Raw genomic sequence first — 45,389 nt, forward strand, 5'->3', positions numbered from 1 at the left:
TGGAAATGGATTTGCTTCACTCATATTACAAAAAATGATTCAAGACTTTACGAAAGAAAGCCGAACACTTTGTTTATTTTATAACAATCCAGTTGCTGGACGAATTTATAAACGACTAGGATTTAAAGACATTGGAATGTGGACGATGTATCGATAATAAGAAGTAACTCTATAAGAGGAAATAGTCGTAACTTAGTAATACAAGCAAATTACAAAATAACTCACACCGTTATTATGAAGATGGAGAAACTACTTGTAAAGCCGTGCCCCTAACTAAAACATGTCATGTATTCAAGCTAAATTTAGACAGATAAACGCCCCAGTTGTTGCATCTACTCCAGCAATTGGGGCGTTTATCCTCAAATTCTTTCCACTATATTTATGAAACATTTATCACACTTATGTCGCTATTATCTTTACGTACAAATGCTCTTCTAAATATTACTGCGTCTTATTATACTTTGCTTTAAAATCAATATATTCCTGTTTCGCATCTTTGTTATTACCTTGGTGACTATCAAAAGATGTATGTATTTGTGATATGTATTTTACTAACTTGCCTTCATCATTTCTTTTCTTATAATTTATTACAATACTTACTTCCAATATCTGCTTTGAACCATTTTTAGAATCAATATGCAATGCGATTGATCCACCATCATATTCATCATATTGTATTTTCAACTTATCATTAATGATACTCTGAAACTCTAATTCAGTTAGTTTGTATCCAACAGTACTAGGCTGATCAAACTTTTTTATATCATCCCCGGGCTTCATCTTTAGTTTCCCTATCCCTTTTAAACGATCTACAATTAAGTTCACATATGAAACATCCAGATTCGATTCCGGACTTTGTACCTGTCCATTTTTATACATAATATTGGTACGATAAACAACTTCTTCTTTATTATCTTTGCTGTCTACTGCTGAAGTAACCTCTTGTGTTGTATTTCCATATAAACTTTTATCTTTCGTATTATATATCCCTTCCGAAGTTTGATAGATTGTTTTTCTATGCTCTCCATCTTCCTTTTGCTCATATGTACTATATATACCTCTTTGTTCCACATACGCATATCCATCATCACTCGCAGACATAACCTTTTTCATGTCACCTTCATCCAATGCCTTTACTAATCTCTCATACTCTATCTTCGTCTCCCCAAAACCACATCCACTTAATAAACTTGATACTATTGACAGAACTATCATCATCTTAGATTTCTTCTTTAACTTCATACTGACACCCCGTTGATTTCCCTAGGCATTTTTAAGTTCATTATGTTCCTTTTTGGAAATTAATACATTTCACCTTTACTTACTGCTATTTATTTACTCATACAGATTATATTGAAGATGCTTTAATTTTTAATAGCATTAATTTATATACAATCCTTAATTGTTTATATATTCTATTCGAATTTTCAGAAACCAAAACTTATTTTATTTCTTTAGTTTTCTTTTTTCCTTCTCTTCATAAAGCTTTAGTCTTTTCTGACGTTCCCTTTCATGTTCCTCCCACGAAATATAAAATGATGGAAATTTAAATCTACAATAGGCTAATAATTGGAACTCTGCTGCACCTATGGCTACCGCGTACATGATGAACGTAAATATAAAGTAACCAAACATTATGCTCAATGAGTAATTATTTTGTATATAAATTAAAACAAGAAGAATTAGTACATAAATTACCACACCAAACATTATATTTTTCTTTGCCTTATTAAAAAATGAAGTAGATCTTTCTCCCATACTAAATGCACCTTTACTTGCTTGTTTAAGAGTATCAACTGTTGTTACACCATGAACAAGTATTGCTCCTAATACTAGTAAACCTACATAAATAAGCGTAATAAAATTAATAGAATAATTACTCATCCCTGGAAGAACAAATGCCGTAAGACCTATAGTACCTAACTGAAACGCATATAATAATATCACCAATGTCTGGAGTTTTTGAAATTTAAAACGTACCTTAGGGATCAGATATATAATAAAAAAGATTACTTGTAGGCTATATAACAACAATTCCATTCTGACTATTACTGTGTCAAAAAGAGTCGGATAGTAATCCCAGCCAAATCTAATTAATGCTCCAAAAATAAAAAGCATCAATAACGAACTATAAAGCATTCCACCAAACATAAACAACATAGCTCCTTCAGGGCTTAAACGATGTCTACATGTAATTCTAAATTCATCTAAATCTTCTTCTTTTATGTTCCACATTTGTTAACTCCACCTTTCCCCGAACTATAGTATATTACCAAAATAAAGATGCAATTTTCTTAGTCACTGATTTTATACCTTTTTATTTTCATCGCAACTCTTAACAATCTCTTTTGTTGTACTGCGCCTTGTATTTTAAATATTCCTGTCTCGCATCTTGGTTATTATCCTGTTTTCTATTAAAATACGTTATTATTTGGAACATATTTTCTATTAATTTTCCATCCTCATTCTTTTCTTTAAAATCTATATCTATCCTCATTTGCAAAATTTGTTTTGGATTATTTGGGGCATCCAGGTACAATACGATTGTTGCTCCATCAAATTCATCGTATTGTATCTTTAATTTATTATTAATAATATTTTTAAATTCAGATTCAGTTAGTCGATATCCCACTGAATTAGGCTGATCAAACTTTTTCATATCATCTTCAGGCTTCATTTTTAGTTTCCCTATCCCATTTAAACGATCTACAATTAAGTTTACGTATGAAACATCTAGATTTGAATCCGAACTTTTCACCTGTCCATTTTCATACTTAACATGAGTACTATAAATAGTTTCTTTTTTATAATTCTCATTTGTCCTTTTTCCCTTGTCTTTTTCTATATCAGTCGTAACTGTTTGTATCGCCTCTCCATATAAACTTTTATCTTTTGTATTATATACACCTTCCGTAGTTTGACGAATTGTCTTACTATGCTCTCCATCTTCTTTTTGCTCAAACGTACTATAAATACCTCTTTGTTCCACAAAAGCATACCCATCATCACTTGCAGACATAACCTTTTTCATGTCACCTTCATCCAATGCCTTAATAAATGGCTCATACTCTACCTTTTCTTCAAAAAAACTGCATGCTTGTAGTAGGCTGATTGTTATTATGATAGTAATCATTTTAGAAACCTTTTTTATGTTCATTTCATCATCACACTACCCACTCTACATTTTCGATCAGATAACCTTCTAATCACTTTAATCACCTTACATAATTAAATTTTCTTTTAGAAGTTAAAATACTCTCTTGTAAATAATTACTTTTCTATCATCAAAACGTACAATACGCACTTTCTTTATGCCTTACGTTTCGTTTTACCTTTTTTATTTTTCTTTCGATATCTTGGAGTCTCTCTTTTATGTTGCTCCCACGTTTTATTAAATGATGGAAATTTAAATCTGCAATATGCTAATAGCTGAAATTCAGCTGCTCCTATGGCTATCGTATACATTAAAACAGTTCCTATTACATATCCAATAAAAGTATCAAACGCATAATCATTATGAAAATAAATCAAAATAAGAATGATTAATGCGTATATTGAAGCAACTTTCATCATAGTTCCTTTTGTTTTACTAAAAAAGGATACGGATCTTTCATCCATACTAAACGCACCTTCACTTGCCAATTTAAATGTATCTATTGTTGTTACAATATGAAAAATTACTGCTCCTAAATATAGCAAACATACATAATTCAACGTAATACGATCCATTGAATTATTAGCTATTTCAGAAACAACTAAAACTGTAAGTAATATAGTAGCCATTTGAAGTGCGTATAATAATACGACAAGTGTTTGTAGCTTTTGGAAATAAATATAAAATGAAAAAAATTACTTGCAGAGCATATAACAACACTTCCAGCTTAACAATTCCTATATTAAGGAGAACCATACAGTAATCCCAATCACCTGATACAATAATAGAAAAGACGGCTATTGAACTATAAAGTATTCCTCCAAACATAAATCCTGTAGCACCCTCAGGACTTAAACGATCATTACATGTCATCCTAAACTTATCTAAATCTTCTTCTTTTATATTCCACATCCTGACGTTTCACCTCTATACAGCTTAAATAATTTTCATTCAATAACATCCCATTACATTCCTAACTTTTTAAATACATTCATCTTTGCGTAACTATATTCAGATAATATTATCTCTACATTAATTACCGTACATAATCAGAATGCTTTTGATAGTTCAAATAGCCTTCTTTCTCCTCAAAAGCTCTAAATATTCTTCTCTCTTTCACTTAAGCATATCCCTCATACTCCCTGAAACTCCACTCACTTAGTAAAAACGTTACTGTCATCACAATTGTATCGAGATAATATAGCTCTTTAATTTTATCTTCAGAAAGGTGATAACCTCCCATCGACAATATGCTAGGAGGTTATTACAGTTATTTAAAATTTGTTTTTTATTTTAATGGATTCGATTTTTGCAAATAATAATGTTGTTTAATTTGAGGAGCAAACATTAAAAACCTACTGCTTAATAACTCGTAATTAAGTCTTCACCCTCATATCTAGGGTCTTTCTCAACTTTACCATCTTTTGTTTTGATGACTTTTAGTCTACCTAACCACTCTGCTCCGTTATATGTCTCTTCACTTACCCATACATTATGCTTTTTACCATCTACCTCAACTACTAATGTGGGGTGTGTAAACATGAATTCCTTCTCTACATGCCTACCTACAATTTCTGCATGTAATGATGTACCTTCTTCAACTAGTTTACTATTTTGATACCCTTCGATAATAGGTAATCCAATAAATACAAAGAATATCAGTCCAAATACGATTACTTTCTTCTTTGTACTCCATTTATTCTTTTCTTTCAATTCCTTCTGTCTCGCTTCTCTTTCTTCGCGTTCATCCAAACTCTCATTTAAAGCATCTTCCCATGCCTTAACTTCCGCTTCGATTTCTGCTTCAGCTCTTGCTAGTTTTTCTAGTTGTTCATCGGTTGCTACCATCTCATATGAGTTATCTCCAACCAAACGAATTTCAGTACCATTTTCTTTTACTTTTCGCAAGTCTTTTTCTGTACAATTAAACTCTCGAATGATTTCCCCTTGTGTGTTTACCAATCTAACGTAAATGTTTTTTTTCTCCTTCTTCTTAAACATCTGAACTCCCCCTTATTTGTTTCCTATCATAGATAACCCTATTGCAATTAAGAGAAAGAAAACGATAATAAGGAAAGTCTTCCCTTTGCTTACTTGTGTTGTACAACCTTCCAAGACAGCCCATATAAGAATTGGAAAAAGAAGAATACCTAGGAGAATATCGACCAACTTGTTGCTACTCTTCTTTAGCGGTTTTTCTTCTACTATCGATTTTATCTGAACAGATTCTTTTCTTATTTGTTTCGGTTTCTTTTTCTTGCGTCTATGATTCACCCAACATACTCCTTTTAGAATAACTTTTTCCTAACTATAAAAATACCGAAATATCCCCATTTTCATCGTACAGTATAAAATGATTTATTTCTTCACAGATAGATTTTCACCATAAAAAACAGTCTATGACTATTATTTACAAATATTATTTCAGCTTTTGCTCTTTTTCTCTTATTCTTTTTCTATTCGCTATAGATTCTTGGCGCTCTTTTTCATATTGTTCCCACGTAATATTAGATATTTAGATTCTTATTCAATCAAAAATAGACTTTCCTCTTTCCATTTTGGAAGAGGAAAGTCTATTTATTTCCAAATATATTATAGCCTTTGTTTTATTAATAATTGTTACTTATTATTTTCAGCCTTGTTCTTTATCGTTTTTACAAATTCATTTCGCCATATTTTAAAATTATGAGCAAAATTTCCTTCAATAGAATTTTTATACCCTTCAAATTTCACTTCTGATATATCAAAGTCATTGAATAATTTATATGTCTCTCCCGTCAAACCTACTGGGTGTAATACCCCACCATAGTCATAGAAAGTGTCTTCATCGAGAAGTATTCCTCTTGTAGTAATTACATACTCTACATCTTTTTCTTCCTCAGTACTCAACCTCACTACACTTCCTAAAGGCAAAACTTTCTCCATATAATCTTTCATATTAATTCACCGATCCTTTTAACACGATAATTTTCTCTTCTATTTTTTGTCGCCTTTTTTCTAATTGGCGGATACGATCAATAAAAGCATCACGTGTTTTACCTTGCAAACTATTATCAATACTATTTTCTAATCTTCTAATATCTCCGGTCAAAGATACAGCTGCTTTTTCAAGTTGCATAACAACATTAATAATTTGATCTCGCCCACCACTGTCCGGAAATGTACTATGAACCCTCGACATTATCATATGTAAATCCATCCTCATACCCCCTTCCTTAACATTTATCAATAATAAGAAACTGAAGCTAACTCTTCATCTTTTGCTATCATAGAAATTACCGCATCTGTTACATCTTGACTTAACTCTTTTAAATCATTTGAAAGTTCGTTCACATCTCTAGAAATCTCTACTAATAATGAACGATTTAACCCTCTACTACCATCATTCATAAAATAGTTTAATAATGATTGGCGATGGCTTCTTACATAATCTCCAGCAATTGAAGCAATATTTGTATCAATTTCAAAGTCACCTTTAAATACATCTAAAATATCTTGAACAAGAGAAGATGCTACTTCTTTTGCAATTGCTATAATTTCATCACGGGATAAATAAAGAATGATGCATCCTACTAAAAAATCTACAGCTGCGTTAAATACTGATTCTAACACTTCAAGTACCTTTTCCTTACATTTTGCTAATTTATTCTCTATCCAATCCACAGCCGCATTCACCTGATTTCTAACTTCTTGTATAACTTCCTTACTAAATTTCAAAGCTTTTTTTCCTGTTTCTACACCTATACTTGCTATTTTTGTTGCTAGAGCACTAGTATCTCCCACTACTGTTATTGCAACTAGAATTGCACTGACTGGGGTTCCATTTACCACTAAATCCACTACAACTTCTTCTGTTGTACTTAATGTTTTTTTTCCAGTGATTCCTTTATATAGGTCCCCAGCAGATTCTGATATTTCTAAAAAACCAAATTTCCAATCAAATCCTGTTTCGCTAACCTTTTTCAATTTATCTATTGCTACATTCCCATTCCTAGAATAAAATTTTGGATCATATAAAAAAGAATGCCCTTCCCCATTTTCCATTTTATAAACCTGTCCAGGTATTACAAAATCTGCGGCCTTAATGGCGCCATACAAAGGATCATATTCATTTATAAGACTGCGGCAATTTTTCATATTGGTCCCGTATCCGTACTTAACCACATCTTTATTTAAAACAGGCGCAGGATTTAAAGCTAATACGTTTATATTATCTTCTTGATGTCTTAATGCAACTGTATTCGCTGCTCCGCCACCTAAGGAGTGCCCTAGTAAAGTTATCTTCTTTCCTTTATTCTTCGCCTTGACTTTTTCATAAAATTTTTCTGCTTGACTATACTGAAATTCCGCTAATGACCCCAATATAGGTGAATTAGTTAAATTATGTAGCCCAATTGCTCCATCGGTTGCTAAATCGCCTACCTGATTCGGTTGAGTTCCAACGTATACTATGAAAATCTCATCCGTATCTTTACTTCGTAAGGCATATGCTCCAAACCCTGATGTTGGATGGTTATCATCATCAGCTATAAGCTCAGCATTAAAATTTTTCTCTAATTCCCTCTGATTTGTCTTTTCATTTGAATTACTATATATTTTCTCTTTCCCATTATATTGATAAATATCTCTACCAGCTAACCTCAGCTTACCTACATCGCTATCTATTTTAAAGTCCTCTTCATTTTTCATTTCTCTCCCCACATTAAACTCCTCCTAATATAAATTATTGCTGATTTATATACTCCTTTTCATAATCTATATATTCTTTTTTGGAATTTTGATTATTTTCTTCCCTAGCATGATAATATGTCGAAATTTCTTGATTTCGCTTTATAATTTTATTCTCTTGTTTTTCTTCATAATTTACCGAAATAGTAATTTCCATTATTCTCATATTATTTTCTTTTGCATCATTAGGTGTATTAAATTCAATCATTAATACTGCAGAATCAAATTTATCATATTTTAAATTTAACTTATCATTAATTATGCTTTTAAACTGTAATTCCGTTAAATTATAGCTTATTATGCTCGGTTCACTAAATCTTTTTTTATCCTCACTTGGCTTCAATTTACTCAGTCCGTTTAACCCTCCAAATATTAATTTTACATATGAAATATCTATGCCTTGATTCTGGGGTATTAAACGGGATTTTTCATTTTTTAAAATTGTACTATAAACAGTTTCTTTTTTGTAATTTTGATTGTCACCAACGTTTTTGTCATTTTTTATATCAGTAGCAACCTTTTGAGTTGTTTCCCCATATAAATCTTTATCTTTCACATTATATACTCCATGAGTTGTTTGATATATTATCCTACTATGTTCACCGTCTTCTTTTTCTTCATAAGTACTATCGCTAACCTCTTCTTTCACATACGCATACCCATCATCACTAGCAGACATAACAGTCTTCATATCCCCTTCATCCAACGCCTTTACTAATCTCTCATACTCTATCTTTGTCTCTCCAAAACCACACCCACTTAATAAACTTGCCACTATTGACACGACTATCATCACCTTAGCTTTCTTCTTTAATTTCATACTGTCACCTCGTTAGTTACTCTAGGCATTTTTAGTTTCATTATGTTCCCTTTTTGATAGTAATACACTTCATCTTTACCTAATGGTGCTTCGTTGCTTATATATTTTATGTTGAAGATACTTTGATCATTTAATGGCATTGCGATAATTGCTGCTGTTAGCTTACTTCTCATTTTCATAGGTAGAGCTTCACGATTTCGGTCCATGTAGTCGTGGTGACCTGCTAATACAAAGTAAATGCCCACTGTACGAGATAGATCAATTAAAGTTGCTGCATCTTCCATTTCTAAATAAACAAATTTACTAAACTCTTCAACATTTGTCATGATAATGAGTTGTTTTGTGAATGCAGGAATTTCTCTACCTTCTTGTCTTGCTTGTGCTAATTCAAGAGCTCGTTCACGAATTACTTCCATCCAATACTTCGCATGCATATTGATTTCATTTTCGTCTACAATGTAGTGCGTCACATTATCTTTATATTGAACGAAACTATACTCTGCTGTATCCACTAACGTCACACTTTCAAAATAATCTTTATTCAATTGAGATAGGATGCTAGATACAATTTGTTTTCTCATACTATCATCTACACTATAAATCATTAAATGATCATTCCCTGCAATATCATGAGCTACAACTTCTACGTTTGCAAAATCAAGCCCCATTGGAATTCTTGCTGCTTGTAGGGCTTTTGTAACGTCTTTATTTTTACGATAAGTAGCAATATCAATAATTTCTGGCATCATTGGAATTGCCTTCGGACGTTCTCCATCCCATTCTCGGTCCATATCATTTGCTTCTTGTTGTAATAATTGAATTTGCTGTAATTCATCTTCTGCTTTCGTAGGTAATGCAACCTGGAATAATGTAGGAGATTCTAGTTTTATTAACGCTCTTCCTGCTGTTTCTTCCACTTTTATATCAGATCTCCCTACAATACTAGCTACTTCACTTTGATCAATCATATATAGGCAAGTTTGAATTTTAATATTATTGTACAATTGAATTCTAAGTGCATTTTGTCGCCCTGCACTAATTAAGGTATGAATTCCTAAACTTGCACCATCTCGGACAATTTGCATAATTAGCATTTCAAAGCTTTCATAGAACTTCGCTTCTTTTACTGCATCATAATTGTCGATCGCAATAATAATATGTGGTATTTCTTTCCCACTTGCCTTTTCATACATTTCAATATTTGCAACGTCATATTCACTTAATAATCGTTTACGATTTTTCATTTCTTGAGTTAATCTTTCAACAAACTTTAAACATTTTTCAGATTCATCAATCGTAATCGTATCCGCTACATGAGGTAATCCTTTTAAAGGTAGAAGACCATTTGTTCCAAGGTCCACTAAATACACATGCAAATGCTCCGGACTATGCTGACGAGCTACATCCATAATGACTGATTGTAAGAATGTTGATTTTCCGTAGCCTGGACTTGAGAAGACCGCTACGTGTCCGTCTTTACTAATATCTAATGTTAATGGTGTTTGTGATTGTAATTCAGGCTGATCTAGTAGACCAATTGTTGCTTGTAATGGTTTCTTTTCTTTTGTCCATGCTTCTTTGAACTGAATAGCGTGTAAGTCTTGTAAATATACGCTTTCTGGAAGTGGTGGTAACCACGGTCTAGCTAACGCTTCAATTTCATTTATTTCTGCGTAATCGTGAATGTAGTCAATAACAGCATCCAGTTCAGATGGTACGCTTATTACTTCTTTACTGCTACCAAGTCCACTTAAGTCTTCACTTAATATTTCATATTGTCCTAGATCATTTATTGCATAGATTGTTGCGTCTAAATGTTCTTTATCCTCTTTGTTTTCTACATAGTCTGCTCCGCTCCAAGCTGATTGGAATAGTTCATAAATTTCATTATTCCCAACTTGTAAATAAGCACGTCCTGGTAATGTAATTTCAGCAGCATCCGGTGTTTTTAAAATTTCATTACTATCTGACGTATTTTGAACCTTTAATGCTAGTTTGAATTTCGAGTTACTCCAAATTTGATCATCTACAACACCACTCGGTTTTTGCGTAGCTAATATTAAATGGATCCCGAGTGAACGACCGATACGCGCTGTTGAAACTAACTCTTTCATAAATTCTGGTTGTTCTGACTTCAATTCCGCGAATTCATCACTAATTAAAAATAGATGCGGCATCGGCTCACTTACTAAGCCTTCTTTATACAGTTTTTGATACTGATTAATATGGTTTACATCATTTTCACCAAATAATCGTTGTCTTTTCTGTAATTCAGCTTTAATTGATGCGAGCGCTCTCATACTTTGTGCTCCATCTAAGTTCGTAATTGTTCCTAATAAATGCGGTAAGTTTTTGAATAAATTCGCCATTCCGCCACCTTTATAGTCAATTAGTAAAAAGGCTACTTCGTAAGGATGGAAATTGACTGCTAGAGATAAAATATACGATTGTATAATTTCCGATTTACCTGAACCTGTTGTACCTGCTATTAATCCGTGTGGTCCGTGTGCTTTTTCGTGTAAGTTTAAGTTTACGATATCTTCTTTACCACGTAATCCAAGTGGTACAGCTAAAGATTTATGCGCTGCATTTTTCTCCCAACGACTTGTGATATTCAGTTCTTTTACTTTTTCAACGCCGTACATTTCTAAAAATGTTACGCTTTCTGGAATACTATTTTTTAAGTTTTGCAAATGATTTAATGGTGCTAATGCCCGTGAAATATCTTCTAAATTGAACCCTTTCGGTACGTGATTTAGTTTAAATTGACGGTTAACAAGCTCTCCTTGCTCTAAGATGATGTTCCCTTGTTTTGCATCTCTTATATCTATTACCGTTTTCACATGCTCCGGTAAACTTTGCATAACATCTTGTACAAATACAAGTGATACACCTAATTGACTCGGATCATCATTAAAGAATTCCATAACAACATGGTCTAATATTAGTTTTTCATCTGTAATGAGAACGACATAGTGCGGTGCAAAGTACATTTTTTCATTAGTAGAACTTTTTTCATCTAGTTTTAATTTTCGTTCTTTCAATATTTGATACAAACTATTTAACACTTGATCACGGCTACGATCATGGTATACAAATCCACGTACATTTATATCGCGAACACTTCCATGAGGTAACCAGCGCATCCAATCCCATTTTTCTTTTTCTTCTTCCGGAAAAATAGTAATAAACTGCAAGTCATAATAACTATGGAATAAAGCCGTTTGTGCAACTAATAATTGTAATTGCTCTAACACTAAAGAGCGTTGGCCAATATAACCGACTGGTCCATTCATTAAATCTGTTACAACTGGTACATCTTCCAATGATAGATAACGCTGTCTTAGTTCACGTGCTATATCGATTAATTCATCTTTCGTTTGACTAAATTCTTCTTCATTAAATTGAATTTCAAAACTCGTATTAGCTTGTCCTGTTCCAACGCTAAATGTTAAGAAATCATGATGTAACATTGTTTTTTCATAAATTCTAGGATTTACTTGAACTGCCATATTACGTATTACTTCTACATTTGGATTGTGATAATGTAATGCGTGACGCTGTTTTTCACTTTCTGCATGTAAATCTTTCGTTTTTTGTTTTATATACTCTCTATAGCTTTTATCTCGTTCAACAATGTCGACTTTATATTGCTTCAAATTTTTAATATACGATGTGACAGAAACAATGATTGTTACTAATGTCATCGCAATCGATGCGATAATAAACATTCCATATTTCATGAAAATAGCAAGTAATACAGTTACGACAATCATGACAAGTGAAGGTGCAATGATTCTTGCTAAATGCTCCGTTGGTTTTGATGGCATACTTGAAGGCTTTGCAATTGTCATTTTCTCTTCTGGTTCACGGTAAATAATACGTGGTGAACGATGATAGTCTGGATAACCACTTTGATAATTCGTTTCTGATTCTACTAAAATAGGTAACGCAGATTTCACTTTATCTTCTGAAGAAAGTACTTGAATGTCTTCACTACCAATCTCCAATAAAATACCATCAAAATATAATACGTCTCCTGATTCCAACATAACGCTATCTTTTAACTTCGTATAATTATGAAATACATCCCCGCCATACACGTTCACTTTAAAAGAATCGTACAACGTTTCGCGAGATAGCATTAAATCTACACTAGTCCCGGTAATAGAAATATCATCGTAATCGTTTTGACTCACTGTAAGAGAATGTTTCGTTCCAATATCAAACACTTTAGTTGTGCCAACAATAGATATAAAGATTTTCAAGCTCACATCTCTTGTTTTCCCAATCTCAATTTCCTTATTGAATTCTATTAATTGATCCTGTACCATCCAAGCATTTACTTCATTATTCCACTTTAACTCTACTTCTTGTTCTAAACTTGGATTCGTAATATCATTTGTCCACTCTTTTCCAATCGACACTATTGATTGCTCATTTGGATGTAATGTGCACTTATATATTTTGTCTCCATAAGTCAATACTAATAGTTGCTCCATCCGCGTTCACTGCTCCTTTTCAACTGTCTCATCAAGTGCTTACTCTTTTTTCTCTGTGTCCGACAAATTTTTATCGTTTGATGAATTGCCATATTTCTTTTTATATTCATCTAATTGTTGCTCATATGTTTTTAACTTTTGATCACGTTCTTCCCCTGATAAATCCGGATTATTTTTCAGTGATTCAATTTGTTTAACAAGGCCGTACATAATAAGCTGAGGATCATCAAGTGTCTTAGCTAAATCTAATGATTTATCAAAATTACCTTTTCCGTTATACATCCAATACAGCAAATACTTTTCATCACTTTTCAAACTAATGTTTTTCATAATCGATTTCTTTTGAGCTTCACCTAGTTTTTCAGCTGTAATGTATGCAAATGCTAACTCATATTTAGATGCAATCGGTAATGATTCAAACTCCTCTTCATTCAATTGCGTAATGACTTTGTCATAATCAGTTGCTATGAAACTTGCATTTGCTTCTAACAATTTATTTTGATAAGGAAATTTTATAAAAGTGAAATATATTAAAGGAGCAGCTAAAATAACTGTCGCCGCTATGAAGGAAAAAGCTAAGTATTTAAATGATTTATAGCTTTTTTTAGGTACTAACTGCATATTTTTTTCTGTTTTTGTTTGTTCCTTCTCAAAGCTGTCATCAAGAAACTGCAGTAATGCATCTAAGCTTTCCATTTGAGCAACGGTCTGTTCAAATGTTGTTTCTTTTGCATCTTTTAGTAACCCAGCATACAAATCATCAAAGTTATGTTTTTGGGAGAATAAAGCAATAATTAGACACTTATATTGTGTTAAAAATTGCTCTTCTAATAACGGGGTTGGCGGAACAATATCTCGAATTCCTCTATGTATAATACTTGGTATTAAATTAGCATTAAAAACTATATTGTCTGGATGTAAAAAGAACGTGATTCGTTTATTTAAATATTTACGAAACTGCGCAACATTCCGAAGTAGTCTTAATTTCTCATTTCTTCCAAAACGTCTAAGATCGTCCCACTTATATAATTTTTTATCTACTTGATATAGAAACGTAAACATATCATCCGTTTCTTCTATTGTTAATGGTACAAATTCAGATGATTCGCCCGTAATTATATCGAATTGACGGAAGTCTTTTATACGTGTTTGAGATTTGGTCATCTCCAATTTCCAATTTTCTTTTTCTATTTGAAATTGATAGTTCATTGCATCAATTTGAATTATTTTTTCCGTCATGTTTATCCTCTTCTCCTTTTCTTTATAACCCGTAATAACTTATTTTCAAATAACTAAAAGTAAAAAATATTCTTTATAAAACTTGCAAAATATCTCCATCTGTTATTTGGTGATCAATTAAACGATCATTATCTGTTAAAACAATTGACTTATTTTTCACTTTAATTACAAAATGTGAACCTTCATGATTATCAATCTTTAGCGTATCTAATAAGTTTTTTAATAAATATTTAATAGATTGATGATTCGGAATACGCAAATCATATGTATTTCCATTCCATTTACTAAAATCTACTGTCACATTGATATGTGTTTGTATTGCCATCGCTTTACCTCCAACTTTTACGAAGAACCGTATAAATACCGATGCAAATAAGTAGAATGCCGCCGCCAAATAATAATATTATTGTTATACTAATTGGCTCTTCATTCATTGTTTCATTACTCGCTACTTCATCTGCACTTTTTCTGACAATGTATTCACTGCTAAACAAACTATTTTTCGTATCTTTAACACTATTATTCTCTTTTGGTTTTGTAAAAAGAGAATCTCGCAAAGCTTCCATATCTTTTTGTTCTTTCTTTTTCTTTTTCTCAATTTCTTCTTCTATATCTTTGTTAAATAACTCAATCGATGCTTTATCTAATTCTGTTTCCTTATGTTCCTTTTTATTTTTTTCTTGGTCGCTTTCTTCAAGTCGATCCACTTTAAACTTAATCTTCCCATCATCACCAAGATAACTGTCAGCCGCGCTCCTTATCGGTAGCGCGACAAACAGTAAAAGGATAGAGAGAAATGATAACTTAGCCACTATGCTCCATTGTTTGATCATTTACTTCTTTTTCCTCCCATTTCTTATGCCATACAAATAGATTACTAACCAATCCAATAATGGCAATTACAAACAATACGACAAAAATAACTTTCCCAGTATCTTTACCACTAATAAAATCATTTAGAAAACTTTCTATATACTGAAGCGGTGAGAATTGACGTATCTTTCCGACAGACGACATTTGATCTACTTTACTTCCAACTGCCTCAGTTAAAAATAGGTACATGCTTAAAAATACTAATAGTATAAACATTCCTACCATTTTTATTTGTCGTAATAAGTAGGTTGAGACTAATACAAACGCCATCATAATAAATGTGATGAACGCAATCCATAGTAAACTTTGATCCTGACCGAACTTTAAAAGACGCCCAGAAATGATACCTATACTAATCCCTTCCACAATTGATATACCGAAAGCTACTACTGTAGTTGGTACATTCATATCAATTAATGAGAATTTCTCTTCAAAATGATCTGATTGCATTCGTTTCTTTTCTTGATTCGCAATTGCGTATGCTGTAAATAATGCAACAATGAAACAAGTTAATACAATTAAGTATGGTGTAAAAGCATTTCCTGCTACAATTACTCCATCATTTTGCTTTTGAACTGGACTAGCTAAAAAGTCATATAGCATCTCATTTTGACGATCTCCAATACGGCTATTCGCTAAAATTTTCGTAAAGTTTTTGGAGAATGATTTATCATCTTCCATTTTCTTCGTAAAGTCATTTAATAATAAATCAGCTTTTGAAACAATTGTCGTTCCGCTGTCTTGAATTTCTTTTGCTTGTCCATTAATTTGATCAAATGTTTTATATACATCGTCTGAAGTTGCTAAACTATGCTTCGAACTTTCGACCAATGACTGACTTTGCATCATTAATGATTTAATACCAGAATCTAACGATAAAATAGCTGTTTGCTCACCAGCATGATTTGTTGTTAATACTTGCTGCTCTTCAACTAGCTTTAAGCTATTCTCACGCCATTTCGCTAAACCTTTTAAATACTCTCCTAAATTTTCATTCATACTAGTTGCTTGTTGCGTCGTTCCATTTAATTTCTCCGCTAGTAGCATAGAATTTTGATCCGCACTAGTAATAGATTGTTGATAAGAGTTTATTTTTTGTTTTAAACCTGACATATCTTGCTTTATTTCTGTAGTAATACTTGATGAAACAAGATTTGAAATTAAATCAATTAAACTTTGTTTATTTAATACGTAGTACAAAGATTGATCCGTCGCAATTGCATCTAAACCTCCCTCTTCTAACTTAGGACCTACATCTTTCGTTCTTAAATCAATCCCATAATACATTTCGTAAAGGCTCATTAAACCTTGATAACTTTCGACTGTATCTACTGCTTCTTTTATTAATACACTAGATATATTTTTTGTTAATACTTCTGCTTTTTGATGTACTACTTGATTCGTTGTACTTTCAGTAACTTTACCGTTATCTGTTCCCGTTTCGCCTCCTGGATTTCCTCCGGTCCCGTTGTCTGTTCCCGTTCCGCCTCCTGGGTTTCCTCCGGTTCCGTTGTCTGTTCCCGTTCCGCCTCCTGGGTTTCCTCCGGTTCCGTTATCTTTCCCCGTTCCGCCTCCTGGGTTTCCTCCAGTTCCGTTATCTTTCCCTGTTGTGTTTTCCATTTTTTTAATAATAGGGTTTTTAGCACTGTGTACTAACGGCATTATGCCATACTGTGATTTATGAACCACATTTTCCACCTTGCTATTTTCCGTTTGTGTTCCTTTATCTTCTTTGTTAGGTTTTTCTTTTTCAGGACTAGTTTCTTTTTTATGAGTCCCACTCAATTCCCACTGCCACATTACAGGAGAGAAAACATCTATATTGATGTTTGGATCTTTTAACTTCACATGCAGATCAATCTTTATATCCCCTTCATTACGAGGAGCTATTGTAATTTCTCCTGCTTCGCTTTGAAGAAAATCACTTGTACGATCCTCACCATCAATATGTAAGAATCCTGTACTTCCATCTAGTTTAAATTCTTCTGGAATCTTTATCTTCAAAATTTGCGGAGATTCCATTTTAATTACTTTCGCAGTATCACTAAATGTAATTCCCTCTGTATAAAGTCTATCCTTTACTTCTTTAATAGCGTTTCCTAAAGATATTTTATTTACAGGATCATAATAAAAATTATTTTCTTTATTATATTTTTTTGTAAATTGAATTACATTTTGCAGTTGTAATTTCGTTGCATCTGGTAAATCACTTTGACCGATTTCTTCCATGTTTAAACTAGGTAATTTCGCAATTAAATTCTCGATTTGTTTCTTTATTCGAGCATCTGGTTGTTTCATTAATGTATTTATGAAGATTTCTTGCTTTCCATCATTCGACATAGATTGCTTTAACTTCTTAATTACCGTCTCTTGAATATCACTTTCTAACTTTCCTGCAAGTTCTGTATCATATTCAGATACTTGTTTTTTTACATCTGCTAAATATTTTTGAATCGCTGCAGCATCAGTTAAAATATTTGGTTCTTTCTCTGAAAACGTAAATTGATTTGAAATACTTTTATTAGCTGATTCCAATGCACTTAATTGCTTTAAAGCATCGCCTGTATTCATATCATTCATATATTGATTGAATTGATTTGTGAAATTATTCGCTAACAAATTGTTATCAGTTTGCATTTTTTGAAAGTTATTAAAACCATCTAAGTACGTACTGTTAGATTTATTCCCTTCATCTAACGCTTGACCGAAACCTTTTAAAACATCCTGAAATCCTTTGAAACTATTAACAGAAACACCTGTATAATCTTGTACTGTTTTAAATTGATTTGTGTAATTTGCTAACGGACTATGTATATCTTTTTTATACATAGTTGTTTGAACGTTTCCTTTTTCAATTATTTTACCTATATTATCTTGTGCACCTTGTAGCTTACCGATAATACTCGCAAAATAAACGTCGATTATTTGCTTATTGAAATCTTCTAAAATAACAGAAGCTGTATTTTCTGCCTCAGCTTTCAAATCCTTATTCCCAGTTGCATTTACTTTGTAGTTTAACGTTAATTTCTCTGGAATCTCTGAATCAATCGCAACTGCTTTCCTAGAAAAATCATTTGGAATAACAATCATCATATTGTAATTATTATTTTTCAATCCATTTTCCGCTACCCCGCGACTAACTACGTACCATTCTTGTTTCGTATTTTTATTTACATTTTTAACAAATTGATCTCCAAACGCTATTTTATTGCCCTCAAATACAGTGCCCTGATCTTCATTTACCAACGCAACTGTCATTTTTGGTGTAGTATTCTCATTAGCTTTCTTAACATTTTGATTTAATGCTAAATAGGAGACCCCTGTCGATAGTACAAGAGCTAAAATAATAAACAACAAGATGCTCCATTTGAACTTTTTCACTACTTATCACTCCTGCGACTGCGAGTCTATCTAATGAAAGACTTCGTATCTTACTCTAGTTTTAAAGTAATTTAGCCATACAACGTATGGTTGCATGGCTAAATTATATATTTCTTTTTATCTGTCTTATTGTAGACCGAAATTACGAGAAAGATCTTCGTCATGTCTAGCAACAGCTTCTGCAGTTTTATTAAGCTGCATATTAATTTCTTGTAATAGCTGTGCGAAGTTTTGTACTTTTGGCTTTAATTGATTGAACTGTTGGTCAAAACCTTCGAAAGCACGACCTTCCCATTCTCCTCTTAATTCATTTTGTAAGTTTTGTAGTTGACGTAAAATGTCCTCAATTTGATTTGCACCTTGTCCATATCGAGTCGCTTTCGATTTAAGCTCCTCTGGTGACATACGAATTTGTCCTGCCATTATTAAATCCCCCTTAAAATTAAAAAATAGTAAAATTAACCAATAATCAATTCTACAAATTGATTATATCAATAATTTAAAGATTTCTAAACAAAAAAATGATATTTTTCCAAAATTTCTCTTTTACTATAATAACGATATATTGTATAATAATAATTTATTTGTTTTTTAAGCACACTCTATAAATCTACTATAAAATAAAGGCAAACCATCTATTTTATACTTATTCGCTTTAAATTCCAGCGATAAAGTAGCCACTAAATCATTATTTTCTCTTCTCTCATTCAGACTATTCTACTCACTTCAAAGTCATAATTACCTGCCTTTCAACAAACCCAAACTCTTCGTACATCTCTTTTGCAAAATTCCCAGCAAATACATTCAACCGAATTTCTGAATACTTCTCCTTTAATTCCTTAATACCAGCTTCCATCAGTTCTCGCGATAATCCTCTCCCGCGATATTCTGGGAAAACGTACAATTCATATATAAATCCAAGTTTTTCACGAGAAAAATAGTCTGTATTTTCCCCTATTAATATCCATCCCATTACTTTATTTTTTTCTTTAATAATTAAATAGCATGCTCCTTTTTCTACAATCGGCTTTGTAATCTCAATTGCTTTCTCGGTACTTAATTGACAATTCCCTCTCGTCCCTTCAAAAAGCGATTGAGCCGAATATTTTAATATTTCATTGGTATCTTCTTGATTCGCCTTAACAATCATTTTTCACAACTCCCCTTGAATAATAGGCATTACTATCGCTTGTTCAAGATTCTCCGCTTCCATAACAATTGCTGTTAATCCGTGTTCTGTACTTGTTTCATGGAGCTCTCCCTTTTCCCAAAACACAGCTTGTCCCGCCTCTATCTTTATCTTTTCTTTATTTACCCCACATACATATCCAGCTCCTTCCACAATAAGAAGCAGTTGAGATACAACTGCTTCATGATTACCGATGATTCCATTCTCGTGTAAATGCATAGCACCGATATGTATATTCCCTCGATGGTTTAATATTTTCGACATGATGAAATTAGATTGAAATACTGTTAGGTGCTTTCCTACTTTTTCACTAAAATCAAAAATTTTCATTACTAGTCCTCCTTATACGTATAAAACCATCCTTACTGTCTGCATCATATGTCCTTCAAAGTCTTCTTCAAATTGCTCTAATTCAGCAAAACCTTTCGCTTCATAAAAGCGTTTTCCTTTTTCATTTGCAGCTTCTACATGTATGTACAACTTCCGTATCCCATTTAATGCTTTAATTCCTTTTTGTAATAAAGCACTTCCGATCCCTTTTCCTTGCTGATCTGGCAACAAATAAATCGCACCTAATTCCGCTTCGTTTTGTAGTCTAACAGGTGAAAAGTTCGCAAACCCTATTACTTCACCCTCTTCTTCCGCAACGAATAAATGTGTATTTTTAAGACGATATTTCATTTTTTCATCAGAATATGCCTCGTCTAAAAAACTATCTTGAATTTCTCTCGGAATAATGCCTTCATATGTATCATGCCAAGCTATTTTTGCTACTGATTGTACAGCATGAATGTCTTCTTGCTTCATTTCTCTAATTATATATGTCATCTCGATGTCTCCATTCTCTTTAAATTATATTCTGCTAATATACTAGAAGAAACGGCAAAACCATTTTCATAATTCACCTTAATTAATTTTAATTTCTCAATTGAAGCTGTTGCAAAATCAAACTTTCCATAAATATATTCCATTACACTTAAAAACTGCTTTGTATGTAATCTATTTGCAATTGTACAATGCGGAACCCATTTTTCCGGTACGTAATATGAATTTGGGTTGTCATGAAAAGTTTTAAAATAATCATGATAAGAATAATGAAGTTTTAACAATTCATCGGTAACGGTCGGCGCTAGAAAGACCGTTCCATTAGTAGGAAAAATTCCAACAGAAGGAAAAGTTACTGCGTCCATATTTTCTTGAATAGCTACAAACTCCCCTAGTTTCTCAGTATACAAATGAACATCTAACTCATTATAATCCGCAATCGTTATATGAGGTTCTACTCCAGCTAGTTGATTTGTTCCAATTACATTTGTTAATTCATTTTGCAGTTCTGTAATTTTATTAGTAAACACACGATCAAATGTAGCAATAATAGCGTACAATCTTTCTCACCCCTTCGTTACACATAGCGCTTCCCATTCTTCACGAATCATGCCCATTCGAATAGAATCATAGTATGTTCCGTTATAATAACGACACTTTCGCATTCTACCTTCTAAGCTCATTCCTATTTTCTCCGCTACTTTCATCATTCGTTCATTACCAGACCAAGTCGTGAGCCCTACTCTACCAATTTCCATCTTTTCAAATAATAAATCTTGATATAACGTTAACGCTTCTGTACCGTAGCCACCATTCCAGTAAGTTGGATTATAAATAACAATTCCCATCTCCAACCAACGCGTCGGTTTATGCTCCCAATAAAATCCGACCGTCCCTATAATTTGACCGTTATTTTCTATAATTAAATTTGACAGTGGTTCTTCTTGCAAACGAGTTTGCATCTTTTCCTTATAGGATGAGTATTCTTGCATTGAAAACGGAAAATACGGTGCATCCCATTTTTTCCATTCTGGATTTTCTTCTTTAAACACGAGATTCCATAATGTTTTTATATCTGATTCTTCAATTGTACGAATTGTTACTTTATCCCCTTTTACTATTACGCTATTCATAATTTCCTCCTACACTCCTCTTTATTTCATATATAATTATAATATTTTTTCTGAAAAATCAAAACAAATATCATTTATTATATTGTATAATTTTGTTATAAGGTACGAATTATTCATGTAGAAAGCTGGTGATTCAATGAATAAACGATTTAGTATTGCTTTATTTCTTACTATTGTTACGACAAATATTATTCTCTATTTCTTCTTACCATTAAGTATTGTTACGAAATGGGACTTTAATGGAACGCCTACATCAACAATGGATAAAAGCACTTTTGTAATCGTAAATATAATTATATGTTCCTTCTTATTCTTTGTATTTTTAGCTTTATCTAAAGCAGCGAGTAACCAAAAATTTCTCCATTGGATCGGCAACACAATGTTACTATTCTTATTTTTTGTCGATATTGTCATCGCCCTCATCGCTCTTGGCTTTTCACTTCCTCTTGATCATTTCATATTTTTAGCATTAGGGCTTTTATTTATATTAATAGGTTATTTCAGTTCCAAAATTGATACGACTAAATCAACCGTTTCATTAGAATGGAATGATAAGCACCTTGAAAAAAGAGCTTCAAATATTAGTAGTATTTCAATGATGATAGCAGGTATTTTTTTAGCGATACTCCCTTTTATCGTTTCTGCTCCCTATAGAGGTTATGGCATACTAGCAATTCTTTTAGGAATGACGCTTATCATTCTGCCGAGTACGATTTATTTACTTATTAAAGACAGCAAGCAATCTACTCCTTTAAAAAAATAGGAGGTTATATCCCTCCTATTTCAGCTTAATGTTTTATTTTTCACTTTTTCTATCTCAACTAAAATCCCTTTCTCTATCCAACCCTCTACGCCATCTTTTTTAATTAAATCATATCCTGAACAGCTATCATCAATGAGAGAAACGATATCTCCCTTCCTAACGCTTATTTGCGCACAAGAAATATCGGTTTTCACTGTATATTCACCTGACTTAAGTTGTTTCATATATTCATTTTTTACAGTGAGCACATTATTCGTTTCCTTTTGTTTACATACGGTGTAATCTTGCATCTTCTCGATAGGCTCTATGTAATAATACGGATATGTCACTCCGCCCTGCATTTCTGAATTCGCATTAAAATCCGCTATTACTTCGTACTCTGGAAAATAGTCTACATATGTATAAGAAAACGTATCGCCCGTTTGTTTCCTCTGAATAATAAATACGTTTAATTGCCCTGCTTCTTTAATTGCATTTCCTCCATCAATTGCAATAATTTTTTTCTCCTTATCAATAACTGGATTATTAGACGGTGCTTCTTCAGAATAGTTCACGACAGGCCAATGACCGACTATTACATACTTATTTGCTTTATGTGATTGATTGAAAAACTCCGGCATTGCTATCGCATTTTTGCGCTCAGTTTCTTTCCAATCTACTCTATCTTCTAGACCGGCATGCACAAAAATATAATCTTCTGTTTCAATCGCTGTTGGCAACTCTGTTAGCCAATATAGTTCTTGTGAAAATTCACTTAACAATGCTTCTTTCACTTCACGAATTGAAGTGCCCTCATGAACTGAAAAACCCAATTGCTCTAGCCATTCATTAAAAATTGAATGCTTCCTCGTACATAAATAATTAATAAGACCAGGATTTTCATTTAGAAGAGCATCAACTAAAACTTCACAATTCCCTTCAACAACGTGAACCTTTGAATTGTTCTTTACAAGATTCATAACGTAGTTTACTACGCCTACGCTATCTCGTCCTTTCTCGCAAAGATCTCCATTAATAATTAAATAATCTTCATCTTTAAAGTTAACTTTATGTAGTGCTTCTTTTAAAAGATTTAATTCTCCATGAATATCCGATATGACGATAACTCTAGCATCATTAGGGATTGATAGTTTTTTTATTTTTTTCAAGTATAAGCGCTCCAATCATTCTCTTTATTAAATTAAAACAATTCGACAAAATACACTATATAACCTTTTCAAATACATATACCATAACTTACAACCTATTTACGGTTTAATAATAACTTAAAAAATAAGAAGGAGCTGTTCCCAACTTTTGCGGGACAACTTCTTCTTATTTTTTATAATTCTTTATGAAAAGAATAACTCACCTTATCATACCCTTCTCTTTCATAAAAACGATGAGCATCAATTCTTGAAAATGCTGACGTGAGGACGATAGACTCACATTCGTTTTCCTTTCCCCAGTTCTCTATATACGAAAGTAATACTTTCCCATGTCCTTTTGAACGATGTGCTTCTGCTGTTACAAGGTCATATACGAAAACGTGTTTCTTATTATAAAAGTTCGTACAAATCGCTACACCTGCAAGGCTAACAACTTCACCATTCTCATTACGCAGCGAAAATAGTTTATAATTTTCTTCTTTCATATTTCGAAATAAAGAGCTTGTTTCCTCTTTTGAAAGTTTCGTTCTTAATTGCTGTAAAACAGGTAATACTTCATGTAATTGCTCTTCTGTTACTACTTCTTTAACATTCATTTTTAACTCTCCCTTAACTATTTAAATAATTTTCTAAATGTTATATCATTATTATAGAAAGTAACTGCCCTTTACTTAAGTGGCAGTTTAAGTGTTTTTTATAAGGCCAGTTTTAAAGGAGAGTTTTATATGGATTTTACTATCCCATTGCAATTACAAAGTAACACACCTATTTACTTGCAAATTTACGAATATATAAAAGCTGAAATTATACAAGGGACTATTTCTGTTGGCACACGTCTACCCTCACACAGAAATTTAGCATCACAACTTAATATTAGCCGCATTACTGTTGAATCAGCTTATCAACAATTATTAGCTGAAGGTTATGTAGAAAGTAAACCGAAACGTGGTATTTTTGTAGCAAATTTCGATATTGACGTTATCCCAAATAAAAAGCGAAATGCAGCAAAGAAGACGAGCAATTTGATAGACGAAAAATTTGAATATGATTGTAGCCAAGGACTTATTGATCAAAATGCATTTCCGATTACAAATTGGAAACGAGCATTACAAGAATCCATACTTACATACGAAAATGCACTATTTGCCAAAGAAGACCCTCAAGGTGAATTCGCTCTTCGAGAGCATATATCAACATATTTATATCATTCTCGCGGTGTCCATTCTTCACCTGATCAAATTGTGATTGGCGCCGGAACGCAGCCACTTCTCTGGCTACTACTTCAACTGCTTGGCCCTACAAAAGAATACGGCATTGAAAACCCTGGATTTCACCGTATACACGCAATCATTAAAAGCTGTGATAGACAAATTCATCCCATACCATTGGATGAAAAAGGTATTGATATTTCTAGTTTATACAATACAAATTCCAATGTCGCATACGTTACACCATCACACCAATTTCCACTCGGGATTATTATGCCTTTATCTAGAAGATTAGAATTGTTAAAGTGGGCTAATGATTGCAGCGGATACATTATTGAAGATGACTATGACGGAGAGTTTCGCTACGCTGGTAAGCCGATTCCTTCTTTACAAAGTCTTGATTCAAATGAACGCGTTATTTATATGGGAACTTTCTCAAAATCTTTTTTACCTTCTTTACGAATGGGATATGTTGTTTTACCACCACACCTTTTAAAAACGTATCAAGAACTGCATGGAATTTTCAAACAAACAGTCGCTACAATACAACAACTTGCTTTTGCTAACTTTATACAAAGCGGGAATTGGGAACGTCACCTTAATCGGAGTCGTACACTATATAAAAGAAAACATCATGCGTTAGTAAAATCCATTATGAAAGAAATGGGGGCTAATGTTCAAATTCTTGGCGAACAGTCCGGACTTCATATTGTTTTATGTGTCCATAACAGTATGAATGAAAATAAACTGATTGAATCCGCTAAAAAACAAAGCGTTAAATTATACCCACTTTCTCCATATGATTTCGTGAATGATTTACGTAAGGAATCATACGTATTACTCGGCTTTGGTAGTATTCCAGAAAATAAAATTGAAACGTTGGCTACATTATTAAAAGACGCTTGGTTTCCTAGTTGCAAGGAAACTTTTTAACAGTGGATTTAATTTGTAACATGTTAACAATTCAACAAAATAAAAAAGAAGGCTGTTCCAAAATAACTTTTTGGACAGCCTTCTTCTAGTTATTCACCTGACCTAGCTTTCCTTCCCGGACGTTTCACACCAGTCGTTTCTGTTGAATAGGAAGCTTCGATTATAGCGGCTGGATCTACAGAGAGAACGAGATCTTTCATTTTCGGATAAATGAATCGGTTTGTAATGCAATAAATGATTCTCTTATGCTCCCCTAAAAAACCACCTTCTCCATGTAGATACGTAACAGATAGTTGCAATTCTTTCATAAGTAAATCGCCTATTTCTTTATTCTTACCAGAAATAATCATAACGCTCTTACCTTGATTAATACCATCTAATATAAAATCAATCATCTTCGTAACAATATAGAAAATTGCTAATGAGAACATCGCTTGTTCGATTGAAAATAAAATGGCAACAAAGATGAAAATAACTGCATTTACTGCAAGTAAAAATGTACTAATCGGTACATTAAAGTGTTTATTCATCCAAACTGCTAACATTTCCGAACCGTCAATTGCTCCACCCATTTTAACAACAATCCCAACACCAATTCCAAACAGTACTCCACCATAAAGTACAATTAATAACTCAGAAGTCGTAATTGCTGGAAATGGTTTTAAATAAATTAATCCGAGTGTTGTAACTACATTCGCATAAGATGTACGGATAAAAAATTTCTTTCCCATTACTTTTGCAGTAAATAATAAAATTGGGATATTAATTCCTAAGAACACACCATAAAGCGGCAATCCTGCGACTTTATTTGCCATAATAGCAATAGCCGTTACCCCGCCATCTACTAATCCATTAGGTGCTAAAATAAGCTCTAATGAACCTGCTACTATAATTGAGCCAATTGTTAATAATACGTATTCAAATACTTTCTTCATTCATTACCCCCAAAACTTATATATTTTCTTAGTATTATTTTAACGTAATTTTACTACTAATTCAAAGGTATCGATTTATATACACAAAAGTTTCTCCTTTATCGCTATTTTTATGTAACACATGTAACGCGTAATACTAAAAACACACTTACAAATTAAAAGTAAGTGTGTTTTTAACATCTATTTAATCTTTACGTACGGCTTCATTTTTAATTTGAATATTTCCTCAACTGCCCTTTGATATCCACCGGCATTTCTAAGCGACTCTCCCACTTTACGACTATTCTCCTTAAACGTCACATCATCCATTACTTTCTTTACAGTCTCACGTAACAATTCAGAAGTTAACTCGTTGCGATTAAGTCTTATTCCTGCCCCTACTTCAGTCAATCGTTTTGCAACGAATGGCTGATCTCCTGTTACCGGAATTACAACTAATGGAACACCGTAATATAACGCTTCACTAGAACTATTCATACCACCATGTGTCACGAATACATCAGCATGCTGTAAAACTTCTAATTGCGGGACATAATTATACAACTTAAAGTTTTTCGGGATATTTTCAAATTGACTTATATTTATCTTCTTACCAACGACTAATACGACTGTCGCATCAACATCTTTAAACGCTTCAAAACATTTTTCATACAAAGCAGGTTGTTCATTAAAAACTGTTCCCATAGAAATGAAAATCACTTTTTCATTTTTTAAATCTTCGGTAGGAAAACTCCCCACTTCTTTTCGAGTAGCAATTGATGGACCTACAAATTTATACGATTCATCAAATACCTCTGAACGTGGCTGATATTCTTTTGAAGTATATACAATCGTAATATCACCAGGATGGTTCATAATATCATACATACTATTACATTTCATTCCATACTGCTTATTCCATCTTTCCATTCCCGCTAAACAAGATTGATATAATGGATCCATTTCATCTACTTGTCTCGCTTCTTGCTCATCATGAAAATTAATGTACTGATTAACAGCAAACGTTGTACAGGATGAAACGCTTGGTAATTGTAAAATATTCGCTATAATACGTCCTACTGGAAAATGATTATCATATATTAAATAATCATATTTTTCCTCATTTGTTTCTTCTACAATTTGAGTAACAATACGCTCTGATGCTTCAATCATATGAGATAGCATCGTCAAAGGGCTCCCACCTTCATTTACTCGTTCCATAATATTAATTTGAGAGAGAAAATTCTCAAACACTCGGAATTCCGCACCTGTTGCTTCAACCTTCTTTCTATAATCTTCAATACAATAAGAAACAACTGTTTCCCCTCGCTGAATTAACTCACTTACAACAGCTAAAGTCGGATTAATATGACCTTCCCCAGGAAAATTTATTACGAGTACATTTGCCATAACATTCTCTCCTATCCAATTAATATAATAAAATTAACAATTAATTATATTAATTAATTTAAGTCTATTATAAATGAATGCATTCTACTTCTTCATGCTTTTCTCTTCATTTTATTATTGAGAAATATTTTCTATAGTCTACATTATTGTGATTCACAATCTTATAAATGAATGCTTAATTTTACTTTTACTCTTCATAGATTTAAAGATACGAGTCTTACATTCAAGTATTACCACCATTATTTTTAGACAATTCATACAAAAATAGAGAAATATAATATTTTTAATGAATTTTCACTATAAATGTAAGTATGCTTTCAATCTTTTTATCTTTATCCTCATAACACATCATCTGTTATATAATGAATTTATGGAATTTACAGAAAAATGAGTCTTTTCATGTTACAACAACTATTCAATTCACCTATTCTATCCGTTCAAGCCTTGCACCCAGGTTATGAAGATCATGCAAGTGATGTTTTTCTCGTTCAAACAGAAGATACAGAAGTTATCGTTCGTGCTTCTAAAATGAATGAAGAACCAAATAATGATTTTTGGTGGGGATGTAAAAATCTATTTGGAATTGATCCAAGGAACGTCCATCATTTAGAAACTGTACATACATTGCTGCAAGAACATACGAATCTTCCTATCCCAACAATATTAGAAAAACATGTTTTAAATAGCCGTGAATTTGTGGTGGTCGAAAAGTTAGTAGGTAACACAGTTCAATCTTTTATCGAGCAACCAGATTCTATTTTATTCAGCCTAGGAAAAGGACTTGCAGAAATACATAAATTTAAAGCCGATTTCATAGGAAATCCGTCAGGCACGTTCCAAGTTCCACTAGATGAATTCCAATCACATATTTTAAACGTGAGTAAAGAGCTTGCGAATATGTTTTATTCCGATAATGAAAGCATAAAAAATGCATTCCCTACCTTTGAATCACAACTTTCTTCCCTGTCCGTACCAAAGGAATCTACACTCGTCTTAATTGATATGGATCCTACTCAATTTTTATCTGACGGTACAACTATTACGGGTTTAGTAGATAGTGAAGCTTACGCTGTTGCTCCGCGAGAACTTGATTTTATCGGACTAGAATATGTACTTACCGAAAAAGAAGCACATGCCTTTAAAAGTGGTTACGAAACAATTATGTCTATTCCTCAATTAGAAGAATATAGACAGCCTTATCGTTATTTATACCGACTGTTATCTGTGCAAGGTAATGTGGAATTAAAGAAATGGTTAAGTCACCCATCCTATTTTTAAATACAAATGAGAGGGAGTATACAATGGATATTCAGAAAAAGCGTTATGTAACAGAAAGTGAAATACAGCAAATGAAGGATTTGGCTTATATTTGTGGGCAACAAGACAATCTTGATTACTCTTCAGATTTACATATCAACTTTTTAAAAAATCGAAATGAAGATTATATAAACGATTTTCTTCTTTATAACGGTACTCAATTAATTGGCGCTTTAAATATGTATGATTTCGAAAGACCAACAAAGCTTGAACTAATAGGCTTTGTACATCCTCATTTTAGAAAACAACGTTTCGGAACTATCCTTTTACAAACTGCAATGAAAGAAATACAAAATAGAGAGACAGATGAAGCTCTTCTTATTATTAATGGGGATTCTATTTCTGGGAATGAATTTGTAAAACATATGAAGTTACCATATTTATATAGTGAATATAGTATGGAGTTCAAAACAAACGAAATTCAAAAAACAACAGATAATAATATACAGCTTACTCTTGCACCTTCAGAATCACTTCTTGATCTTATTGAAATTTCTAGTAAAGCTTTTGGTGATTCAGTAGAAAATACGGCTACATGGTTACAAAAAATGATGAATTCATCTTCCCATCAAGTTTACAGTACCCTTATTGCTGAAAAAGTGATAGGAACAATTACAGTTTCTAAACAAGAGCAATCTACTACACTATCAGGATTCGCCGTTCATCCTTCTTATCAAGGTAAAGGATACGGAAAAGATATTCTTTGTAATATAGTACATACCCTTATTACAGAAGGAGTTTCAACAATTGAATTAGACGTCGAAACGAAAAATATCCACGCTTTAAAACTATATACACAATGTGGTTTTGAAATTAAAACGAGGCATGACTATTATAATTTAATGAATTTTTAGGTGAATACATATGTTAACAAAACAATTTATTCTAATTATGATATTTTAGCAGACATCTATAATAAACATTGGGGACATTTTGTTGAATACTCCCATCCAGCCTCGTTTTACAAGATGCTCTTCCCTACTCTCGTATATTAGATCTTTGTTGCGGGACTGGTCATCTCTGCCGGTGATAGTTTAATTTAGTTGAACTAAAAAGTGTGTTTCACAAAGTTTACTCCGTATTACATAACGAGGGTATATTCGCATTTGATATGAATAAAAAAATAAAAAAACTGAATCGAAATGATTCAGTTTTTTCTTAATATATTTACAACTGCAGTTGTTTCGTCATTTTCTTTATAGACACGCGGAATTCTTCTATCTAGCATACATGTAACTTCATAGTTTATTGTACCTAACATATCCGCTATTTCTTCTACTGCGATATTTTCTTCACCTTGTTTACCGTAGAATACTACTTCGTCTCCTACTTGTACTGGCATCGCTTTTGAAACATCCAACATTAACTGATCCATACAAACACGGCCAATAACAGGTACTCGAACCCCATTAATTAACGCATAGCCTTTATTAGATAATTGACGATTATAACCATCAGCATAACCAATTGGTACAGTCGCAATCCATTCTTCACCAGTTGTTACATACGTATTCCCATAACTTACACCACGATTCTTCTTCGCATGTTTAATATGAGCTACTTTTGATTTTAACGACAACGCAGGCTGTAAAGAAACGACTGAATGATCCACTTCTTTTGATGGATACATACCGTACACTCCTATTCCAACGCGTACCATATTTTGAAATGTGTTACTTAATTCCATTGATCCCGCACTATTTGAACTATGAATATATGGTATTTGAATTCCTAATTCTTTCGCTGTATTAACAGCTTTTTCAAATAAACTTGTTTGCATATTCGTATATGATTTATCGATTTCATCTGCCGTAGAGTAATGCGTAAACATCCCTACTACCTCTACATACTCCATACGGTTTAATTCTTCTAAAAATGGTTTAACTTCTTCTTCTTGTAAACCGATACGACTCATTCCTGTATCAATTTTCACTTGAATTTGTACTTTCTTTTGAAGACGGTTTGCAATTTCATTTATACCATGTAAATCTTCTACTCTATAAACAGTCATCATAACGTCATATTGAATTACATCTTCTACAGCCGCTACTGGTGTGTATCCTAAAATTAAAATTGGTACAGTAATTCCTGCTTCTCTTAATTCTATTGCTTCATCTACAAATGCAACTGCAAGTTGATGTATTCCCGCTTCAATTGCAGCTTTGGCAACTTCAACTGCCCCATGGCCATACCCATTCGCTTTTACAGCAGCCATCATCTTAATTTCTTCATCATTTACATGTTTTTTAAATTCTTTTACATTATGTTTTACAGCATTTAAGTCAATTTCTACAATTGTATCTCTTCCATATTTCAAACTCATTGGTCTAACTCCTAACTCAATAATTGCATTCCATTCTATTTCACGTTTCATATGACCTTTTACAATATAATACTTTTCATTATGCTAGTCAAACTACTAGAATTTTCGGAATTTTGAGTATGATATAATATCCTCAAGAAACTATTATATACGGAGACGAGGAGAATTACAATGTTTGTTCAATCTGCATTGCATCAACTAAAAGTTGCTATTGATACTTCTATTTATATGCTTAACCAATATAGTGAAAACGATTTAAAAATACAACCGATTCACTCAAAACGATCATTATTTGAAATGTGTGCACATCTTTCTCTTATTTGTCATGCTGATTTACTCATTTTAAATGGTATTTCAGAAAAAGAATTACATACCTTTTATATAGAACATACACCCGTAACAGTTGCTCACATGCAACAAACGATGATTGAAGGATACAACCTTCTCTCTAAAACATTTCTTTCCTACTCCCAAATAGAATTAGCAAAAGTTATGACTGCCTATTGGGGGATTTCTTATTCGCGCTTTGAATGGTTACTTGAAATCGTTGCACACTTTTATCATCATCGTGGACAAATTCATATTTTATTATGCGAGCATATGAAAGATCCTCGCATTCCTTTATTTGAGTGATTTTCCACTCATTCATTAATTAGCTACAAAACCAATAAAAAGTATCATTCCTAATAAAATAAATGTTTGAGCATAACCTCCTATTTTCATAAGATAAATAGAAATGATAGGTCCTATACTAGTACCTAAAAATAAAATAAAAGTATATTCCCCTTGCTTTCCCTCCTAATTGACCTCCAAGAGAAACTAAAGACGGAACGGATATAGCAATACCTATTACAAAACAGACACTCATCATTACAAGTAGAGATAGATCCGAAACAAAGCCCATTGAACTTAGACTAAAAATAACAATCAACAATCCTCCTTGAAGAACTTTCCTTACTTCAAACCTCTTTGTTAAAAGACCTGCAAGTGGTGACAGCAACATACCAAACAGCCTTGCTAAGCGAAAATAAAGGATTTGTTCTGCAGTTAAATTGTAAGTAGGAGAGCTCAAATAATTCCCTAAAACAGTATACATATTAACAAAAGCCATTATTAAAACAGGATTTTTCACACTGACTAACTATTAGTTTTAAATAATTCGCAACTTCTTTAAGGCATAAGAAATTCCGCCTTCACTCGCCTTCGTTGTAACGAAATCAGCCCTTCTCTTCAACTCCTCTCCACCATTTCCCATCGCAACTCCTAATCCTACATACTGCAACATCTCAATATCATTTCCACCATCGCCAAAAGCAATGGCTTCTAATTTACTAATGTTTAAATGTTCCAATACTTTTTGAATTGCAGTTAGCTTCGATACTTTACTATCTTCCAATACATTTATAACGTAACCATGAAAACGCTCAAACGTAAGTGCTGGATATCTTTCAATGAATTTTTGAGCTTCTGTATCATCAGCATACAGACATATGCAATACATCTCATCTGATAAGTTTCTAACTTTGTCAGGATACCGCTCTAAATTTAAAGTTTCATTTAACGCTCGCATGACACGTTCATCTTTGGAAGCAATATTATTCATTGCAAATTCTTCTGTAAAGTAAGAAACACTGTGACCATGTAATTCAGCAAAATTTGAAATATCATGAACGATTTCGCTTGAAAGTACTGATTTATGTATAACTTCTTTCCCACATTTTATATGTGCACCATTTGCTGAAATAAACGTATTTATACCTAGTTCCTTAAATTGTGAGCATAAACTATACGGTCTTCCAGTTGTAACAACTACGTGAATTCCTTTATCTATTAACCTTCGTATCGCTTCTTTTGTACTTTCGTGCATGCTTCTATCAATCTCACTTAATAACGTACCGTCAACATCGAAAAATACAACTTTGTACATAAGTCTTTACATCCCGTCCAAATGATTCGTATCATTAATGAAATGCACCGTTTTTTGTTCACCCTCAATTTCAATTAAACTTATTCCCGTATCTCCCATTTTGAAATAGTAGTCCATTGAAATTGGCATTTTGAAAAATGCACGTAATAGACTATTAATTACGCCTCCATGGGCAACAATTGCAATTCGATCATATGTATTCTCTATCATAATTTTAGAAAAGATTCCTTCTATTCTCATTCGAAACTCAATAAATGATTCTCCGTTTTCAAAACGGTCATGAAGAAACTTTGGCTCTGGATATTTCTTTGCTTCTTCAAATGATAAGCCTGCTTGCACTCCATTATTAAACTCCATTAATTCCTCTTCTAATTGAATTGGACAACCAATTGCTTCTGCTAATATTTCACCCGTTTCACGAGCGCGTTTTAATGTGCTTGCCCAAATGAAATCTGGCGCAAAATCTTTTTTCACTTTCTGTACAAGTCTTTGTACTTGTTGTCTCCCTTTGTCAGTTAACTCAAAATCAGCTCGACCTTCATGCACATGTAAAATATCAGCTTCTGATTCTCCGTGGCGTATTAGTAGTATTTGCATGTTTCTCTCTCCCTTTATTTAACATTCATAAAATTCCATTATATCACATTTTAAGATTCCAAAATAAAAAAGGAACGGTCTCCCGTCCCTCATCCATTCACTTTTTCCGCATCATTCCAATAATATTTACTAAACGCTTCTGTTAACACATCAATTGTGTTATATAATTCATCTAACGTATTATCAACACCACCAACTTCAATTAACATCGCATTTTTCGATAAATCTTGATTATAAACGCCATTTCCATCTTTTTTATACTTGGGAAAAATCCCTCTACTTAATCCGTAGTAGTTTTCATCTAAATAACTATTGATCGCTCTTGCAATTTTTTCATTTTCAGCACGGCCTTCATTTTCCATCCCAATTATAAAATATAATCTTGCATACGATTTTCCGTTAATTACTTTTGTTGTTACTTTCTTACGCTGATCGTCACGGTGTATATCAATTGGAAACGCAATTTTATTATTTTGTGCTAATGCTTCTTTTACATATTCATGAGACGCTTTATATGATTGCGGCCATTTCCATTTTTTACTCGCTAATAAATCACCCATATTCGTTTTATCGTGAACTACCGGAATTCCTTGTCCTTCAAGTTGCTCTTTCATACGTTTCCCTAGTAAGGACACATTTACATCTGGACTTGATGGATCCGTAGCCCCTGGTAATAATGGAAAGAAGGATTCCCAGCTATGTGTATGATAAATATATACTGCACTTTCACCTTTTTTCGCTCCGTTCTTTTTCTGAACCGGATTATTCTTTTCCGCTTCTGTAACTTTATCTTTTGCTACTTCCCGTTCTTTCGTTACTTCTTCAATCGGTACACTAGATTCATTTGGGATATTCGTCAAGTTTGTCCCTTCCCCAGCTACGATAATATTAGAATAATACTTTGACATACCAGGTACTTCTTTACCGACGAATGTTCTTAAATCTTTAATTTTCAAATCTGTCGCAATAGAGAACATTAAATTTCCAACTGACTCTCTTTTATTCTTCTTAAAATAATCAAATCCGTAATAGCGATTCTCACTTTCTATCATTTGAACAAAACCTTGCATCGATACTTTTCCAAACCATTGATTTGCATAATTCGATTTCATTGTATGTAAAAATGACGTCAAAATCGACGCTATCATAATTACTATTAGCGCATATAAAAGGAGTAACGAAATCAGTTTCTTCCCATGTATTCGAGTTGCATACTTTTTCACTGCATCACCTTCTTTATACATGGATATGTACAAGCTTTTCGGAATATACGCAAAAAAAAGAGCAATGGTATCCCATTTCTCTTCCTCACTTTTATTGTTCTTTTCCTGTATCATTTGAAGGTAGTTTCTTCACTTGTTTTTCTTTAAATATTTCTCCAATTGCCCCAAGAGTACCAAGTGTTTCAATTGCATTAGACGGAATAAAGACTTTATTTGCTGGTCCTTTTGCAACTTCAGCTAATGATTCAAATGATTTGTAAGCAAGTATACGCTCATCCAAATTCGCTTCACGAAGCAATTCAATACGATTTTGTTCTGCTTTTGCGATTTCTTCAATTGCCCTTGCTTCCCCTTGCGCTTCTAATTCTTTTGCTTCTTTTATACCTTCAGCTTCGCGAATACGCGCTTCTTTATCCCCTTCAGCCATCAAGATTTTACTTTGCTTTTCCCCTTCAGCACGAAGGACTTTATCTTGTTTTGCTGCTTCAGCTTCTAAAATAATCGCACGTTTATTACGCTCAGCCTTCATTTGTTTTTCCATTGATGCTTGCACATCTTTTGGCGGGTTAATATCAACAACTTCGACACGTTCAATACGTACGCCCCATTTTTCTGTTGCTTCATCAAGCGCTAAGCGGATTTCTGTTGAAATTTTTTCACGACCAGATAACGTTTCATCCAGTTCCATTTTACCGATAATTTGACGCATCGTTGCTGAAGTAATATTACGAACACCATATTCATAGTTTGAAATACCATATGTCGCAAGTTCTGGTTCAACAATTTGATAGAAAATAATAGTATCAATTTCTACTTGAACATTATCTTTCGTAATTACCTTTTGCGGTGGTACATTCGTTTGTTGAATACGTAAGTCATGATATACACGAACACGATCTACAATTGGTATTAAAATATTTAACCCTGGGTGCATGATACGTTGAAACTTACCAAATCTTTCAACAACCCCAACTTTTTGCTGAGGAATAATTTTAATTGTTAATGCGATAAATGTAACTACAATTAGTGCGAATATAATCGTTAACGTTAATGCTACCATATTTATTCACTCTCCTTTTTCACTTGTAATATAGTACTATGCCTCTTTATAACAACGACTTTTTCTCCAGCATCAATTGAAGAATCTGCAATAGCTGTCCAAGTATCTCCATCCACTTTCACAATACCATTCGCTTCATCTGTAATCGCTTGCATAACAATCCCTTTTTTACCAACAAGCATATCTACTGTATCAGTAAAACCTTTTGCTTCTCGAAAGTTTTTTGAAATTCTTTTCGTAAAGAATGTCAAAGTTAAACTTACAATTGCACCAACAGTAACTTGTAACAGTAGTGCATCAGGAGCAAACAAAGCAATAAGACCTCCGACAACAGCTCCAATTCCAAGCCAAAGCATGTAAAATGTAATCGACAACATTTCTGCGATAAATAAAATACCAGCTATTATAAACCAAATTACCCAAGCAGCCATATGCAACCCTCACTTTCTTTCTCATTTTCTATATGTATATGAAGAAAAGAATGGTTTATCCGCCCTTTCTTACACTTGGGCGTTTGCTACAAGCTATTGTACATACTCACTGTTACAATGATCATTAATATAATACTATATCAATATATTCTTCATTATACATGAAAATCCCTTTCAAAAAGTGACAAAAAATTAAATTCTTTAAAAATTTTAATTTTTAAATTACAATTATTCTAATTACTAAATACTATTTTTTATAGAGGTGATAATCTTATTGAGAAACCTGTCACTAATCTACTATTTAGGTTCCAAAATATGCATTACTCTCGCTGACATCGTATATGTAATGATTATTACAACTCATATTTATATAGCAACTAAATCAGCTACTATTACTGCTCTTTTTCCATTATTACAAGTTATCACAAATCTAATTGCTAACATCTCTGCACCACTTATAATAAATCGTTTTCCATCTTATACGCTGTTATATACGCTCCAATGGCTGAAAACAGTCTTTTTACTATTATTAATGATTTTGTTCCCGGTCTTATCCACAAACATTATAGCTCTATTAACTTTTATTTTTGTCATTTCATTATGTAGTGGGTGGAGTGCTCCATTATTATACAGTATTCTTCCGCGCCTTACACCGAAAGAAAAATTAGTAAAAGTAAATAGTATCTTTTCCTTTTCAACACAAATTGTGCAAGCCGTTGCTTATTCATTTACGAGTATTGTCGTTCTTCTCATTGGCGCTACTTCTACACTCATGATTAATAACATTTTAATGATTTTCGGATGCATTGCATTACATTTTTCATTACGTTCCATACATACTGAAAGAATAGCAGATTCTCCCTCTTCCAAAAGTACTGTTTTATTGGAAGGTTGGAAACTCCTATTTCAAAATCCTTCTCTCCGTACCGTTACATATATGGACTTAATCGAAACTTTCGCAGGGACAATATGGATTGGTGCTATTACGATGGCATACGTTACGACTATCCTTCATAAGGGCGAAGAATGGTGGGGATATATTAATACAAGTTATTATGTTGGCACGTTAATCGGTGGTCTATTAGCCTGGAAAATGAGTTCCTATATTCAAAACAATTTAATACGATCTATGTCGATTGGCTCTCTTATGTTTAGTATTCTTACATTTTTATACGGTATGACAAGCAGCGGATTTATTGCGCTTTTTCTATGTGTTCTAATGGGACCATGTTATCAAATTAGAGATATTTCCCAAACGACTGTTTTACAATCAAGTGTCGCCCCTGCTTTATTATCCAAAATGTATACAGCACATGGTGCACTTCTTTCAACAGCCTCTGGACTATCTATGCTTAGCATTGGCATTATTACTGATATGTTCGGTGTTCGTACAATTTATATCATCGCTTCTATTCTTATTTTATGTTCCGCTTGTTTATCCTTTAGTTTATTAAAATATCATAAGACAGAGCAGAACGATATTTCACTTTAATCACTAAAACAAAGAGGACAGGGATTCCTGTCCTCTTTGTTTATTCTATTCATGATAAGTTGGGGATTTTTCTATGCTTTGTCGCTTGTTCAAAAGCATAAGCTAGCTTAATTAATATCCCTTTAAAGAAATTCAATTTCCTTATTTAAACACCTTTAATTTCCCGAAAAATAAAAATAGTCTGAAACGCATTAACCTTCGCTTCAGACTCTTACATTACTGTGCGTATACTTCATCTAACAAATGTAAAAACTCACCTTGTTTCCCAGCTAATTCAGGGCATTTTGCAATATCAACCCATTCGTAGCAAAATACTAATCCTTTATCTTCCTCACCAGCACTTACAATATGTTCCCAAGTATCCTTTACATCTGTTAGTAAAGTTACATGAAAAAAGTGGCGTTTTTCATATTCCTGTTTTTCTTTCATATGTATGATGTAATCTGCTAAAAAACGTTCTATGCATAAATGACGCAATCCGGATTCTTCCTGTACTTCACGCAATATAGCCGCTTCTAACGTTTCACCTTCATTAACCGTTCCTCCTGGCACTTGAATACCAGCTTCATGTATATCACGATGTTTAAAAACAAGTAATTGCATAACCCCCTCTTTTTCTCTTGTAATATATGCATGTACTTTTTTCTTATATAACATCGTCATTATACGTCTCTCCCCTCAATCATTTACTCTGTTACTTCTTCAAGCGTCAGTTGATTATCATACAAATATGTAGCTTGTGGATTTCCCACATACCTTACGTGCCATGGTTCATACCGATAACCCGTAATCGTTTCTTTCGCTTTTGTGTATCGAACAACAAAACCAAATTTATGGGCATTTTCAGAAAGCCACTGACCTTCTTTCGTTTCCCCAAAAACCGTCTCTAACTGAAATTTAGCAGATTGAGACGTAATATCCATAGCTAGTCCAGTTTGATGCTCACTTGTGCCAGGAACCGCGCTAGACATTGCTGTTTTTGCTTCCCCGTCTTGTTTTTTATACATCGTATTTAATGCTTTTTGTCGATCAAAAGATCTAAATCCAGAAACTGCAAAAAGAAAAATACGCTCGTTGTCAGCCTGCTGAAACATATCCTCAAGCGCCCTCGCTGCCTCTTTTCTCATCTTTTTCTTTTCTTGATCACCTTCACTAGAGTAGCGCACTTTCGGAATAACTAAATCTGGCGGTCTATACCCATCTGGTAAACGCCTACTTTTATTTACAAGTACAAGCATTGAATTCGGATTATTAATTACCGCAATATCCCCATCCATATTAGCAATCGTTTCTTTCGCTTTCGGAAATATGCTATTTACACTTACTTCCCGCGCCTGCTTATCCTTATACATTTTATAATTGATTCCTGCTACTCCAATAATAATTATTGCAGCTACAATACCAAGTAGTGCCCATCTTTTTTTCATATAACGACCTCTTATTTTAATAATTTGGCCATTTCATACTCATCGATGCCCTTTCCATCGATAATAAGAGCAGCTTTTTTGACACCTTCTTTCTCAAATCCAGCTTTTTTATATAGTGCCTGAGCTCTTGTATTGTGGGCCATTACTGTTAATTCTAAACGCCATACATCATGTAATTTTGCCCACTTCTCAACCTCTTTAAACAATCTAGTCCCAATACCTCGCCCGTTATACTCTTGCAAAATACCAATTACAATGCTTGCCACATGCCTCTTTCTTTGAATGTTATTTCCATTCACTAATATAAAACCTACTATCCTCTCATCTTCAACTGCTACAAATATTGTTGCATATTCATTTTCCATAAATCGATGGATCATTTTTTCTTGTTGCTCAGCTGTAGTTTTCCTTTCTCCTGGTTCATATAGCATAAACTTCGTTTCTTCATCTAATTGCTTACTTAATTGCAAAAATGATGCTGCATCTTCTATTTCGATTTCCCTAATCACTTCAATCACCCTACCAGTTTCATAATAAAAAGTTTTCCTTATAAAAAGATTTTCTCTACTTTCCCGAAAATTCCTTTGTAAATCTCCTACTATAAATTGACAAATTTCGATATTACTATAACAACGACAAATTATGTCTATTCTGTGACGTCTCACCATTACAAAGAAAAAACGCAAGCATTACACTTACGTTTTTTCAAGATTGAAGTGAGCTAATAATTATCGATAGATGTCCTGGCTAATTCACGTTTCACTTTATCCATTCACTTTTTCTGCCTGCCAAAAATATTCACCAAATGCTTTAGCAAGTGCATCAATTGATCGATTCAATTCTTCCTCTGTATTATCTACACCGCCGACTTCTATTAATATCGCTTGTCCTGATAGGTCTTGATTATAGATTCCATTTCCTGTCTGGAACCCTTTTTGAATGACCCCACGGCTCACTCCTGGATATTTCTTATTAATCGCCTCATGTAAAGCTGTCGCTAATTGTAAGTTTTTTTCATAGTTTTTATTTCCTTTCCCTACTACAAATGCAAGCTTTGCATATGATTTATCTCCAATTGTTTTTGTCGTTACATTCTTTCGGGCACTATCACGATGCAAATCAAAAAAGTATTGAAGATCTTTATTTCCAGCCATAGCTTGCTGCACAATTTCTCGTGACATCTTATACGAACTATTACTGTTTAAACCTTTACTTATTAACTTTTGACCAACATCACTCTTATCGTTAGTAGCTCCAATCCCTTCACCTTCTAGTTGTTCACGGAAACGATCTCCTAATATAGAAATATTCGATACAGAACTCGTTGCTTTATTCGGATCCGGGTCATTCGTTAAGTTAAGTAAAGGTAAATAAGATTCCCAGCTATGTGTATGATAAATAAACGCAACTTGTCTCTTCCCGGTCGTTTGGGACGGCTGTTTTTTCTCTTTACTCGTATCTTGTTTAGGTGCTTGTCCAGTTCCACTAGTCCGTTCCTTCACCACTTCTTCAAGAGGAACACTCGACTCTATCGGTAAGTTAGAATAATTTGTACCCTCACCCGCAATAACAATTTCTGTATCGTACTTACCAAACCCCGGGAGCTCTTTCCCGACAAAACTGCGTACATCATTAAAGCGAATATTTGTAGCCATAGAAAAGAGAAAAGAAGAAATTGAAAAATCTTGATTCAAATTTCGATACTCCTGTGTAAAATAATGATTCTCTTTTCCAAGTACATACATGTAACCATTCATCGATAACTCATTTAACCAATTATATAAATACGTTGACTTTGTCTCTTTCATAGAGGTTACCATCAGACTAATAAGAAAAAAAGTCGCTAGCACTGTAGTAATAACAAATAAAACTAACTTACGCATATTTGTAAACTTCATAAAAAAAAAGCCCCGATTCATACTATCACCTCTCTATTTCAAGTTATGTACAAGCCCTAGAGAATAGACCGTTAAAATTTCGGCTATATTGTTAATGAGGTGAAATGAATTGAAGCTATTAATAGGAATATTACCAATCGCTCTATCATTCATTTTTTATTTGTCCGCTAAGCAACCAAAAATCTCTATTGTGCTACATATTTCTGCGTACTTGGCACTGTATGTACTCGGTACAATTATTTCCATTAATATATACGATGTTTTAATACAAGATTTAGTTTTCATGACGAGCATTCATGGAATTTTACTGAATCCATTTTTCCTTATTGCAGGAGCGTATATAGGAACATACACTTTGTACCTAATTTTGTCTCACATTATTATGAAAATAAAAAATGGAGCGTAATGAAATGCAACCACCATTTATCTGTCATACATGCAAAAAAAGAATTGTGAGAAAGAAAGACCTTATTACAGCCACATGGTACTTCCGCTTTTATTTATTTCACAGTGATTGTTTTAAACGACAGCAAGTGTTTATCTCACGATTTCTCCCTGTGAATACACTTTTCAATTTCTTTCTTATTATATATGGAATTATTTTTGGCAGTATTCTTATGATTACAGAACCATCTATTATTTGGCTGACTTTCTTTTTCCCCATTTTTTATCGGTTTCTTTCTTATTATTATGTTGAACGTTTTTTCTCTACATAACGCGCAGACTGACCTCTCGGAATACTTAAACATTCCCACTCATTTTCTTTTAACATCTTCCCAATGTAAATAATCTGACCAATATGCAATGCATAATGAGCAATTTGCCTTTCAATTGCTTGCATGACAGTATGTGCTTCACCGCGAATGTATACCGTCTTCAATAAGTGTTCCGGCGTTAAAGTATTCATCGTATTAAAAACATATTTCCATCCTTCTTGCCAAGCTATAAGGGTTTCTTCTTTTGAGTGATAGCATCCTTCAAATTCACCATCTCGATTACGATCTGTTTTTTCACCATCAGACGTTAAAAAATCCGTCCATCTAGAACGCATATTACCGTGCAGATGCTTAATAATAATCGCTATACTATTTGTTTCTTCATGAGAAGACCATTGTATTTGTTCATATGATAATTGAGAAAGTGCCCGTTCCCCTTGTTTCTTTGTTGCTTTAAAGTTCGAAATCGCACATTGTAAATATTCTCGTCCGATATCCATATTAGCCCCTACCTTCACCCTAGCTAATTTTTGTTCCATTTGGCAATTTCATATTAGGCTGAAGTAACACAACATCATCAGCTTCAGGAACACCACCAAGCACAAGTACTTCTGATTTGAATCCAGCTACACGCTTTGGTGGAAAGTTTACAACAGCAACGATTTGTTGACCGATTAAATCTTCTGGACTATACCTTTTCGTAATTTGAGCACTTGACTGCTTTATCCCGATTTCTCCAAAATCTATTGCTAGTTTAATCGCTGGTACTCTCGCTTCTTTAAATTCCTCTGCATGTATTACAGTTCCAATTCTCAAATCCAAATTTAAAAAATCTTCAAAATTAGCCATTTATCATTCCCCCCAATTATTACTTAGACAAAATACAAAAATCCCCTTCAAAAAAAGAAAGGTGCCTAAGCACCTTTCTTTTGTAATTCACTTGATTCATTTGATTTATAGAAGAAGAAACCGAGAATCCCGCCAATACATGATGGAATTAACCATCCGATTCCTTCGTTATATAACGGTAACATTTGTAGTACATTAGAAATCGCGTCAATTTTAATTTTCGCACTTTCTAAACCGTTAAAGAAACTAATTAACAATGCACCTAAAATAGCTCCAATATAAATTGTATTACGCTTCCCAATCCACTTATGGAAATAAGAAAGTACGATTAATACAATTGCAACTGGATAAATGATCATTAACACAGGTAATGTTACTGCGATTAATTGCGTTAAACCTAGGTTAGATACAATTAAACTAAATACACATACCATTGTTACAATCGTTTTATGCGAAAGTTTTGGGAATAAGTTTGTAAAGAAACCCGCACACGCAGATGTTAGCCCAACAGAAGTTGTTAAACAAGCGAGTATAATAACAAGCCCTAATAAAATTTTACCACTCGTCCCATATAGCTCATTTACAACATTCGTTAAAATAAGACCACCGTTTTCTGAGATACCAAGTGATGTACTTGTTGAACCAAGATAAGCAAGTGATAAATAAATTAACGTTAAACCAAGTACAGCAATAATACCTGATACTACTGTTATTTTTGCAATTTGACTACTCTCTTTTATCCCTTTAGAGCGGATAACTTGTACAACGACAATTCCGAATACGAGCGCGCTAATTGCATCCATCGTTAAATATCCTTGAATAAATCCACCAAAGAAAGCATTTTCTTTGTAAGCAGCTAACGGCGCAGCTGGCTCTCCAATTGGATCAATAATTGCCTTTCCGACAATAACAGCGACAATTAATACTAATAATGGTGTAAGAAACTTTCCGAACCAATCCACTAATTTAGATGGATTTAATGATAAATACCACGTTATTCCGAAGAAAACTATCGTGAAAAGAAATAGCATGTACCACTCTGAAACCATTGCCTCTGATAAAAACGGCTTCATACCCATTTCAAACGAAACAGCTCCAGTACGAGGAATCGCGAAAAATGGTCCAATTGCTAAATAACTAATCAATGGGAAAATAAACGCAAATATAGGATGGACTCTAGAAGATAGCGCTTTCAAGTCCCCCTCTACAAACGCGACAGCTGTTACAGCTAGTAGGGGTAATCCGACTCCCGTTACAAGGAATCCTATTGTAGCAATCCAAACATTCTCTCCTGCTTGTTGACCTAAAACTGGCGGAAAAATTAAATTTCCTGCTCCTAAAAATAATGCAAATAGCATTAAACCAATTGCTACCGTATCACCTGGCCTTAAACGTCCCTTCATGCTCTTCATTTGCATAGCACTTTTTCATTGTTTATCTCTATATTTTACAATATGCTATGCATCCTCCTCTCTGCTCAAGATGATAAAATATGCCCCTTACAAAGCAGTGTCTTTCTCCATAATTTCTCCATTCCCCTTATTTTTACTCTAATCATTAATACAATTATTATTTTAAATTTTGATTTTTTTGAATTTTCAAATCATTAGAGTATTATTATGTGGAGTGTAGATGTCAGACCTCTTTGTTTTTATCACACATATAGTAACATATTTAGTTGCAAAATAAAAACATATTTTCAAATTGATTTTTTTGAAAATCGAAATTATCTACATTTTTTATTCTCTTACACAAATATTGTTATAATCTCACCTATTATTCGATCGTTATTTTCAAATAACTTTATACACGTAACATACAAAAGCCATCTAATATAATTGAAGTGCACCCCAATTGTTAGACACAGTCTAACAATTGGAGGTGCATTTTTTATGGCTAAATTTTCTTC

The 45,389-nt window shown here is 33.2% G+C and carries 46 protein-coding genes and 4 pseudogenes (1 of these 50 only partly in view); 10 read left to right on the forward strand and 40 right to left on the reverse strand.

Annotated features, from left to right (window positions below):
* On the forward strand, positions 1–157 hold the final stretch of the coding sequence (locus tag QO049_RS20440; protein WP_016122380.1) for a GNAT family N-acetyltransferase. It extends 629 nt beyond the left edge of the window; 157 of the gene's 786 nt are visible here — the last part of the coding sequence; the start codon falls outside the window, past its left edge; the stop codon is at positions 155–157.
* A 284-nt stretch (positions 158–441) separates the two neighbouring features.
* On the opposite strand, the gene QO049_RS20445 is transcribed toward QO049_RS20440, so the two are convergent.
* From QO049_RS20445 to QO049_RS20545, 22 genes and pseudogenes are all read right to left on the reverse strand, one after another.
* Positions 442–1,242, reverse strand: a complete 801-nt coding sequence (locus tag QO049_RS20445; protein WP_063245853.1) for a DUF3952 domain-containing protein — start codon at positions 1,240–1,242, stop codon at positions 442–444.
* A gap of 204 nt (positions 1,243–1,446) precedes the next feature.
* A complete protein-coding gene (locus QO049_RS20450; RefSeq protein ID WP_063245854.1) occupies positions 1,447–2,235 on the reverse strand; it encodes a hypothetical protein in 789 nt (262 codons plus the stop codon).
* Positions 2,236–2,335: 100 nt separating this feature from the next.
* Positions 2,336–3,133: a DUF3952 domain-containing protein gene (locus QO049_RS20455; protein ID WP_415483719.1), complete on the reverse strand. Its 798-nt coding sequence runs from the start codon at positions 3,131–3,133 to the stop codon at positions 2,336–2,338.
* 176 nt (positions 3,134–3,309) lie between these two features.
* Positions 3,310–4,066, reverse strand: a pseudogene (locus QO049_RS20460) (hypothetical protein).
* A 450-nt stretch (positions 4,067–4,516) separates the two neighbouring features.
* Positions 4,517–5,155 (reverse strand): hypothetical protein, encoded by a 639-nt coding sequence (locus QO049_RS20465; protein WP_000473569.1) that lies wholly within the window; start codon positions 5,153–5,155, stop codon positions 4,517–4,519.
* Between the two features lie 12 nt (positions 5,156–5,167).
* Complete coding sequence (locus QO049_RS20470) at positions 5,168–5,428, reverse strand: hypothetical protein (protein ID WP_001016553.1); 261 nt, start codon at positions 5,426–5,428, stop codon at positions 5,168–5,170.
* Positions 5,429–5,773: 345 nt separating this feature from the next.
* Complete coding sequence (locus tag QO049_RS20475; protein ID WP_000656388.1) at positions 5,774–6,091, reverse strand: DUF4176 domain-containing protein; 318 nt, start codon at positions 6,089–6,091, stop codon at positions 5,774–5,776.
* 1 nt (position 6,092) lies between these two features.
* A complete protein-coding gene (locus tag QO049_RS20480; RefSeq protein ID WP_000363090.1) occupies positions 6,093–6,353 on the reverse strand; it encodes a hypothetical protein in 261 nt (86 codons plus the stop codon).
* 26 nt (positions 6,354–6,379) lie between these two features.
* On the reverse strand, positions 6,380–7,843 hold the full coding sequence (locus tag QO049_RS20485; protein ID WP_033689279.1) for a lipase family protein: 1,464 nt from the start codon (positions 7,841–7,843) through the stop codon (positions 6,380–6,382).
* Between the two features lie 34 nt (positions 7,844–7,877).
* Complete coding sequence (locus QO049_RS20490) at positions 7,878–8,702, reverse strand: DUF3952 domain-containing protein (protein ID WP_000768475.1); 825 nt, start codon at positions 8,700–8,702, stop codon at positions 7,878–7,880.
* Positions 8,699–12,928, reverse strand: a pseudogene (essC, locus tag QO049_RS20495) (type VII secretion protein EssC); the annotation flags it as partial. The gene QO049_RS20490 and the pseudogene essC, both read right to left, overlap by 4 nt.
* A pseudogene (locus QO049_RS30980) lies at positions 12,923–13,204 on the reverse strand (FtsK/SpoIIIE N-terminal domain-containing protein); the annotation flags it as partial. The pseudogenes QO049_RS30980 and essC, both read right to left, overlap by 6 nt.
* 39 nt (positions 13,205–13,243) lie before the next feature.
* The gene (gene essB / locus QO049_RS20500) at positions 13,244–14,443 is read right to left on the reverse strand and encodes a type VII secretion protein EssB (RefSeq protein ID WP_098281580.1); all 1,200 of its coding nucleotides are present in this window, start codon (positions 14,441–14,443) and stop codon (positions 13,244–13,246) included.
* Positions 14,444–14,516: 73 nt separating this feature from the next.
* Entirely contained in the window at positions 14,517–14,768 is a 252-nt protein-coding gene (locus tag QO049_RS20505) for an EsaB/YukD family protein (protein ID WP_001007571.1), read from the reverse strand.
* A 4-nt stretch (positions 14,769–14,772) separates the two neighbouring features.
* Entirely contained in the window at positions 14,773–15,276 is a 504-nt protein-coding gene (essA, locus tag QO049_RS20510) for a type VII secretion protein EssA (RefSeq protein WP_000595655.1), read from the reverse strand.
* On the reverse strand, positions 15,248–18,697 hold the full coding sequence (gene esaA, locus QO049_RS20515; protein WP_284489415.1) for a type VII secretion protein EsaA: 3,450 nt from the start codon (positions 18,695–18,697) through the stop codon (positions 15,248–15,250). The genes essA and esaA overlap by 29 nt, the downstream gene beginning before the upstream one ends.
* 126 nt (positions 18,698–18,823) lie before the next feature.
* Positions 18,824–19,120, reverse strand: coding sequence for a WXG100 family type VII secretion target (locus tag QO049_RS20520; RefSeq protein ID WP_000918601.1), 297 nt, complete (start codon positions 19,118–19,120; stop codon positions 18,824–18,826).
* Between the two features lie 298 nt (positions 19,121–19,418).
* Positions 19,419–19,847, reverse strand: coding sequence for a GNAT family N-acetyltransferase (locus QO049_RS20525; RefSeq protein WP_000635649.1), 429 nt, complete (start codon positions 19,845–19,847; stop codon positions 19,419–19,421).
* 3 nt (positions 19,848–19,850) lie between these two features.
* Entirely contained in the window at positions 19,851–20,216 is a 366-nt protein-coding gene (locus tag QO049_RS20530; protein WP_098287134.1) for a cupin domain-containing protein, read from the reverse strand.
* 12 nt (positions 20,217–20,228) lie between these two features.
* Entirely contained in the window at positions 20,229–20,714 is a 486-nt protein-coding gene (locus QO049_RS20535) for a GNAT family N-acetyltransferase (RefSeq protein ID WP_000221048.1), read from the reverse strand.
* On the reverse strand, positions 20,711–21,271 hold the full coding sequence (locus QO049_RS20540; RefSeq protein ID WP_246962600.1) for a 2'-5' RNA ligase family protein: 561 nt from the start codon (positions 21,269–21,271) through the stop codon (positions 20,711–20,713). The genes QO049_RS20535 and QO049_RS20540 overlap by 4 nt, the downstream gene beginning before the upstream one ends.
* Before the next feature lie 6 nt (positions 21,272–21,277).
* Entirely contained in the window at positions 21,278–21,844 is a 567-nt protein-coding gene (locus tag QO049_RS20545) for a GNAT family N-acetyltransferase (protein ID WP_246962598.1), read from the reverse strand.
* Between the two features lie 136 nt (positions 21,845–21,980).
* Here QO049_RS20545 and QO049_RS20550 point away from each other — a divergent pair, with 136 nt between their 5' ends.
* The gene (locus tag QO049_RS20550; protein ID WP_098326592.1) at positions 21,981–22,607 is read left to right on the forward strand and encodes a DUF1648 domain-containing protein; all 627 of its coding nucleotides are present in this window, start codon (positions 21,981–21,983) and stop codon (positions 22,605–22,607) included.
* A 20-nt stretch (positions 22,608–22,627) separates the two neighbouring features.
* Here the strand turns inward: QO049_RS20550 and QO049_RS20555 are convergent, their stop codons facing one another.
* Both QO049_RS20555 and QO049_RS20560 read right to left on the reverse strand, forming a co-directional pair.
* Positions 22,628–23,755, reverse strand: a complete 1,128-nt coding sequence (locus QO049_RS20555; protein WP_000721385.1) for a metallophosphoesterase — start codon at positions 23,753–23,755, stop codon at positions 22,628–22,630.
* Between the two features lie 173 nt (positions 23,756–23,928).
* Complete coding sequence (locus tag QO049_RS20560; protein WP_058840366.1) at positions 23,929–24,351, reverse strand: GNAT family N-acetyltransferase; 423 nt, start codon at positions 24,349–24,351, stop codon at positions 23,929–23,931.
* 129 nt (positions 24,352–24,480) lie between these two features.
* Here QO049_RS20560 and pdxR point away from each other — a divergent pair, with 129 nt between their 5' ends.
* Positions 24,481–25,896, forward strand: coding sequence for a MocR-like pyridoxine biosynthesis transcription factor PdxR (gene pdxR, locus QO049_RS20565; RefSeq protein ID WP_246962596.1), 1,416 nt, complete (start codon positions 24,481–24,483; stop codon positions 25,894–25,896).
* Between the two features lie 89 nt (positions 25,897–25,985).
* Here pdxR and QO049_RS20570 read toward each other — a convergent pair whose 3' ends face one another.
* Positions 25,986–26,831, reverse strand: coding sequence for a YitT family protein (locus tag QO049_RS20570; RefSeq protein ID WP_000755125.1), 846 nt, complete (start codon positions 26,829–26,831; stop codon positions 25,986–25,988).
* A gap of 180 nt (positions 26,832–27,011) precedes the next feature.
* Positions 27,012–28,220 carry a macrolide family glycosyltransferase gene (locus QO049_RS20575; protein ID WP_284489416.1) on the reverse strand — a complete coding sequence of 403 codons (1,209 nt, stop codon included), beginning with the start codon at positions 28,218–28,220 and terminating at the stop codon, positions 27,012–27,014.
* Between the two features lie 399 nt (positions 28,221–28,619).
* Here QO049_RS20575 and QO049_RS20580 point away from each other — a divergent pair, with 399 nt between their 5' ends.
* From QO049_RS20580 to QO049_RS30985, 3 genes and pseudogenes are all read left to right on the forward strand, one after another.
* On the forward strand, positions 28,620–29,498 hold the full coding sequence (locus QO049_RS20580) for a nitrate reductase (protein ID WP_246962594.1): 879 nt from the start codon (positions 28,620–28,622) through the stop codon (positions 29,496–29,498).
* 23 nt (positions 29,499–29,521) lie between these two features.
* On the forward strand, positions 29,522–30,391 hold the full coding sequence (locus QO049_RS20585) for a GNAT family N-acetyltransferase (RefSeq protein WP_246962592.1): 870 nt from the start codon (positions 29,522–29,524) through the stop codon (positions 30,389–30,391).
* Positions 30,392–30,564 (forward strand): annotated as a pseudogene (locus tag QO049_RS30985) (class I SAM-dependent methyltransferase); the annotation flags it as partial. It abuts the gene before it with no gap.
* A 120-nt stretch (positions 30,565–30,684) separates the two neighbouring features.
* On the opposite strand, the gene alr reads toward QO049_RS30985, so the two are convergent.
* A complete protein-coding gene (gene alr / locus QO049_RS20595) occupies positions 30,685–31,860 on the reverse strand; it encodes an alanine racemase (protein WP_021727885.1) in 1,176 nt (391 codons plus the stop codon).
* A gap of 171 nt (positions 31,861–32,031) precedes the next feature.
* On the opposite strand from alr, the gene QO049_RS20600 reads away from it, so the two are divergent.
* A complete protein-coding gene (locus QO049_RS20600; protein WP_000498004.1) occupies positions 32,032–32,493 on the forward strand; it encodes a DinB family protein in 462 nt (153 codons plus the stop codon).
* Between the two features lie 118 nt (positions 32,494–32,611).
* On the opposite strand, the gene QO049_RS20605 is transcribed toward QO049_RS20600, so the two are convergent.
* The 6 genes from QO049_RS20605 to QO049_RS20630 all read right to left on the reverse strand — a co-directional run bounded on the left by QO049_RS20605 (position 32,612) and on the right by QO049_RS20630 (position 37,098).
* Entirely contained in the window at positions 32,612–32,971 is a 360-nt protein-coding gene (locus QO049_RS20605) for an MFS transporter (RefSeq protein ID WP_423774753.1), read from the reverse strand.
* A 39-nt stretch (positions 32,972–33,010) separates the two neighbouring features.
* Positions 33,011–33,787, reverse strand: coding sequence for a Cof-type HAD-IIB family hydrolase (locus tag QO049_RS20610; RefSeq protein ID WP_000278964.1), 777 nt, complete (start codon positions 33,785–33,787; stop codon positions 33,011–33,013).
* Positions 33,788–33,793: 6 nt separating this feature from the next.
* Positions 33,794–34,384 (reverse strand): histidine phosphatase family protein, encoded by a 591-nt coding sequence (locus QO049_RS20615; RefSeq protein ID WP_001166433.1) that lies wholly within the window; start codon positions 34,382–34,384, stop codon positions 33,794–33,796.
* An 89-nt stretch (positions 34,385–34,473) separates the two neighbouring features.
* Positions 34,474–35,721 (reverse strand): stage II sporulation protein P, encoded by a 1,248-nt coding sequence (gene spoIIP / locus QO049_RS20620; protein WP_349816876.1) that lies wholly within the window; start codon positions 35,719–35,721, stop codon positions 34,474–34,476.
* Positions 35,699–36,667 carry an SPFH domain-containing protein gene (locus tag QO049_RS20625; RefSeq protein WP_000226253.1) on the reverse strand — a complete coding sequence of 323 codons (969 nt, stop codon included), beginning with the start codon at positions 36,665–36,667 and terminating at the stop codon, positions 35,699–35,701. Before QO049_RS20625 ends, spoIIP (QO049_RS20620) begins: the two co-directional genes overlap by 23 nt.
* Before the next feature lie 2 nt (positions 36,668–36,669).
* Complete coding sequence (locus tag QO049_RS20630; RefSeq protein ID WP_098595348.1) at positions 36,670–37,098, reverse strand: NfeD family protein; 429 nt, start codon at positions 37,096–37,098, stop codon at positions 36,670–36,672.
* A 274-nt stretch (positions 37,099–37,372) separates the two neighbouring features.
* Here QO049_RS20630 and QO049_RS20635 point away from each other — a divergent pair, with 274 nt between their 5' ends.
* Positions 37,373–38,590 (forward strand): MFS transporter, encoded by a 1,218-nt coding sequence (locus QO049_RS20635; protein ID WP_142307803.1) that lies wholly within the window; start codon positions 37,373–37,375, stop codon positions 38,588–38,590.
* Between the two features lie 216 nt (positions 38,591–38,806).
* Here QO049_RS20635 and QO049_RS20640 read toward each other — a convergent pair whose 3' ends face one another.
* The 4 genes from QO049_RS20640 to spoIIP (QO049_RS20655) all read right to left on the reverse strand — a co-directional run bounded on the left by QO049_RS20640 (position 38,807) and on the right by spoIIP (QO049_RS20655) (position 41,936).
* Positions 38,807–39,253, reverse strand: coding sequence for an NUDIX hydrolase (locus QO049_RS20640; protein WP_000178289.1), 447 nt, complete (start codon positions 39,251–39,253; stop codon positions 38,807–38,809).
* A 23-nt stretch (positions 39,254–39,276) separates the two neighbouring features.
* Positions 39,277–40,017, reverse strand: a complete 741-nt coding sequence (locus QO049_RS20645) for a M15 family metallopeptidase (RefSeq protein WP_000747647.1) — start codon at positions 40,015–40,017, stop codon at positions 39,277–39,279.
* An 11-nt stretch (positions 40,018–40,028) separates the two neighbouring features.
* Positions 40,029–40,526 (reverse strand): GNAT family N-acetyltransferase, encoded by a 498-nt coding sequence (locus tag QO049_RS20650; RefSeq protein ID WP_000617573.1) that lies wholly within the window; start codon positions 40,524–40,526, stop codon positions 40,029–40,031.
* A gap of 255 nt (positions 40,527–40,781) precedes the next feature.
* Positions 40,782–41,936, reverse strand: a complete 1,155-nt coding sequence (gene spoIIP / locus QO049_RS20655) for a stage II sporulation protein P (RefSeq protein ID WP_098299891.1) — start codon at positions 41,934–41,936, stop codon at positions 40,782–40,784.
* An 88-nt stretch (positions 41,937–42,024) separates the two neighbouring features.
* Between spoIIP (QO049_RS20655) and QO049_RS20660 the strand changes: the two genes are divergently transcribed.
* On the forward strand, positions 42,025–42,321 hold the full coding sequence (locus QO049_RS20660) for a hypothetical protein (protein WP_098607332.1): 297 nt from the start codon (positions 42,025–42,027) through the stop codon (positions 42,319–42,321).
* A gap of 4 nt (positions 42,322–42,325) precedes the next feature.
* Positions 42,326–42,631, forward strand: coding sequence for a hypothetical protein (locus tag QO049_RS20665; RefSeq protein WP_016109792.1), 306 nt, complete (start codon positions 42,326–42,328; stop codon positions 42,629–42,631).
* On the opposite strand, the gene QO049_RS20670 is transcribed toward QO049_RS20665, so the two are convergent.
* From QO049_RS20670 to brnQ4, 3 genes are all read right to left on the reverse strand, one after another.
* A complete protein-coding gene (locus QO049_RS20670) occupies positions 42,604–43,170 on the reverse strand; it encodes a DUF1572 domain-containing protein (RefSeq protein WP_000435828.1) in 567 nt (188 codons plus the stop codon). The two genes, QO049_RS20665 and QO049_RS20670, sit on opposite strands and share 28 nt — an antisense overlap.
* Positions 43,151–43,480, reverse strand: a complete 330-nt coding sequence (gene csaA, locus QO049_RS20675) for a chaperone CsaA (RefSeq protein WP_001263016.1) — start codon at positions 43,478–43,480, stop codon at positions 43,151–43,153. Before csaA ends, QO049_RS20670 begins: the two co-directional genes overlap by 20 nt.
* A 65-nt stretch (positions 43,481–43,545) precedes the next feature.
* Complete coding sequence (gene brnQ4 / locus QO049_RS20680; RefSeq protein ID WP_011110049.1) at positions 43,546–44,883, reverse strand: branched-chain amino acid transport system II carrier protein BrnQ4; 1,338 nt, start codon at positions 44,881–44,883, stop codon at positions 43,546–43,548.
* Between the last annotated feature and the right edge of the window lie 506 nt (positions 44,884–45,389).

The organism is Bacillus sp. RB3 (assembly GCF_030164735.1).
GTDB classification, from domain to species: domain Bacteria; phylum Bacillota; class Bacilli; order Bacillales; family Bacillaceae_G; genus Bacillus_A; species Bacillus_A cereus.

Bases quoted from the DNA above. Each gene is read 5' to 3' on its own strand.
- spoIIP (WP_098299891.1), bottom strand. From the start codon at position 41,936: ATGAATCGGGGCTTTTTTTTTATGAAGTTTACAAATATGCGTAAGTTA.
- QO049_RS20580 (WP_246962594.1), top strand. From the start codon at position 28,620: ATGTTACAACAACTATTCAATTCACCTATTCTATCCGTTCAAGCCTTG.
- QO049_RS20610 (WP_000278964.1), bottom strand. From the start codon at position 33,787: ATGTACAAAGTTGTATTTTTCGATGTTGACGGTACGTTATTAAGTGAG.
- spoIIP (WP_349816876.1), bottom strand. From the start codon at position 35,721: ATGATACAGGAAAAGAACAATAAAAGTGAGGAAGAGAAATGGGATACC.
- QO049_RS20575 (WP_284489416.1), bottom strand. From the start codon at position 28,220: ATGGCAAATGTACTCGTAATAAATTTTCCTGGGGAAGGTCATATTAAT.
- QO049_RS20530 (WP_098287134.1), bottom strand. From the start codon at position 20,216: ATGAAAATTTTTGATTTTAGTGAAAAAGTAGGAAAGCACCTAACAGTA.
- QO049_RS20560 (WP_058840366.1), bottom strand. From the start codon at position 24,351: ATGAATGTTAAAGAAGTAGTAACAGAAGAGCAATTACATGAAGTATTA.
- QO049_RS20570 (WP_000755125.1), bottom strand. From the start codon at position 26,831: ATGAAGAAAGTATTTGAATACGTATTATTAACAATTGGCTCAATTATA.
- QO049_RS20665 (WP_016109792.1), top strand. From the start codon at position 42,326: ATGCAACCACCATTTATCTGTCATACATGCAAAAAAAGAATTGTGAGA.
- QO049_RS20615 (WP_001166433.1), bottom strand. From the start codon at position 34,384: ATGCAAATACTACTAATACGCCACGGAGAATCAGAAGCTGATATTTTA.
- QO049_RS20465 (WP_000473569.1), bottom strand. From the start codon at position 5,155: ATGTTTAAGAAGAAGGAGAAAAAAAACATTTACGTTAGATTGGTAAAC.
- QO049_RS20625 (WP_000226253.1), bottom strand. From the start codon at position 36,667: ATGGTAGCATTAACGTTAACGATTATATTCGCACTAATTGTAGTTACA.
- QO049_RS20645 (WP_000747647.1), bottom strand. From the start codon at position 40,017: ATGAAAAAAAGATGGGCACTACTTGGTATTGTAGCTGCAATAATTATT.
- brnQ4 (WP_011110049.1), bottom strand. From the start codon at position 44,883: ATGAAGGGACGTTTAAGGCCAGGTGATACGGTAGCAATTGGTTTAATG.
- csaA (WP_001263016.1), bottom strand. From the start codon at position 43,480: ATGGCTAATTTTGAAGATTTTTTAAATTTGGATTTGAGAATTGGAACT.
- QO049_RS20545 (WP_246962598.1), bottom strand. From the start codon at position 21,844: ATGAATAGCGTAATAGTAAAAGGGGATAAAGTAACAATTCGTACAATT.
- QO049_RS20450 (WP_063245854.1), bottom strand. From the start codon at position 2,235: ATGTGGAACATAAAAGAAGAAGATTTAGATGAATTTAGAATTACATGT.
- QO049_RS20485 (WP_033689279.1), bottom strand. From the start codon at position 7,843: ATGAAAAATGAAGAGGACTTTAAAATAGATAGCGATGTAGGTAAGCTG.
- QO049_RS20605 (WP_423774753.1), bottom strand. From the start codon at position 32,971: ATGGCTTTTGTTAATATGTATACTGTTTTAGGGAATTATTTGAGCTCT.
- QO049_RS20535 (WP_000221048.1), bottom strand. From the start codon at position 20,714: ATGACATATATAATTAGAGAAATGAAGCAAGAAGACATTCATGCTGTA.
- essA (WP_000595655.1), bottom strand. From the start codon at position 15,276: ATGATCAAACAATGGAGCATAGTGGCTAAGTTATCATTTCTCTCTATC.
- QO049_RS20640 (WP_000178289.1), bottom strand. From the start codon at position 39,253: ATGACGATGTTATATAAGAAAAAAGTACATGCATATATTACAAGAGAA.
- QO049_RS20630 (WP_098595348.1), bottom strand. From the start codon at position 37,098: ATGGCTGCTTGGGTAATTTGGTTTATAATAGCTGGTATTTTATTTATC.
- QO049_RS20480 (WP_000363090.1), bottom strand. From the start codon at position 6,353: ATGGATTTACATATGATAATGTCGAGGGTTCATAGTACATTTCCGGAC.
- QO049_RS20475 (WP_000656388.1), bottom strand. From the start codon at position 6,091: ATGAAAGATTATATGGAGAAAGTTTTGCCTTTAGGAAGTGTAGTGAGG.
- QO049_RS20455 (WP_415483719.1), bottom strand. From the start codon at position 3,133: ATGATTACTATCATAATAACAATCAGCCTACTACAAGCATGCAGTTTT.
- alr (WP_021727885.1), bottom strand. From the start codon at position 31,860: ATGAGTTTGAAATATGGAAGAGATACAATTGTAGAAATTGACTTAAAT.
- QO049_RS20670 (WP_000435828.1), bottom strand. From the start codon at position 43,170: ATGGAACAAAAATTAGCTAGGGTGAAGGTAGGGGCTAATATGGATATC.
- QO049_RS20585 (WP_246962592.1), top strand. From the start codon at position 29,522: ATGGATATTCAGAAAAAGCGTTATGTAACAGAAAGTGAAATACAGCAA.
- pdxR (WP_246962596.1), top strand. From the start codon at position 24,481: ATGGATTTTACTATCCCATTGCAATTACAAAGTAACACACCTATTTAC.
- essB (WP_098281580.1), bottom strand. From the start codon at position 14,443: ATGACGGAAAAAATAATTCAAATTGATGCAATGAACTATCAATTTCAA.
- QO049_RS20445 (WP_063245853.1), bottom strand. From the start codon at position 1,242: ATGAAGTTAAAGAAGAAATCTAAGATGATGATAGTTCTGTCAATAGTA.
- QO049_RS20490 (WP_000768475.1), bottom strand. From the start codon at position 8,702: ATGAAATTAAAGAAGAAAGCTAAGGTGATGATAGTCGTGTCAATAGTG.
- QO049_RS20525 (WP_000635649.1), bottom strand. From the start codon at position 19,847: ATGATTGTTAAGGCGAATCAAGAAGATACCAATGAAATATTAAAATAT.
- QO049_RS20600 (WP_000498004.1), top strand. From the start codon at position 32,032: ATGTTTGTTCAATCTGCATTGCATCAACTAAAAGTTGCTATTGATACT.
- QO049_RS20505 (WP_001007571.1), bottom strand. From the start codon at position 14,768: ATGGCAATACAAACACATATCAATGTGACAGTAGATTTTAGTAAATGG.
- QO049_RS20550 (WP_098326592.1), top strand. From the start codon at position 21,981: ATGAATAAACGATTTAGTATTGCTTTATTTCTTACTATTGTTACGACA.
- QO049_RS20520 (WP_000918601.1), bottom strand. From the start codon at position 19,120: ATGGCAGGACAAATTCGTATGTCACCAGAGGAGCTTAAATCGAAAGCG.